Here is a 55,664-nt window from a genome sequence, read left to right as displayed (position 1 = left end):
AGATGATATGATTATTCTAACCTGCCTGTTTTCCAAACTCAAAGAGAAGAAGGAATAAGGCAAACCTGACCCCTTCTACTTTTTTAAAAGTAAGGCAACAGATTCAATATGATAGGTATGGGGGAACATATCTATTGGTTGAATTTCCCTGGCCTCATATTTTGGACCCAGCATTTCAAGATCCCGGGCAAGGGTTGCCGGATTGCAGGATACATAGACAATTTTTTCAGGACCGATCGAAAGGACCTGTTGAACAACATCCTTGTGCATGCCAACTCTTGGCGGATCAATAATCATCACATCGAACTTTTGCTTTAATTGTGGCAGAACATCCTTGATATCTCCTTCAAGAAATTCACAGTTTTCAATTCCATTCAGCCTTGCGTTCTGCTTTGCATCAATAACTGCACTTTTGACAATCTCGATGCCAACCACCATTTTTGCCTGTCCTGACAGCCATATGGGGATTGTGCCGGTTCCGGAATAAAGATCCATCACAACTTCTTTGCCTGTCAATTCTGCATATTCCGATACTTTAGAATATAATTTTTCACAGGACTTTGTATTGGTCTGGAAAAATGAGTTAGCCGATATTTTAAATGCAAATTTCCCCAGCTTTTCCATTATGTGATCTTCACCATAAAGACCTATTTCTTCCTTGTCGATTGAAACACCTGATTTTGAATCCGTTATATTGTTCAATATGGATTTAATCTGTGGATGTCTTTGTGCCAGCAAGTCTGCAAGTTTCTGAACCACGTCAATTCTTTTTGTTTTGGTTATAATATTAACCATCCATGTATCAAAGGCCACGGAATGCCGGAGCATTAAAAACCGCCAGAACCCCTCATGTGTCCTTAAATGATAGGCATCAAGACCTGATTCTTTTATGAAACTTCTAACATCGTCTAATATCTTATTGCCCAGGTTCGGCATGATTTCACATTGCTTAATATCAATGACCTTGTCAAAGGTGCCGGGCACATGAAGTCCAATACCAAAATCCTTTTTAATCTCATCATTTTCAAGCTCCCAGGGTAGCAACCATCTTTTTGAGGAACAGGAAAACTCCATTTTATTCCGATATTCATAAATCCTGTCAGACGGTATAACATCCTTCACCCGGACATCCTTCAGTCCACCAATATGCTCCATGGATTCTGTCACATGTCTTTTTTTATATTCAAGCTGAAGATCATATCCAAGCTGCTGCCATTTGCATCCCCCGCAAAAATTGCAGTATTGGCATTTTCCCTGATTTCTTAAGGCAGATTCCTTTATAATGTTTATCAGCTTTCCTTCTGCCCAGGATTTTTTCTTTTTTGTAATCTTTGCGAACACAACATCTCCCGGGACACACCGATCGATAAAAACCGGAAGACCATCAGGTTTTGCAAGTCCCCTGCCCCCAAAGGCAAGATCAATAATTTCCAGTTCATACGCTTTTCTTTTCTTAATTGTCATAATATTTATTTCTTTCAAGTTTTCAAAACTTGATATTATAAAGGTTTAATGGCATAAAGACAAGGTATGGAAAAAAGCTCTTATGACATTGAATTCATATCCCGGGGGTTTTCACTTAAAGGGATTCTGCACCTGCCCAAGGCAAAAAAGCCACCCCTTGTTGTCGGCTCACACGGCCTTGAAGGATCAAAAGAATCTGCAAAGCAAACCGTATTAGCAAAACTTCTTATCCAAAACAATATGGCCTTTTTCCGATTCGATCACAGGGGCTGCGGTGAAAGCCAGGGTGACTTTATCAAAGACACTTCCCTTGAAAAACGAACCCATGATTTTATCAATGCTGTAAATCATATCTTATCACTTGAAAAAACAAGCCGTGACCTGGTTGTTTTCGGCTCCAGCATGGGAGGGGCTACCTGTATAAATGCCTGGGAAACGCTTTTACAGATGAATATCAATCTTTGCGGGGCTGTGCTCTGTTCAGCACCCGTAAAGAGCCGCACTATTGAAAATATTCCAATGGATGCCAATGAAAACCGGCCTGCCCTGCCCTTAAGCTTTTTCAAGCAGAACCTTTTATTTAATATTCGAGATAAAATCCATACCCTTTTCAATGTGCTTATTTTTCACGGGGATGCCGATGAAGTGGTTCCGGTTTCAAATGCCAAAGATATTTACAAACTGGCAAATGAGCCCAAACGATTGATCATCCATAAAAACGGGGACCACCAGATGACAGACAAAAAAGATCAGGCTGAATTTGAGACAGAGGCCATAGCCTGGTTTTTAAGGTGTTTTGTCCAACAAAACAAGATGCCGTCTTAAAAGCTCCAAACCTGTCGTGGCAAATATTTTTTTATTCTTAACCCTGTCATCAAAAGAAAACCGGTATGTTTTGGCCATTGACAATTCAGACCCTGCAAGTCCTATACATACCATGCCAACCGGTTTTTCTTCAGTGCCACCGCCAGGTCCTGCAACACCGGTGGTTGAGATGGCAAAATCAGCACCGGCTTTACGTCTTACACCTTCAGCCATTTCAAGGGCGGTCTGATCATGAACTGCCCCATATTCAACAATCGTCTCTTTTCTGACATTCAAAATATTTATTTTTGCATCATTGGAATAGGTAATGCCTGAAAATAAAAAATAATTAGAACTGCCTGCCACATCGGTCACCATATTTGATATCAGGCCGCCTGTACAGGATTCTGCAATGGCAAGGGTTTTCTTTAGTTTTGTCAACAATCGCCCCACCTCCTGTGCAATGGTTAATCCCCGATCGGATATCACCTTGTTTTCAAGCTGTTGTATCACCCATTGTTTTGCTCTTGCAATATCAGATATATCTTTGTCTTCACGGGAATCAATTAAAATTATTTTGACTTCAATCACAGGAAAAGTCGCCCGAAATCCCAGCCGCAGTTCAGAAAATTTTGTTTCAAACCCTTTTAATAATGACCCGACCTTTGATTCGGTAAGGCCGAACACTGTCAGCCGTTCAATCAGGATATCATCAGTAAGGCTGAATTCATTGACCAATATCTTTTTGACTTCTTTTTCAAACATAATTTTCATTTCAGACGGCACGCCCGGCATAAAGAAAAACAGGCATCTATTGATCTTCATATAAAATCCCGGAGCCGTACCATTATAATTTATCAGCATGTTCGAGCTTGATGGCAGCATGGCCTGTTTTTCATTGTCTTTGGTCAAGACAAATCCTCTTTTCTTAAAATAAGATCTCATGGATGCCAAAGCGTCCTGGCTCAGCTCAAGCCTGTCATCTGCTGCCTTGCCGCCAGCAAAAGCTGTCAGATCATCCCGGGTTGGGCCCAGGCCACCGGTCACAAGGCAGATATCTGCCGTCAAAGAACTGTCGCCAATGACTGATGCAATGTCATTAACATCATCGCCCACTGCCACGATCTTTTGAACGTCAATGCCCATTTCTTTTAGCGCACTGCAAAGAAAGGCTGAATTGGTATCAACAATATCTCCTAAAAGAACTTCATCACCCGTTGACAGAATGTGAGCAATCATGGTTCATTTCCCCTGGGGTTTAAAAAATACAGCATGGTTTGATGAAAAAAAGGCTGGGTTTTTACGAATGCCCGACCCGGCAGACACCTGTTTCTTAAATGTTTTATCCAAAAATTGTTTAACCTGCCTTCTGTCCCACCCAAAAGGATGGGTAAAATTTAAATACAATGACAGATCGCCATGGTAAAATTCCCGGGTATCAAGATCTTTGGCATCATCACTGAATTTGGGAAGATTAAATACAGCCAAGTTTAAATAATTAATATATTTTTCATGTGCCTTTATATATTCAAGCGTCTTAAACGCAGCCTTCTCGTCCTCAAAACTTGTTCCAAAAAGAAGGTAGACAAAAGTTAAGATCCCGGCCTGATGAAGGTTCTTTAATATGGTTGACACATAATTCAGATTGGTTCCCTTGTTCATCTGGTCCAGCACGCCCTGGTCACCTGATTCAAGACCCAGTTTTAACATATCGCATCCCGACCGTTTAAGATCATGACAGAAACCCGGGTCCAGAAACTCTTTTTCAAATCTCACAAATCCATACCATTTAAATCCAAATTTATTCTTTGCCAGGGCTTTTAAAAAAGCCGGGGTAACGGCATTGTCAATTAAATGTATATAGTCAGGCGCATATTTTTGATCAACCGCTTTTAAATCCTGTAACACCTTTGAAGCCCGCTGGGAACTATAGGGACGGATTTCCGCCTTTTCGGGGCAGAACCGGCACTTGCTCCAGTAGCATCCAATGGATGCCCTGAAAGGCAGAACTTTTCCCGGTGCGATATAAAGATCATCTTTTACAAAATCATAATCCGGAACATAATGCTTCTTAGAAATATCTTTTACACCGGAAAGTTTCAGAAGCGGTTGTTCTCCCTCCCCCCTGATCATGACATCAACCAGGTCTTTAAAGGGATCATTATAATCCGGCCTGCTCATCCAGGAGGATATAAGCCCTCCGCCCATGATAATTTTTTTGTCTTTAAAACTATCCTTTATCCATCCGGCAAGAGCAAAACTGACCAAGGCCTGGTTCAGATAACAAAGGGAAATGCCAATGTGCTTTGAATCTGAGTTCAGAATTTGAGGTCTTACCCTGTCTTCAAAAAACCGGTAAAACGGATTCTCTTTATACTGTCCTGCACTTTTCAATAAATCTTTGCTGTTAACAGAAGAAAGCCTGGAATCTGAATAATCGCTTAGGGTAATCCTGAATCTTTTCGTATCCACACTGATGGACAACAGCTTATTCAAATCATAAACCCTTTGATGATACCGGTCCATGTTTTCATACAAAGATTTGTCTTTTAAATCACACAATATTTTTTCTCTGTTCTTCAATGCCCTTTTTGACCAGGAATCAATGGGATCAATATCTGAATTAATCAGATATAAAAGCCCTTCAACATTTGCATCATATACATGGCAGGAACGTCTGTTCTCTTTTAATGCAGATGACAAGAGCGCCACACCGGCCGGCGGTTCACACGGTTTAGCAACGGGTGGAAAAATCAATAGCATGGGTTAATATCCTAAAATTAATCAAAATCAAATTATTGTTTTTACCATATTTCTTCCAAATCCTCACCTGGTAATTTTAAAAAATTAGGGGTTTTCCCTGATTGATTTTTCCTTCATCACTTTATATAGATAAGGGACGAAAGGAATAATCAATGCAAAAAATCCAAAAAGTGGCCATTCTTGGAGCCGGGGCAATGGGGTCTTATTTTGCCGGCAAATTTTTCGATACTACTGGTTTTTCAACAGTATTGATTGCTACAGGTCGCCGTTTAGACAAGCTCAAAACCAATGGTTTAGTCGTCAATGGAAAATCTTATGCCATCCCGGCCATCCACCCTGATGAGGCCACTTCGACTGTTGATCTCATTATCGTAACTCTGAAACATCATCATCTCAAAAAAGCAGTTCAGGGTTTGGAAAAACTTATCAGTGATTCAACCACCATTATGTCTGTTATGAATGGCCTTGAGAGTGAGGAATACATTGGTTCCATCTATGGCATGGACAAGATGCTATATACTATCTCTGTTGCAATAGATGCGGTCCGTCATGGCAACCAGACGATTTATACCAAGCCGGGGAAGCACTATTTTGGTGAGGCTGTCAATACTACCAATCTCAGCCAACGAGTTCTCTGTGTGCAAGAAGCATTTGACAGGGCAGGAATCGTTTATGAAACACCGGAAGATATGATCCGGATGATGTGGTGGAAGTTCATGATCAATGTCGGGGTGAACCAGGCATCCGCTGTAATGCGAGCTCCGTTTGGTGTTTTCCAAAAATCTCCGGAAGCCCAGGGGTTAATGGAAGAGTTGATGAAAGAAGTAATTGCATTGACAGATATTATGGGGGTAAATCTGACAAACCGGGATATAGAAGAATGGTATTCGTTTCTAAAGGTTTTATCTCCACAAGGGAAAACGTCAATGCTGCAGGATATTGAGGCAGGACGCAAAACCGAAATTGAGATTTTTGGAGGAAAAATAGTTGAATTGGGTAAAACTCATGGTGTGAAAACACCAGCGAATCAAACCGTGCTTCAAATTATTCAGGTATTAGAGCAGTATCCAGAATAAAATTAATCATGGAAGGAATAAAATGCGAATAGGATATTACCAATACTGTCCCGAATTTGGTGCTCCCGCACAAAATTTGGAAAAGGTGCAAGACACACTTGCAGGGGTTAATGCGGATCTTATTGTACTCCCTGAGCTGGCATTCACAGGATATTTTTTTGAGGATCGAAAAGAGCTTAAAACTCTGGCAGAAGACGTATCTGACTCTCAAACTGTCATCCGGTTGTCAAAATTTTGTCGAGACAATGATTTCCACCTGGTGGTGGGATTTGCCGAACGACAAAGAGACAAGCTCTATAACAGTGCACTGGTGATTGGGCCATCAGGACTTATTCATACCTACCGAAAACTCCATCTTTTCAATACTGAAAAAGAGTACTTCGATCCTGGGAATACCCCTCTTGAAATCGTTAAAATCCGGGGGGCCAAATTAGGGGTAATGATCTGTTTCGACTGGGTGTTTCCAGAGGTGGCTCGCGTACTTGCACTGCAAGGAGCAGACGTGCTTTGTCACCCCTCCAACTTAGTACTGAAACATTGCCAGAAAGCCATGATTACTCGTTCTCTTGAAAACTCGGTCTATTCAGTAACAGCAAACAGAACGGGAAAAGAAATTCGCCCCCGCGGAGAACTCTCGTTCACAGGCAATAGTCAAATTGTCGGGCCAAAGGGAGATATTATGGCACAGTCAAACTCCGAAGAAGATCAGGTTGTGGTGCAGACAATCGACCTGGCAATTGCCAGAGACAAAGCGATCACTGAAAATAATGATTTGTTCGGCGACAGAAGGCCTGAATTTTATAATCCTCTTGTCTGATAACAGGGCAAAGAAATTTATCAAAAGGCTTAAATTGACGCCTTAGAAGGGTTGAGCAGGATTGTTTCTATTTAGAGAAACATTTTCCTTGACATAAAATAAAATTCTGGTTATTTTATCCCGAAACAAAAGAACATAAATGATATGAAAAAAAATATTTTAAATATTAAAGATAGCGTTAATCGGTGGTGGCAAGGCTGGATAGGGTCCATGCTGCCGCCAGAATAGTCGTTCAAAAAAAATAAAAAATCAGGGGCTGCGGCAGCAAAACACTGTCGCAGCCTTTTTTTATGTTTAAGGAAACAGAAATGATTTTAAAACAATTCCCTGAAAAACAAAAATTTTTAACCCTTGCTGAAATCTGCAATGTCATTCCTGTCTGCACTCAGATTCTTGCAGATATGGAAACACCTGTTTCCATTTTACAAAAATTTTTCAGCAAAGAGAAAGAAAATTTTTTACTGGAAAGTGTCGAAGGCGGAGAAAGATGGGCCAGATACAGTTTTATGGGAGTGTCTGCGTTCGGCACCATTAAAATTTTTTCACAGGATGTTGAGATACAAACAAAGGATGAAACCAGAAAAATTGCTCACAACAATGATCCCCTGGACGTGGTCCGGACACTCTCCAAAGAGTTTAAACCTGCCCAGATTCCTGAATTGCCCAGGTTCTGGGGCGGATTTACAGGATATTTCACCTATGAAATGGTCTCATTTTTTGAAGACATTCCGGTTTCACTGCCCAAGGATACGCCTTATGCCCATTTTATCATTCCGGATGAAATGATCATTTTTGATAATATAAAACAGACCTTGACCTGTCTTAAAATATGTTACCTCACTGATAGCAATGATCACGAGACCATATTTGAACAGGCTCAAAATGATCTTGACCAGATGCTTGAAACCATCAACACCCCTTTTATGCAAACAAAACAGTTTCAATCCTCTGAAGTTCAACTTGAATCTGAAACAAAACCACAGGATTATATAAAAGGCGTCGAAAAAATCAAAGAGCATATTGTTGAAGGAGATATTTTTCAGGCTGTTTATTCCCAGGCGTTCTCATGTCGTGCAGATGTTGATCCGATCCTGATTTACCGTGCCCAGCGATACATTAATCCTTCCCCCTACATGTTTTTCATAAACTTTAAAGACATGATCATTGCAGGCTCTTCACCCGAAACCATGGTCAGACTTGAAAATGATGTCGCCACTTTAAGACCCATCGCCGGTACAAGACCCAGGGGTAAAACCGAACAGGAAGATAGAAAACTGGCTGATGAGCTTCTAAATGATGAAAAAGAGAAAGCCGAGCATGTCATGCTCATTGATCTTGGCAGAAATGATTTAGGCCGTGTGGCAAAAGCCGGAACTGTTCAGGTCACCGATACCATGGTGATTGAACGGTACTCTCATGTCATGCATCTGGTATCCAATATCACCTGCGATATGAAAAAAGGTGTTGATGCCTATGATCTGTTCAAAGCCACGTTCCCGGCCGGAACATTGTCCGGTGCACCCAAAATCAGTGCCATGGAAATTATATCTGAACTTGAGAATACCCAAAGAAGAGTTTATGGTGGGGCCGCAGGTTATATTTCCTTTACCGGAAACATGGATTTTGCCATAACCATCAGGACAGCTGTCATGGAAGATGACAAACTGACGGTTCAGGCCGGGGCCGGGATTGTATATGATTCTGACCCCCAAAAAGAATTATTGGAGTGCCAAAATAAGGCAAAAAGTGTAGAGATGGCCCTAAAACTTACTCTTGGCAATAATAGCGGAGGCCGATAAATGTTAGTTGCAGTGATCGATAACTATGATTCATTCACCTTCAACCTGGTTCACTATATCCTTCATACAGGGGTGGATGTGGAGGTGTTCAGAAACGACAAGGTGTCCATTGATGATCTTAAGGCTTTAAACTTAGGGGCTATTGTCATCTCTCCCGGACCCGGCCGTCCTGAAGATGCGGGCATCTCCCTTGAGGTTGTCAAACATTTTTCAGGGCTTGTTCCCCTTCTTGGCGTCTGCCTAGGCCACCAGGTCATTGCCCAGAACTTTGGCGGAAAAATCATCCATGCAAAACAGATCATGCATGGAAAAACATCCGTAATCACCTCTGACGGAGAACAAATTTATTCAGGCATCAACAAACCCTTTACCGTCATGCGGTATCATTCCCTAGCGGTTTCCCAAGAAAATTTTCCCGACTGCCTGACCATTACCGCTAAGACTGAAGATGGTGAAATCATGGGGATTCGACATAAAGAGCATCCAACCCAGGGTGTCCAGTTTCATCCTGAATCCTTTATGACCACTCTGGGGAAAAGACTGATCAGAAATTTCATCAAAGGAGCATAAAACCGTGACGTTTACAGAAAATTTAAAAAAAATCATAGCCAAACAGAACCTTGACCAGGACAGCAGCGCGTCAATGCTCATGGATATTTTTTCAGGCACTGTCACCGAAGCCCAGATCGGGGCATTTATGGCAGCACTGGCCACAAAAGGAGAAACCTTTGAAGAGCTTGCCGGAGCAGCAAGGGCCATGAGGCGTAAAGCAATAAGGATTCAGGCCCTGTCTAAAAAGGTCATTGATATCGTTGGAACCGGCGGGGATGCGTCCGGATCATTCAATATCTCCACAACCACGGCTATTGTTGTGGCAGGCGCCGGCGTGACGGTTGCCAAACACGGAAACAGAAAAATTTCAAGCAAATGCGGCAGCGCTGATGTTTTGGAAGAACTCGGCGTGAATTTGAATGCGGATCCTGAAATCGTTGAGGAAGCCATTAATGAAATCGGCATCGGATTCATGTTTGCCCCCATGTATCACGGTTCCATGAAATATGCCGGTAAAGCAAGACAGGATTGCGGTATCAGAAGTATCTTTAATATGCTGGGGCCCTTGACCAATCCGGCTGCTGCAAGTTGCCAGCTTTTAGGGGTCTATGCCCCCCAGTTAACTGAAATGTTTGCCCGGGCCCTGAAACTTTTGGGTGTTCATAAAGCGTTTGTGGTTCACGGGCATGACGGAATGGATGAAATCACCACTACAGCTCCCACAAGGATATCAGAACTTAATGATGAAACTATCCGGTCCTATGATCTTGATCCTCTTGATTTCTTTGAAGACTATGCAGACCCAAAAGACCTTAAAGGTGGTGATGTAAAAGAGAATGCAGCCATCACACTGTCAATACTCAGAGGAAAACAAGGACCCAAAAGGGATATTATCATTCTAAACTCAGGTGCAGCCCTGGTTGCTGCTGAAATGGCCGATACTATAAAAAACGGGATCACCCTGGCGGAACAATCCATTGATTCGGGAAAAGCGCTTGAAAAACTTGAACTGCTTTCAGACTATACCAGGGAGAACAGCTGATATGGGAGTTGAAGGCTTTTTAAAAGAGGTACTGAAAATAAAATCCTTGGAAGTATCAAAAAACAAATCCCGTATACCGCTGAACACGATTCGAAGGGAAGCTGAAGAGACTAAGCTTGCAGCAGGCTTTTTAACAGCCATGGAAAAAAGCAGCTCCGATGACATTGGTATTATTGCAGAAATAAAAAAAGCCTCTCCTTCCAAGGGTGATATCAGGCCGGACCTTGATCCAACACTTTATGCGAGAAAATATACCAAAGCGTGTGCCCGTGCCATTTCCGTCCTGACGGAATCGCAATATTTTAAAGGAAGTTTAAAAGACCTTGAAGACGTATGTGCCCATACCGATCTTCCGGTATTAAGAAAAGATTTTATCATCACTTCCTACCAGATTTACGAAGCAAAAAAAGCAGGGGCGTCTTCCCTTCTGCTGATCACCACCATTCTGTCCAAAGACCAGCTCAAAGATTATATCAACCTTGTAAGAGAACTTGGCATGGAGCCGCTTGTTGAAATCACTTCGGAAAAAGAATTTGAAACGGCCTATGATTGCGAGGCAAAAGTAGTGGATATGAACAATCGCAACCTTCAAACCCTTGAAACCGATCTTAATGTCTCCACGCGGATTGCAGCGATTCTTCCCGACGGTATTATTCCTGTGGAGGCCAGCGGCATCTCATCCTTTAAAGACATACAAAAAGGCCTCTCATTCAATATCTTCAACTTTCTTGTGGGTGAAAGCATTGTAAGAGCCAAAGACACGGAATCGTTCATTAAGGAACTCAGAAACGTTAAGTGACGACTCTATGATCAAAAAACCATCTCAAAAAACACCCTGGATAAAAATATGCGGGCTTACCGTCCCTGAAAATGCCCTTGAATGTGCCAACCTAGGCGCAGATGCCATAGGACTGGTCTTTTTTGAAAAAAGTCCCAGAAATGTGACAATACAAAAAGCCGCCCTGATCTCAAAAATTTTACCGAATCATATCCTCACCATTGGTGTGTTCGTAGATGAATCCTATGATAGCATCATGGAGAAAGTCAATCAATGCGCTTTAAAGGGGGTGCAGCTTCATGGGAATGAACCCCCTGACCTTGTCGACCGCCTGTTAGAAAAAAAACTGCTGGTCATTAAAGCACTCTTTGCAACGAAAGAGCCCTTTCTGACACAGGCATCCAGATACAAAAACGCTTCTTTTTTTCTGATTGAATATGGAAAAGGGGCCCTTCCCGGCGGAAATGCAGAATCCTGGGATTATGAACTTTCCCTTCAATTGAAAACAAAAATACCTCTTGTTCTTGCCGGAGGACTTCATCCCGGCAACATCTGTCAGGCCATTAAGGCTGCAAGACCTGCTGCTGTGGATGTCTCTTCCGGTGTTGAAAAAAGCTATGGCATAAAAAATTTAAATAAGGTTGAATCTTTCATTACCCGGGTCAAAAGCGGGTAAAATAATTGTACTCTATCTGATTGTTGAAATACTACCGGACAATCATCTTACTCCCTGGGTAAATCTTTGCATTGGCGGACAGATTATTGAGTTTCAGCAGGCTTGCAATACTGGTATTATATTTTTTACTGATACTGTACAGGGTTTCCCCTTTTTGCACTGTATGAAACACGGAAGCACTTTTTGTTTTTTTCATGGCTTTTTTTATCGGTATTGAAGATTTTGGCGTCTCCGCTGTTGCAGCAGGCTTGTTTTTAAACAGAGAAATGTTTTTTTCAATTTTATCCATTCTGACTGTTAAAGAATCAAATTTGCTTGAAAATGCCGTTTCAAGCCGTGCCACCCGCTCCTTTATGGGATCAATACCCGGCATAGCTTTTTCTGCATTACCCTTGGCTGATCCGGAAAACTTTCCCTTAAGCTCAAGTGCCTGTTCTATTTTTTCTATTCTCTTTTCAAGGTCAGTAAAGGATGTAGTTGAAACACTTTTTTTAACCGGCTCGACTTTAGAATCTGAAGATCTGAAAAAAAGGAAAAATATAATAATGGTCAGCAGCAGGGCTCCTAAAAGAATCAGGGTAAATTCATTTTTATTTAAAAGGGAGGCACCAAACTTTTTATCGCCATCCCGGACTTCAGATGTCCGTTTTTTATGAATATTGGTTTTTGTTGCCGATATTTTTGATTCGGGCTTGCCTTTGAGTTTCATCGCAATGCTCCTGTTTTAGTTTTCATCCACAGATAAATCCCTGATAAAAGCAATAAGAGATCTCTGATCAATAAATAAATATTTGATAGGGTCTGGGGGTGGCTTGAGAATGAAAAACAGCCGCAATCAAACTGATGTCCGCGCAAAAGATTAAATCCGATCATAAGGATAAAGATCAAAAGCAATGTATTAACCAGTAAAAGTGCTGGTCTGGACAAAATATTAAAAATCAGGCAGAACCCTGCAATAAGTTCGATAAATGGAATGGAGATGGCCAGAATATTAATACTGAAACCTGGGAAAATCGCATACCCATATAAGATTTTAGCAAACCCCGCAGGATCTGTAACCTTATGATAACCGGCATAGACAAACGTAATGCCGAGAATCAGTTTGATCAAAAAAAAAATAATAGCAATCTTATTATTTTTCATTTTTTTCTATATCATGGCCCATTTCCTGCCACTGCCTGAAACCTCCCGGATACACCTTGACATTCGTAAATCTCATATTTTCCAAATTTGTTGCAACATTATGACTGTCCATACACTCAAAACCGGAACAATAAATCAGGATGGGAGACTGTTGATCTGTCATTTCTAACAGCTTATCGATGACCGTGTCGAATTCCATTAATGGAAAGGGCAATGCTCCCGGAAGATGCCCTTCTTCGTAAAATTCGAGAGGTCTGACATCCAGAACTATTCTCTTCTTTTCCTGAATAATCCGCCTTATAATTTCAGGGTTATTTATCTCAATTGAAGCATTGACCAAATCTGTCTTTGAAATAGCATTAACAACCCCATTTGATGTCTGCCACTGGCCAAATAATGCGATGCCGAATGGGGAAAAATGATTATAAAAGAAAGCTGTTGCCAATGCAAAAAAAATAAGAAAAAAAGTGCCTTTTGTCTCTTTTAAAGTCATTATTACAAACGACGTGCTTTTATTTTTTTAAAAGTATCAAGCCGTTGTTTTAAAACCAACAACATCAGCCATTTTTCAAAAAGCCCGGATATGTTTTCTTCAGAATGAATTTCCTGACCTTCCTCTTCCATCCTTTTTTCCATTCGATTTAAACCGGCTTTGATCTCGTTAGAAGTTTCCTTTGCATCCAGAAACAAATAAATTTCAAAGGCATCTTTGTAATAGCCCTGACTTTCATAAATTTTTGCAAATTCAAGCGTTTTTAACTCCTGACTCATGGTGTCTTCCTTTTATTATCTGATTTGTCTTTGAAGATAAGCTCATCTTCTTCAGCCATATCATGTTCATGCTTTGCCACATGTTTGATATAATTCATATCGATTTTTAAACTTTTTACTTCATCTTCAAGTTTTTGATTTGCAAGATCAGCCGTCCGGACCTGGTTTAAAATAACGGTTTCCTTTCCTTTTAACAGTTTATAATCCAAGACACCGTTTGTTGAAAAAACAATAAGAAATAACAATACAATGATAATAAATATTGAAATGTAAAAACCGATTTTTTCGACCATTTTCATGATTTTTTCTGTATCATTCCCTTTTTCAGCAATTTCAGTTCAGGGCTTGAAATCAGGAGATTCACACCCAGGTAAAAAACCATTCCTAAACAGATGCAGCCCACCACCCCGGTTCCAAACCAAAACGAATTGCTCTCCTTCACCAAAACAAATGCTGCCGCCTGTTTAACAAGAAAAAACATTATAACAGATAAAAAAAGTGATCTGCAAGCAGAAACAATGATCTCAAATTTATCAATATTCACGGCTCCGGGGATGCTGATAAACAAATAGACAAATCCTGCCATGGCAGATATGGAAACGGACAAAACAAGTCCCTTAAGTCCAAGGGCGTCAATAAACAAAGAACAAAAAATCAGGTTCAAGCCTATGGCAATAATTCCCGAATAAAATGGAACTCTTATATTGGATAAGGCATAATACAATGTGACAAACAACCGAACCCCTGTGAATGCCCACAAGCCTAAACTCAAGAAAATCAGGCATTCTGCTGTCTGGTGAATGGCTAAATCAGTAAAGGCCCCACGTCCGAACAAAAAGGCAACAATTTTTTCATTCAGGGCCATCAATCCTGCCATTGCCGGTATTGTTATAAAAAACACAAGTTTCACCCCGTGCGAAAACAAAGCTGCGATTTCATCCATTCGTCCCAGGGCTGCCTTTCTTGAAAGCTCCGGCAAAAAAACCATGGCAGCAGAAACAGCAAACAGTGCCAAAGGAAATTGCACCAGCCGGTCTGCATAGTAGACAAAAGACACACTGCCCTCATCCAGTGTTGAAGCAAAAAAGGAGGCCGCCATGATATTAATCTGGTAGGAGGCTGCTCCAATCATACAGGGAATCATTATTTTAATCACTCTTAACACCTTGGGATGAAAAAATTGAAACGATGGAATTTTCAACATCCCAAGGCGAATCATAAAGGGGACCTGGATGATAAGCTGAAGAACCCCGCCGATAGTAACCCCGAGTGCCAGGCCCATAACAGGAATTTCAAAATACTTTGATATCAGGATTGTAAACAAAATCACCACAAGATTAAATACAACCGGTGCAATGGCAGGAACGCCAAAATTTCCCAAAGAATTCAACACCCCCATGCAAAGGGCACTGATAAGAACCAGCCAGAAATATGGCAGCATAATTTTAAATAATATAATGGTCAGTCCATATTTATATGAAAATCCGACAAACCCCGGGGCGATCATCTTAATAATCAGCGGGGCAAAAAAAATCCCGACAAGGACAATAAGAATACCCGCCAGGGATAAAAAACAAAAAAAAGAGAACGCCATTGCAACAGCCTTTGAGTGCCCTTCCTTTTCCAGGGTTTCAGAAAAGACCGGTACAAATGAAATACCCAAAATTCCTTCGGAAAATAATTTTCGGACAAGATCAAACGGCCTGAAGGCGATAAAAAAGGAATCGCTTTGGGAAGATGTGCCAAAATACATGGCGATGAGTGCATCCCGGATAACCCCAAGAACACGACTGCTAAAAGTTAAAATGCTTATCAATGCCGTATTTTTTAATATCTTTCTCACAACTTTTCCTTGACAAAAACCGACAAATCATATATTTTTATAAATTTGAAATGTGGCAAAATTTTAAATTCAATACACTTAAACAAGGAGCAAAACCAAGTTGGCTAACCATAAATCTGCAAAAAAACGGGCAAAACAGAGTCAGGTAAGACGGCTTAGAAACAGATCTGTAAAAACCACTCTTAAAAATTTGGAAAAAACTGTTTACGCTGCAAAAGAAGAAGGCAGTGATAACAAAGATGAACTCATGAGAAAAACTCAATCTGCAATTCACAAAGCCGCTAAAAAGGGCGTTATTCATAAAAAGACTGCTTCCAGAAAAATTTCAAGACTATTCAAGTTCATGAATACATAGCATTCACGGATTTTTTTTCGTTCAACCAACTAAAGACAGGATTTTCACTGACAAGGTGTAATCCCTGTCTTTAGTGTTTTCATTCTAAAAATTAGTCATCATTCTACTGATTAATTTTTCAGCGCTTCTTGTGGCAATTTTATCCACAGCTTCTCTTTTATCACTTTCATCAGTGATCTTATCTTCAGATACAGTGTATTCTTCATATGAAGTAAAATCCTTGACAGACCAGATCACGTCACCATCCTTATCTGTAAGTTTCAGATCAACTGTGGCGGTGACCCTTCTTTCTATCACAGATTCCGTAGTTGAACGTGACAGGGTAGCGAAGGTGATCGCTTTGATTGTTCCTTCAAAAACAGCTCTTGCCTGGGATTCATCTGCAACTTTCGTGTCGGTCTTTTGAATAATCTCCCGGATCAGAGCATTGGTAAAGGCAATACCTGCCCCTGTTTCAGAACTTTCATTCTCCAAAACCTTCACAGCGACACGCGTCACATCATTTTTAATATATCCGCCGCCCTCAAACTGGTAACCGCAGGATGCAAAAAGTGCAAGTACACAAACGAATAAAACCCATTTTAAATTTTTCATATTAAACCACAATATTTATAAGTGTTTGTTTTTTTCTGATAAGAATAACCTTTTTGGGTTCTTTATCACCCATATGTTTTTTGATCTTTTTATCAGCCAGTGCTGTTTCTTTGATCTCAGTCTCTTCACTGTCTGCATTGATTGTAAATTTTGATCGAAGTTTCCCGTTTACCTGGACCACAACAAGAACATCGTCTGTTTTTAGAGAATCCTTTCTGTATTCGGGCCAGGATTGCTCTATAATTGATCCATTCTTGCCTAATCTTTTAAAAAGCTCTTCACAAAAATGCGGGATAATTGGAGACAATAGTAACAGGGTGTTCTCAAGACTGAACCGAATCACTTTTTTCAACTCAGTGTCTGCGGAATCAAGATCAATCACGTACAATGCATTTACAAGTTCCATTACAGCAGAAATGGCTGTATTAAAATGAAAACTTTTATCAATATCATCCGTGACCTTTTGTATGGTCTGGTTTGCCTTGATATAGAGATCTTTTGCCTGTGCTGATGACAGGTCGGAGGCTGGGCCGGTAAAGGGCTCGTCTGATCCATCAATCTTTTCCAAGCATTCCAGTACAAGACGCCACACCCTGTTTACAAATCTGTTACTGCCTTCAACCCCGTCCTCACTCCATTCAAGATCTCTTTCAGGAGGAGCTGCAAACAGGCAGAATAACCGGACCACATCGGCACCATATTTTCCAAGCAGTTCATTGGGATCAACCACATTTTTCTTGGATTTGGACATCTTAATAACCCGTCCGACCTCTACATCATTGTTGCATCTTGTGCACACAAGATTGTCCTCAACATTTTTCACCGCTTCTTCGGGAAAAAGATATCCATGGTCAGGACATGTCATGGTTTCCTTGCAGACCATGCCCTGAGTAAGCAGTCGGGTAAACGGTTCTTTAAAATCAATCATTCCAAGCGTATTTAATACCCGCATAAAATATCTTGAATATAATAAGTGAAGCACCGCGTGTTCTACACCACCGATGTACTGATCCACGGGAGCCCAATATTTTACGGCCTCAGGGTCAAACATACCATCTTCATATCTTGGTGAGCAATATCTTAAATAATACCACGAAGACTCCACAAAGGTATCCATGGTATCAGTATCTCTTTTTGCATCCTGTCTGCCGCATTCCGGACAGGTGGCTTTTGCAAAAAAATCAAGCGTCGGCAAGGGAGACCCCCCTTTTTTAAGAAAATCTGCGTCTTCAGGAAGTCTTATGGGAAGATCGGTCTCGGGGACAGGAACCACACCGCAATCCGGGCAGTGAATAACCGGAATCGGCGCGCCCCAATACCGTTGTCTTGAAATCCCCCAGTCTCTTAATCGATAGGAAACCGTTTTCTTTCCCCTGCCCTTTTTTTCCAGCCAGTCTGTCATGACATCTATGGCTTTTTTGCTGTCCAGTCCATTAAATTCACCGGAATTTACCATCACCCCCTCATCGGTGTAGGCTTCTTTCATGGTGCTTCCGTTGAGGTTCTCCCCTTCCGGCTGCACCACCACCCTGATGTCAAGACCATATTTCCTGGCAAAATCAAAATCCCGCTGATCCCCTGCTGGTACGGACATGATGGCACCGGTTCCATATTCCATTAAAACAAAATTGGCTGTGTAAACCGGAATTTTCTCACCGGTTGCAGGATTAATACAATAGGTACCGATAAAAACCCCTTCTTTTTCATATTTTTCTATGCCTTCGGCAGATCTTTCCTGGCTGGATACCTTTTGAACAAACGCTGCCACTTCGTTTTCCTTTTGTGTCCCCTTTGAAAGGCTTTCAACCAGCGGATGTTCCGGAGCAAGGCACATAAAGGTTGCACCGAAAACCGTATCCGGTCTTGTGGTGAAAACCTCAATATCTTCATCCCTGCCATCAATTTTAAATTTTAATTGAGATCCAACACTTCTGCCAATCCAGTTTTTCTGCATCACGGTTACTTTATCAGGCCATCCCGGCAGTTTATCACAATGGACCAGAAGATCTTCGGCATAATCTGTAATTTTAAAAAACCACTGCCACAGTTTTTTTTGCTGAACCGTCTGGGAACATCTCCAGCATTTATCCTGCTCAACCTGTTCATTGGCAAGAACCGTCTGACATTTTTCACACCAGTTCACATAGGATTCTTTTCGATAAGCCATTCCTTTTTCAAGCATTTTAAGAAAAAGCCATTGCTCCCATTTATAATATTCCGGCCGGCAGGTGGCGATTTCACGGTCCCAGTCATATGAAAATCCCATCTTTTTAAGCTGCTCCCGCATGGCGCCTATATTGTCATATGTCCAGGCAGCAGGATGGGTATTATTCGCAATGGCTGCATTTTCAGCCGGCATGCCAAATGCGTCCCACCCCATGGGATGAATAACATTAAAGCCTTTCATCCGTTTGTACCTGACAACCACATCACCAATGGTATAATTACGCACATGACCGATATGTATTTTACCGGAAGGGTAAGGAAACATCTCTAACAGATAATATTTTTCTTTTGAGGAATCTTCAGTGACTTTAAAAAGCTGATGTTTATTCCAGTATGCCTGCCACTCAGGTTCTACCAATTCAGGATGATACCGCTGTTCCATTAAACTTACTCCTTGTGAAAGCTTTCTCTATATTGAATTACCATTTCTTTATTTGAATTTTTATAGATGCCACAATCAAACGTAAATAGCAAGAAAATCAAGAGAATTCTGCCTTTCAATTTTTCTGTTCTTGTTTCATTTTTCAATTTTTGTTATTTTTAAAAATTTTACTATACTCAAAACTGGGGCTCAATTAGGGAGATTACCATGAAAGATAATGGAGTGAAAATAATTAAAACAACGACCTGGTCACCTGGTCCGGGGTGTCATGGCGGCTGTGGCATACTGGTTCATGTAAAGGACAATAAAGTGATCAAGGTGGAAGGAGATCCGGATCATCCCTGGAACCAGGGAAGATTATGCTCCCGGTGCCTTTCCATGACACAGTACATGTACCATAAGGACCGACTTAAAAAGCCGTTGAAACGGGTCGGAGAACGCGGACAAGGCAAATTTGAAGAAATCTCATGGGATGAAGCCTTTGATCTGATTGAAGAGAAAATGAAAAAAATAAGGGATGACCATGGTCCTGAATCTGTTATCTTTCACCAGGGAACAGGGCGGGATATCGGCGGATGGATCTCCATGCTGGCCTATGCCTATGGGAGCCCCAACTGGATGTTCGGCCTTTCAGGCATCTCCTGCTATACGCCTCGCCTGATGATGATGTCCATTACCCAGGGAGATTTTGCCGTGGTGGATGCGTCCCAGTGGCATGAAAAAAGATACGATGACCCTGAATACCAAATCCCTGAAACCGTTACCATATGGGGTCAAAACCTTCCCGCGACCTGCCCGGACGGCTTTTTTGGTCACTGGTACATTGATCTGATGAAAAGGGGCACCGAGGTTCTGGTCATTGACCCCAGATGCACCTGGATTGCCTCCAGGGCAAAACTCTGGCTCCAATTAAGACCTGGAACAGATGCCGCACTTGCCCTTGGATTTATCCATGTCATGATCAAAGAAGACCTGATCAACATGGAATTTATTAAAAAATGGACCAATTCTCCTTTTCTTGTGAGAACTGATCAGGATTCTCCGGCCCTGTTAAGAGAAAGTGATCTGAAAGAAAACGGCTCTGATATCAATTTTGTCGCCCACGATCCTGTTTCAGACAGTTTTGTGGTATGGGAATCTGACAACCAGGTATATCAAAAAAGTGATATAAAACCGTCCATGGAGGGCGAATTTAACCTTACCCTTGCCAATGGTTCAAAAGCAAAGACAAAAACTGTATGGACTTTATATAAAGAAAATGCTGAACAGTATACGCCTGAGGCAGTCTCTAAAATCACCTGGGTAGCACCAGATAAAATCATAAAAGCCGCCCGCATCTATGCTAAAAGCAAGCCTTCCGCACTTCACTGGGGTCTTCCCATTGATACTATCCCGTCAACGGTTCCAACATCCCAGGCCATCAACCATCTCTGGTGTCTGACCGGCAACCTTGACAACCCCGGCGGCAATGCCATTGCCCGGTATGCCTATGATGTGGTGACCTATCCCTATCATACCGGCGGGTCCATCTTAAGTCTTCCCCCGGATGTGATGGAAAAAAGGATCGGCATGCATGATTATGGCGCAATTAAAGACTTCAGGGCATGGGCACAGCCGGATAAAGTCCTGGAGCAGATTTTTTCGGGCGACCCCTATGAAATCAAGGGCATGTGGATACAGACAGCCAACCCCATTGCCTGCACCGGCATGGAACCCAAAAAATGGCGGGACGCCATTAAAAAACTTGATTTTACTGTTTGTGTGGATCTTTTCATGACACCGACCGCCATGCTCTGTGATGTAATCCTGCCAGCGGCAACCTTTCTTGAAAAAGACTCGTTAAAAGCCTGGTGGGTCCCCTTGCAGGCCATCAAAAAAGTTGTTGAAGTGGGTGACTGCAAATCAGATATTGAAATCAATCTTGAGCTTTGTAAACGGTTCATGAAAGACTTTCCCTATGACAATGTTCATCAGCTCTTTGACACTCTTCTGGAATCTGCGGACATGACCTATAAAGATCTTTGTGACAAGACCTGGATGATCCCTCCTAAAGGCCACCCCAGCAAGCCCTACTTCAGGTATGAAAAAGGCCTGCTCAGGCAAGACAAAAAGCCTGGATTCAGAACGCCATCAGGGAAAATTGAGCTTTATTCCTCCTGGCTTGAAAAATGGGAGCTTGACCCCCTGCCCTATCATGAAGAACCGCCCTACAGCCCTGTCAGCACGCCGGACCTGTTTAAGGAGTATCCGCTCATCCTCAGCACAGGACGAAGAATGGGACCCTTTTTTCACTCGGAACACAGGCAAATCCCCTGGCTTCGTGAACAGCAAAGAGATCCGGTCTTAGAAATTCATCCGGATACAGCAAAAAAATATGGAATCGCGCACGGAGAAAAGGTATGCGTGGAGAACTGGCTGGGAAAAATCACGGTAAAAGCCTTGGTCACTCCGGTTATCCATCCGGATATTGTCATGGCCGAACATGGATGGTGGTTTCCGGAGAAAGAAGGTAAAGAACCGGAGCTTTTCGGTGTCTGGGATGTCAATGTCAACCAGCTTATCCCCATGTCCCATGAAGGAAAAGCAGGATTGGGCTCTCCCATAAAAACCATGCTGTGCAAAGTATACAAGGCGAAAGGATAAAAAATATGTCAGAATATGCAATGCTGATTGATTATGAATATTGTACCGGCTGTAAGGCCTGTGAAGTGGCCTGCAAACAAGAATATAACAGGCCGGCCGGGAAAGCGGGAGGCGTTGAAGTAATAGAATTTATCCACACCCTTCCCAATGACAAATTGTTCATTACCAATATCCCCACCTTTACCAGGGCCTGTGTCTTTTGTGCCGGTCGTGTCAAACAGGGGCTGGAACCTGCCTGCGTAAAACACTGCATGGCAAATTGCCTGGCATACGGTAAAATCGAATCGTTACAAAAAATAATCCCAAAAAAAAGAAAAGCCATTCTCTGGACCAAAGGATAATTGATGTTCAGTCACATAATGGTTGCAAAAGTGCAACCATTTGGTTTAAATAGTGACAAACAAGACAAAAAACACTGGACTAAAAAAAATGATAAATAAAAAAATGCTTGGGCCGCTTTCTGAGGATACTACCAAGATCATTCTTGAAAGCATATCAGATGGTGTTTTTACAATAGATTATAATTGGAAAATCACATCTTTTAACCGGGCAGCCGAGGAGATAACCGGCATTTCACGTAAAGATGCCATTGGTAGACATTGCTGGGAAGTCTTTCGTTCCAATATGTGTGAAGAAGGCTGTGCACTCAAAAGAACCATGGAGGAAGGCCGCCCCTTTATCAACTCGTCCGGCTATATTATTAATATCGAAAAGAAAAAAATACCCATCACAGCATCCACTTCTCTTTTGATCGATAAAAATGGGGATGTTATCGGCGGAATTGAAACCTTCAGGGATCACTCTCTTGTTGAACAACTCAGAAAAGAGCTCTCAACAAAATTTAAAATGGAAGATATGATCAGCAACAGCGATGCCATGAAGAATATCTTTAATATCCTGCCCCAGATATCAGACAGTGATTCTTCGGTTCTGATAGAGGGAGAAACCGGCACGGGAAAAGAATTGCTTGCACGGGCCATCCATAATACGAGCCACAGAGAAAAAAAACCGTTTATTGCCATAAATTGCGGGGCACTTCCCGATACACTTCTGGAATCCGAACTGTTTGGATACAAAAAGGGGGCGTTTACCAATGCCATGAAGGACAAACCCGGCCAATTTGCCCTTGCCGATGGCGGCACTATCTTTCTTGATGAAATCGGAGATACGAGTCCGGCTTTTCAGGTCAGCCTTCTTCGGGTTCTTCAGGATCATGAGTTCACCCCCCTTGGTGCCTTGAGTCAGGAAAAGACCAACATACGAATCATTGCAGCAACCAACAGAGAACTTTCTGACCTTATCTCACAAAACCAATTCAGACAGGACCTCTATTATCGGATTAATGTTATCCGGCTTTCCTTACCACCGCTAAGACATAGAATGGAAGATATCCCCCTTCTTGTGGATCGATTTATCCAGAAGATGAATATCCGCCAGGGAAAATTTATCCAGGGAATTGACAAAAAAGTCCTTCAGGCATTTATGTCCCATGAATTTCCAGGCAATATCCGGGAACTTGAAAATATCATTGAACATGCATTCGTCCTCTGTTCCGAGGGCTACATAAAACTGAATCATTTACCCGGATTTTTATCCCTGCCATCCAATATCAATGAAAATATCGATAGCGATCCTGTTAAATCAGCACAAATTAAACTCATTACCGATGCTCTGGCACGCAACAATTATAACCGCAGTGCTGCAGCTAAAGATCTGGGTATCCATAAAAGTACCCTTTTCAGAAGGATTAAGAAGCTGGGAATGACCTTATAAGACCGCATCTTCTTTTATTGCAACGCTTGCAATGAGAGTCGTCTTACTTTTGCGACTCTTTTCATTATCCCAATTAAACCATCTGGGTTCCTTTTTTCTTTAACTAATTAATATTTAAAGATATATAATCAATTTATCCAAAATATTTCATTCAGGCACATGCTTTGCATTTCGTATGAAATCAGAACAAATGGAGGATATCATTGAAACTAGCAATAACCGTCTGGGGAAACCGAGTCTCGCCTGTTTTTGATGCTGCGGGCACACTTCTTGTCACGCAAATTGAAAACCAGAGGATAATAAAAAAAGAATATAAATCCTTTAAGCCTGCAATACCTTCTGATCTGATAAAAATTCTTAAAAAAATGAAGGTTTCCGTTCTGGTATGTGGTGCTATTTCTACGAAACCTGCGGATTTAATCGTTGAGAGCGATATTAAACTCATCTCTTTTGTTACCGGGAATGCATTAAAGATTCTCGACAATTTTGCCCATAAACAGACCATTGAAAAAACATTTATGATGCCTGGATGCAGTAAACAATACTGCTGGCGTCACAACTCCAAAAAAACCAATCCCGATATCTGATCCAGACAGAACTTTGCCTGTTATGCCTGACAATTCGGCTGGTTTGCCAGTATTGCTTATTTCTTTGGATGGCAATTTGTGCAGGATGCCGGTGCCGGCACCTTGCCCTTGGGATCCCCTTTTTTCTTGTTATAATCCTTGTGGCAGTCAATGCAGTTGGCATGGAGGGCTTCAAAATGATATTTTGCTATTTTTTCTTTTTTCTCAAGTTTTTCACCCTTTGGTTTCTCTGTTTCCTTATGACACTCAATACATCCTTTGGGATCATCATTAGCAGTTAAATTCAATGGTTTTCCTGTTTCATCATGGTGGCATCTGCCACAGGCAATTAAATATTCTTCCACATGCCTTTTATGGGTAAATTGTACGATCCCTTTTTTATGTACTTTATATAAGGGATTCTCCATTGAAATTACATCTATTTGCAGTATTTTTTCCCCATTCCCTGTTACGGTTTTAATCGTTTGCTCCTCAACTTTGGCTTCCTGTAAGAGAACAGACGATTCCTCAGTTGGTGCAGTAGTTGTATCCGATTTAATCTCCTCGGATTTTTTTACAACAGATTCCTCTTGAACTGCTTTTTCTTCATTATTTCGGGGCTGAAGAATTTTGGTTTGCGCTTTTTTTGATATTTTGTGCTCACTCATCAAAGTATCAGTTTCCGGGAGTGAACAATAGCTCAAGAAAAAAATAAATATTAAAATGGTGATAAAAATAATGTGTTGTCCATATGATTCGCTGTCCATGTTTCCTCCTTTTTGGCGGTACAAAAACTTTTGTTCAAAGAATGCCTTTAACTTGAAATCACTAAAAAATCAAATAAATTTTTCTTTACAGTACTAACAGCAATTGGTAATCAAAGCTATTTATACCATCTTTTGTTAATATTTCTAACTTCGTCAGGGAATGCAATGATTCAAAACCCCACATATAAAGAATTAGAGCTCAGGATAAAAGCCCTGGAAAAAGAATCCCTGAAATCCGAAGAAACCGAACAGGTCAATCGGACGGCAAGAAGAAACTATAAGAGATTTTTAAAATTCCTGCCCTATCCCGTCCTTGTCAGGGATGCAAAATGGCAGATTACTTATTTGAACCCAGCGTTTACCAAAACCTTTGGCTGGACGTTAGAAGAATTGAAAGGTGAAGAAGGGGGGAAATATATCCCTGACTTCCTTAGGGATGAACTGATCAACAGGATTAAAGCCCTGCCCATCCGAAAAAACGTCCTGCGAATAAACACCAAACGGCTTACAAAAGACGGCAAAATTTTGGATGTGATAATTCGAATCGGCGTGGACAAGGATCAGAATAATAATCCTGAAGGGATGATTATTGTCCTCAGGGATGTGACCATGGAAAAACGGATCAAACGCAATCGCAGCGCCATGAACCGAATCAGCCAGGCGCTACCCCGATACCCCGACTTAAGAAAACTCCTTTTTTACGTAAACACTGAAATCAAAGAACTCCTTGGTACTGAAAGCGCCAATACAATTTTACTGGATAAGAGTCAAAAAGGATTTTATTTTTTAAGTGCCGCCCACGATGATCCAAACACACGGGAACGTATTGAAAAAGCTCATTTTTCACTGGATGAGCTCCTGTCCGGTCAGGTGGTAAAGACCGGCAATCCCATGATTGTCAATAACTTTTCCGATGACCTGAGCCACTATCAATCAAGGGACCGAAAAATCGGATACAAAATTAAAAATGTCGTATTAGTTCCTTTAAGGAATAAAGATCGCATTATTGGCATACTGGCAGCCGATAATAAAAAAACAGGGGATTTTGATGATACAGACCTTGAAACCTTGAACACTCTTTCAGCTACCGTTGCGCTTTCAATCGAAAATGCCAGGGTATCAAGGGAATTGAGAAAAGCGTATGAAGAGTTAAAAAGCCTGAACCGTGCGAAAGATAAAATGATCAGCCATTTGTCCCATGAACTGAAGACGCCTGTGGCAATTCTTTTAAGCTCTTTTAAAATCCTTTCAAGAAGGCTGAGGGATCTTCCCGAAGAAACATGGCGGCCAACTTTTGAAAGGATACAAAGAAACCTGGATCGTATTATTGGGATTGAAGGTGAAGTCTATGATATTGTTGAAAAAAAGGAAGTCTTTCATCATGAATTCTTTTCCCTTATTCTTGAACAATGCCAGGATGAATTTGAAGCCCTTATTGCAGAGGAAACCGGAGAAAAAGGGGTTATTGCCAAAGTAAGACAAAAGATTGAAGACATTTTCAGCACCCGTGATCCTGTTGTCATAAATATTTTTCTGAATCCGTTTGTTGAAAAAAGGATCAAAGCCATTCAGCCTGATATGGCCCATAGAAATATCTCTCTGGTGACCCATCTTAAAGCTTCTTCCCCGATATGGATTCCTTCTGAACCATTAAGAAAAACTGTGGATGGCCTTATTCGGAATGCCATTGAAAACACACCGGATGGAGGAAAAATAGAGATCTTTACGCATCAAAAAGACAAAGGTGTGGAATTTGTGGTAAAAGATCATGGGATCGGACTTACCGAAGAAGCCCAAAAAAGAATTTTTGAAGGTTTTTTCTCCACCCAGGATATACTGGATTACTCATCAAAACGACCCTTTGATTTTAATGCGGGGGGAAAAGGAGCTGACCTTCTGCGAATGAAAATATTTTCAGAAAGATATAATTTTAAAATCTCCATGACATCAAACCGATGTCAACGTATTCCCAAAAACAAGGACGCCTGTCCGGGTTCAATACAAGACTGCAAAAAAATTGCCGGACCTGCATGTGACGGCATGACGATTGTAACCTGCTTTTTTCCTTTTCATGAAAAGATTGTCAAATAAAATGTAATGGAATCTTGATTAATTTGGTTATGCCTTTCCCATATTGTTGAAAATTTGACTATCTGGATCAATAGCATTTTCTTTTAAGATCGTCCTCATGGTTTTTGCTTTAATTCGGCAGACAAAATGTTTATTCTCTTCTTGAAGCAGGTCAAAATCCTTATGAAACTGATATTCTCTGTCCATAACTCCTGTTTGACCTTTTGAAAGTATACGGCTTACAAAGGGACGTTCGCCTGCTTTGCCATCAGTCAGGAATATTTTATTTGGTATACCTCTGTTAATATCAAACCCGCAGTGGGCTTTAGCTTTTTTAGATCCTCTGCGATAATCAGCCCAATACATTGAAAAAACAGCATCAATCAAACTACCATCAATGGATATCAGCTCTCCAAGTGATTTATACTCTTGTGGAAGCACGCTTACAGCCTGCTTGTAAAGATTTTCAAAAACGAATTGAAGCTGCTCAAGTCCAAATGAAAATTAAATTTAATATACCCACCTTATTCTGAAAATTATTTTCCCGGATTTGAACAAAAATAAGATTGTTAGGCGCCAATGTATTTATGGTACAAATTATTGGTAAGTTTGTGATGGTGTAGTTTTTGGGAAGTGATGTGGTCAGTTTTGTTTGTTACGATTTTCCCCGCCATCTATGGGTAATTTATATACACCTGGATACATCGTCCTGAGTAAAAAGTACACAATATCACCGGTTCAGTATCAATGCTTATTTTGCATAATATTTAAACATCTGCTGTAAATTCAATCTATTAAAAGATATTTTTATTTTTGGCACACCCTTTGCTCTATTATTTTTTAATAAATGATCAAAACGATCAATTAATAAACTAAAATTGGAGATTATCATGAAAAAAATAATTTGCCTGGTAACACTGTTTATTTTATTTACTTCTGCGGTCGTTTTTTCTAAAGATGCTGCATTTGTCGGACGTATTACCCGGATCGAAGGCAATGAACTGCTTCGATATGTTGAAGAGAAGCAAGATTGGATTTCCTTGATTGAAGATTCACCATTCGGGGTTAATGATCTTATATCTTCCTCTGAAAAGACCCGGGTGGAAATAATTATTCCGAATTACACTCTTTTAAGAATGAGGGAAAATACACAGGTACGGGTTGAAAGACTTGGAGCCAATGTTACTTCCATACACTTGTTATCCGGCACGGCACGCTTTCAGAGTTCCGACTTTCAGACCGAGATTGAAGTTATTACTCCATTCGGAACCGCCCACTCTTCAGATAAAGTTGTCTTCGACGTTACGGTTGGAGAAAATTCTGCGGAATTTATAGCCCTGAAGGGTCGTTTGGATTTTGTTCATAATTCTGGTGATACTGAATACGAAGTCTTAGCTGGCTCATCCGCATTGATGGCCGATGATATTGGAATATCGACATCTGAACCATTGTTAAATGTCAACTGGAACAACTGGAATTACATGAGGGAAAATATCTGGCAATCCCGTTTGAGCAGCCAGGAGTCTCGAAAATACTTGCCAAATAATCTTACCTATGAAGCCTATGCGCTTGATAAAAACGGAATTTGGGAAAACGTCTATTATAGAGGCAGGCACCATAGGTTTTGGCGCCCCACAGCGATAGCAGTCGGTTGGTCGCCCTACTCGATCGGCCATTGGACACTTTGGAATGGAGACCAGTGCTGGATCCCGGCGGAACCTTTTGGGTATGTTACTCACCACTACGGGAGTTGGCTTTTTACAAGTGGACGTTGGTATTGGACGCCCCCGATTGTAAGCGTTAGCTTATCTAGTGTCGGCATCAGCTTTGGCTGGTATCCCGGTCGGGTTTCCTGGGTCAGCAGCGGTATCTATATTGGATGGTATCCGTTGGCTTGGTATGAAAGGTATTATAGTCACCGCCATTGGGGCCGTTACAGTCACCGATTTCCCAAACAACCCAGATACAATCTTCATCGATCACACGTTAACTATGCTCACGCGATTATTATTGCCAGAAATCAGCTTTACCGTCACCGGGATTATCGCAAGGTTCGGTTGCATAATATTCAAAGAGACCAAATTAAGGCGAGATACCGTTCTGTTGGCAGGATACATGATATCAGAAAAATAAAAAAAGACCGTAAACGCCATCATTTTTCTAACAGTCCTCCTCGCATTCGACCCCATTACTCAGCATTGGAAAAAGTTAAAACACAGCGACAGCAAAAAAGAATTTCTATTACTAAAACAAAAGACTTAAAAAAAAGAGCGCTGGTAAAACGGACGCATATTTCACAGCCGATTATCCCTCCACGGATGGGCCAGGTGAAAAAAAAGCATAGGCAACCCATAAAAATCCAGAAAGCCCGGTCGCCACAACCCAGGAAAATTCAAAAAGCTCAGTTAACACGACCCATAAAAGTTCAAAAAAAACGATTAACACAATCCAGAAAAATCCATGAAGCACGGTTAATGCAACAAAGAAAGATCCAGAAGTCACAGTCAGCACAACCCAGGAAGATCCATAAAGGGCGGTTAATGCAACAAAGAGAACCCATAAACCACGGCCAGGAGAAACAAAAAAGGGGATGGAAAGGATACCGTTTAACAAGTAAAAACGGTTTTGGGGCAGGCCGGGAGTGAAGGTTAAAATATTTTCAGGCCTTGAAGGCTGCCCGGCTTGTGTCCATCCACAAGCTCATTTTGAACTGCTGGCTGAAAACTGATAAAATTTAATATGCCTGCCGATACGAATTTAAGGGGTAAAAGAGCTTTTATTGAATCATCAAAAGTGTTTGCCCCTTATTTATTCAGACAGTCTGGATATTTGCCATAAGAAATTTACCATAACCCGTTCCAGGCTGCTTACCTTACGTCCGCCGGATGGCCATTGTGACAAGTTCTAAGATGTCTTTCGCTAACCGCCTGAACTCGCCACGCTCAAACACCAGGCGGTCTTAACGCGCAAGCCGTGAAGCAGACAGGATTAAAGACAGACTGCATGATTTTTTCATGACCGGTTTTGCCATAATGTATTTTCAGGATCCCTCGCTACTTACTTTCCAGCGCAGATTGCAAAAAGCCTGGAATTTGAACAATTTAAAAACCATGTTTAACATAGAATCCATTCCCAAGATACCCAGCTACGGGATATTCTGAATCAGGCGCCAACAGATGAACTGACACATGAAGCCTGTTAACCTTGAAGGCGGTATGCTCCGATGAAAAAACAGGTGCGCTAAGCTTAAAAATGATATGTGACCGAGAATTGCTTTTTCTCTATTAACAATTGGGGTTATTATTTTAAGTTTATCGTTAATGTCTGTAGCTTATGCTGATACTGATATGGAGGAGTGATCTGAGCGGGGCATCTCTAAAAAAATGTAAATTAAGCGGTGTCAATTTTAAAAATGCTACTTTGCGTAATGTAAATTTTCAGAAGGCAAATCTTACCAATACCATTTTCCATTTGTCAGTATTATGTGGAAGCGATTTTCGTAATGCGAATTTAAAAGGTGCTGATTTACGTGCATGCGACTTGTCTGATTGCAATTTTGAAGGTGCTGATTTAACCGGAGCGATTATCAGTGGTTCTAATCTTCAAAGTGCCAATTTTAAAAACGCCAATTTAAAAAAAGTAGGTTTAAGCTCTACTGTGTGGGCCAATGTTATTTGTCCTGATGGCACTATCCGCAATAAAAATGGATATAGCTGTGACGGCAATCTATAATAGATAGAAAATTAATCGATTGGTCAGTTGATCTGATATAAAGAACATTCCAGCAGATTCTCCCTGAACCAATCAAGTTTACTATTGCACCTGGGGATAAAAAAAATCAGATACGGCATGTGTAATTGGATAATTTTCAATAAAGGGGAGACTTACAGGGAGAACTGAACCGCTTCGCGGAAGTGTGCGTCCCAACTGCTAAAATTCAATCAACATTTTCATTTTTTCAAAATAAATCTACAATACTTCCTGCGGCTTAATCATCGGCCGGTTTTATTAATTTTTATCAAGGAGGTATTACAATGGGCCATGATCTTAGAACCCAATTTGTCAATCACATGATTCTTCATCGGCTTTCACCCTACACCATAAAAAATTATTTGGCTGCGGTTAAGAGGCTTGCAAAATTTCACAACAAATCTCCGGATCTGATTAATAACGAACAGATCCAGGAATATCTGCTCCATCTTTTTCAAGAATGCAAATTATCCTGGGGAAGTTGCAATGTTCATTTGTCTGGGCTTTCTTATTTTTATAAAAATATTCTGCAATGGGATGAGACTAACTTTAAATTACCCCCAAGACCAAGAATCAAAAAGCTTCCAAATATTTTGAGTATTAAAGAAGTGAAAAAATTGTTTGAATCTACAGCCAACCTTAAACACAGAACTTTGCTTAAAACGGTATACAGTGCAGGCCTTAGAATCAGTGAAGTTGTAAGACTTGAACCCAGACATATTGAAAGTGACCCTTCAAGAATGATGATCAGGGTAGAACAAGGCAAGGGCAAAAAAGATCGTTATACAGTCTTATCCAGTCATTTGCTTGATGAACTCAGAGTATATTGGCAAAAATATAAACCCGGCAAATGGATTTTCCCCGGTTATGATAAAGAAAAACACATTGGCTATTCAGGGGCCAGCTCAGCTTATGACATCGCAAAAAAAAAGCCTGCATAAAAAGAGGACGAGGGATACACACTCTCAGGCATAGCTTTGCAACTCACCTCCTTACCCAGGGAACAGATCTTTACACCATCAAACGACTCCTTGGGCATTCTTCCATAAAAACCACCCTCATTTATCTTCACCTGGTACAAGAAAGAGTAACAGAACTTAAAAGCCCTCTTGACTGTATGTATGGGGATCAGGAGGGGAAAAAATGAAAAACAAACATGAAGTTGGAGATATCTTTCGTCTTTACGGCAAGGAATACCAGAAACAAACGAATCTGCCTTACAAAAAACTTAAGGTCATGCACAAGATTAAGATTTGCCGTACTGCTCAACTTGGGGGTCATGTTGAACAGTGTGACCATTGCAGTTTTGAACGAATTGCCTATAACTCCTGTAGGGACAGGCACTGCCCCAAATGCCAGACCATGGTGAAAGAAAAATGGCTCAATGATCGAACGGCAGATTTGCTGCCCTGCAATTATTTTCATATGGTCTTTACCATACCCCATGAGCTTAATCCCATCATATTGCTTAATCCAAAAATCATGTTGAGTTATCTTTTTGCTGCTGTCAGTCAGACATTGCAGGTGTTTGCACGTGATCCGCAGTGGAAGGTCCAAGGGCAACTTGGGTTTATTAGTGTTCTTCACACCTGGTCGCAAAAGCTTACAGATCATTTTCATATTCATTGCCTTGTTGCAGGAGGCGCTCTCTCCTTTGATAAAAACCGATGGAATCCTTCAAAAAAATCGTTTCTGTTCAGGGTGCAGGGTGCAGTCTCTGTCAAAAGAGTTCAAGAAACGATATCTTGGGCTTTTAAAAAAAGCATATTTGAATAATGAACTGTCTTTAGAAGGCAAAATGGCAAAATATAAGTCTAAGCAGGAATTCAAAAGTTTTGTTCAGTCACTTTTTATGGTGAAATGGAACACCTATGCCAAACGTCCTTTTGCCGGTCCTGAACAGGTGCTTGAGTATCTTGGCCGCTATACCCACAGAGTAGCCATATCAAACAACCGGATCAAATCCATTGATAATGGCCAGGTATGTTTTGAATACAGGGACAGGGCTGACAATAATACATCCAAAACAATGACAGTATCTGCTCATGAGTTTATCCGCAGGTTCCTGCTTCATGTGCTCCCGCATAATTTTATGAAAATTCGGTATTTTGGATTTTTATCACACAGGAATAAAAAGCAAGCGATCAAGCTTATCCGAAAGCTGATTGATCCTGATGCCAAAATACCTCAGAAAACAGAAGAGACATATCTTGAGATGATGCACAGATTGACCGGCCATGATCTTTTATGTTGCCCCAAGTGCAAAGAAGGGAAAATGACGATCATTAAAGGGTTACCAAATCAGTTTTTAAATTCTTCCTGATAACGATTTTAATGGGAGTGCAAGACAGCAAGGATCGTCACATTAGCGATACCGGATAGTTATGTCTAAAACAAAAAATGGGATACAATCAAATGAAATATATACATTTTGAGATGGGTATTTTTTACATAAAAGAATGGAAATATCACTTTTTCCAAAATAAAAGTTTGTTGTTAAAAAATAATTTTGGATTAATGAATCAAAAGCAAATTATATAATCCCCATAGCCCTACCTAAATAATTCAGTTCACACATTTTATCGATTTGTTGCCAGTAACTTCTCAGTCTAAATTTAGACTTATGAAGGCAACAATCGATAAAACGCTCTTCTAACAGTCTCAAGAGTCTCTCAAGTTTGATTTTCAGGAAAAAAAAGTTTACATAATGGTCCATGCTAAATAAAATAATAGAAAACAAATCCAAAATACATACACGAGATATCCGGCTTGCCACCTATCCCCACACAAATTCCCGGATGATTGTCCATGGGGTATTAAAAGACCGGCGGTATATTAGCGTGTTTGATGTGGCAGGGGCTGTAACAGGGCCGGGAATCATCCACCATATGGATGTAAAACTGATGGTAACGCCCGATCCTCTCATGATAGAAGATGCCGAAGGCAAGATGATCCATGTCCCCATGCCTGAATGCAGCAGCACACTTGATACCATTGAAAAGTTAAAAGGGCTTGAGATTAAATCGGGATTTTCAAAAAATATTCGCGATATCATGGGGGGAAAGAAAGGATGTACCCATCTTTGCCAGTTGATCATTGTCATGGGCCAGGAAATTGTCCATGGCTGGCTGACACAGAAAAGAAAAGATAAACCCCCTGCCCCAAAGGATCTTGACAGCTTCAACGAAAAAAAATTTTTAATCGACTCCTGCCGGATGTGGACCCGGCAAGGTCTGAAAATGAAAAATCTTGAACAGGCAATAAAAGCCCGGCAGTCTTTTTGACAAAAATTTATATCAGGGTCTTTTCATTGAAGCAGAATCGTTCCATAAATAACACTTAAAATTAATGGTATCAGGTTTGGAAAATTTAATATCCTCTGATTCAAGAAGCGCTTTTTGAAGCTCATATCCATGGGACGGTTTCAAGGATATTTTCCCTTTTGAGTTGACAACACGGTGCCAGGGCAGATCATATTTTTTTGACATTGAATGAAGAAGTCTTGAAACCTGCCGGGCACCGTTTGGTTTTCCGGCAAGAGCGGCTACCCTGCCATAGGTCATAACCTTGCCTTCTGGAATATTCTGAATGACACAAAGCGCCTTTTGAGTAAATGGTGTTAACATGTCTCTCACATTGCCATATTTACCATTTTTTTACAATTTTTAACGACTTTTTATGTCCATTTTTAAATTAATCGGTCATGCTTTTTTGTAAACACTGGCATCTTTTAAAAAAAAAGAGTATGAATCTTGTTTAACTTGAAATTTATTTAAAAATTATCATTCGATTTTGACAGTTTGCCAATTTTGGATTGAGAAAGGAGAGGACAATGAAAAAAGTTGGAATTGTGGGTTGGCGGGGAATGGTTGGCTCTGTGCTCATGGAAAGAATGATAAAGGAAAATGATTTCAACCGGTTTACCCCTCTTTTTTTCACGACCTCCCAAATTGGCCAAAAAGGCCCTGATGTTGGCATTGAAACGCCCCCACTGGTCGATGCATATGATATAGACAGCCTGCTGGACATGGATATTGTCCTGTCCTGCCAAGGGGGATCATACACAGAATCTGTCCGGCCCAGACTTGCTGAACAAAACTGGAACGGATACTGGATTGATGCGGCATCAACCTTGAGAATGGATGATAAAAGCGTTATTGTCCTTGATCCTGTGAACCGAAGGGTCATTGATGATGCCTTATCCGATGGCATTAAAAATTATATCGGCGGCAATTGTACCGTATCCCTCATGATGATGGCCCTTGGCGGCTTGTTTGAAAACGATTTGATAGAATGGCTGACTTCCATGACATACCAGGCAGCCTCCGGGGCCGGTGCCAAAAATATGGAAGAGCTTGTGACCCAGATGCAGACCATTGGTAAAATGGCATCCCCTGTTCTTGAGAACCCGGCCTCTGCTATTCTGGAACTGGATAAGAATGTCATCCATACCATGAGATCCCCTGAACTTCCCGTTCAAAACTGGGCTGTTCCTTTAGCAGCCAGCCTGATCCCCTGGATTGACCGGGCAATGGATAATGGTCAGACAAGGGAAGAATGGAAGGGATTTGTTGAAACCAATAAAATTATCGGACGGTCAGACAATCCGATTCCCATTGACGGCCAATGTGTCAGAGTCGGTTCCATGAGATGCCACAGCCAGGCGTTTACCATCAAACTGAAAAAAAATATTCCGCTCAATGAAATTGAAGCCATGCTGGCCGAAAATAATGCCTGGGTTAAAGTGGTTCCCAATTTAAAGGAAGACACTATCAGAGACCTGACACCTTCTGCGGTAACCGGGACATTGACGATTCCTGTGGGACGAATCAGGAAGATGAATCTTGGTGATGATTATCTCACTGCTTTTTCAGTTGGGGATCAATTGCTCTGGGGTGCGGCTGAACCGCTTCGCCGGATTCTGAATATCATTCTTTAAGCAATTATTACTTTAAGGCGTATTTCTTTTCAAGAAAAGCCACTGATCGTGAGAGTGAAAATGTCAGGATAAAATAAAGAAATGTAATCGTGATCCAGATTTCAAACGTCAAAAAGGTGGCCGCCATCAGTTCCATCCCCTGAAAGGTCAGCTCCTGAATTGAAATAACAGACACAATGGCTGAATCTTTTATGGTGGATATGAACTGCCCTGCAAGGGGAAATGCTACCCTTCTGAAGGTCTGAGGCAGAATTACAAGTAAAAATGTCTTTTGCCTGGACAGACCGATGGACCAGGCGGCCTCCCATTGACCATCCGGTATGGAGATGATACCGCCTCGGACAATCTCCGACACATAAGCTCCCTCGTAAATTCCAAGGGCAATAACAGCAGAGATAAAGGCATTAATCTGGCCGGGCTCTGAAAATAAAAATCCGACTATCTGTTGAACCGTCTGGGAACTGCTTCTTAACCATTGATCCAGATAAAGTGCATCCAGAAACTGGCTGGATACGAAATAATAAAAAATAATGACCAATACAAGGGAGGGGATGTTCCGAATGGTTTCCACATAGGTTCTGCTGACAAATCGCTGCTCAAACGATCCCTTTGCCCCCATGACACCGGATATGGTCCCCAGCAAAAATCCCAGAAGAGTTGCCCAGAAACTGAGTTTAACCGTTGTGGCAAACCCCTTGACAAGGATATTGGCTTTCAATTTTCCAGTGGCATCGTCTAAAAAAAAGAAATAAGACGGTATCGCATCCCATCCCCATTTATAGTCAAGCGCACTGCTCATCCTTGAAAAAAATAAAAATATTGCAGCAATAATAAAAATAATCACTGCCATATCAATGATGGTAAATTTTAGAAATTTCTTATTTAACAAGGTCTTCCCATTTTTTGGATTCAAACCAGTATGCTTTTTTCTCTTTTAAAAACCCCTGGGCATGCATATTCAAAATCCAGTTATTCAGATAATTCAATGCATCATGATCCCCTTTTCTGATGGCAAACCCGATGGGTTCCTTGGTAAAATTTTCCTTGATGGGAATAAATAATTTATCCGGATATTTGAGTGCATGGAATACCGGCATGGGAGCAGAAGACACAACGGCATGAACCCGGCCCAGATTTAACTCCTGAAGGGCCTGGCTCTCGTTCTCAAACAGCTTTAAGTCGGCATTGGGCATATATTTTCTTGCTGCCTGTTCTGCTGTAGTCCCGAGTCTTAAGGCAATGCTGACTTCTTTTTTATTAAAATCCGCCAGAGAAGAAAATCCTTTGGCGCGGGCTTTGTGAGCAACCATTGACATGCCCGAGTAGTCATAGGGGATAGTAAAATTTACTTTTAAATTCCGTTTAGGGGTGATCCCCATACCCCCAATGATCACATCAAACTTACCGGTTAGAAGTGCCGGGATAATGCCGGACCATGCTGTGGGAACGAACTCAATCTTAACGCCCATATCCCGGGCCAGTTTTTTGGCCACATCTATTTCAAACCCTGCAAGATTGCCCTGCTTATCTTTCATAGCCCAGGGGACAAAGGTGGACATTCCCACCCTTATGACCCCTTGTTTCTGGATCTTTTCAATAACACTCTCCTGGGCGAATGAAGCGCCGCCTAAAACCAATAAAAACAGAATACTTAACCATAGAATCTTTTTCATTTTTATCTCCTTATGAAATTTTTCATTCACCATTATTGGTTGATAAATTTAAGTTGGTTTTCAAAACGTCTGATTATAAAAGAAAGACCGGCTGTAATAATCAGGTAACATAATGCCACAACAAACCAGATTTCAAAAGTTAAAAATGTTTCAGAAACAATTCTTTGCCCCTGCATGGTCAGGTCATAGATGGAAATCGTACTGACCAGGGCTGAATCTTTTATTAATGACACGCTTTGGCCGGCAAGCATGGGAAGCGTTTGTCTCAACATCTGGGGAATAAGCACTTTGATGTAAGTACCGGGAACAGACAATCCAATGCTTTGGGCGGCTTCATACTGGCCTTTTGGGATATTGATGATGCCGGACCGGATAATCTCGGAAGAATAAGCGCCTTCAAACAGGCTTAACGCAATGACTGCAGAAAGAAAGGCAGAAATATTGAATACCGGCGAAATCACGAAATAGATTAAAAATATCTGGATCAAAAGCGGGGTATTCCGGATGGTTTCCACATAAAGCCATGATACTAACCTAAGCATGGGCGAGGAAGACAATCTTGCAAAGGCAGACAAAAAACCAATGACAAATGAGAGAATAAGGCTGATAGAAGAAATCTTAAGGGTGATGAAAAGCCCTTCAAGCAGCAGACCCCTTGTAAATTTTCCATTTTCAAAAATAAACAAAAAAGATTTAACCCGATACCACTGCCAGTTATATTCGAGATTTCGATACCCGATAATAAAAATAAGACAAATAAAAAAAATGAATATAAAGGGTTTGACACCCTTTATCACACGACGCATGACTTGACCTTTTATTTTTTTAATAAAAACAAAAGATAACATGGAATGAAAAAACCCGCCACCCCTAATCCTGAACCAACTTGTGTCTGTTGACATGTCGACCGGTGTTCGATATAGAAACCGACAGACAAAAATGCGTTTTCTGTTTGATATCAGCTTGATTACACTTAGGTTTGAAAAGCTTCACCAAAAAGGTGAGCACGCTGGAGATACTTAATATGAAAGAAATCAAAATTTTTCATGATGCCACAAAAGATGTGTCAGCCTTTGCTGATAAAATAAAAGCAAAACAAAAAAAAATTGTCGGGACCTTATGTTCCTATGCACCGGAGGAATTGATATATGCGGCAGGATTTCATCCCATGCGTCTGTTTTCATCAAAATCAGACATTATCCTGGCGGAACAACATCTTCAGACTTATTGCTGTTCCCTGGTCCGGGGTGTGCTGGAGGACAGTCTGTCAGGACGGCTTGATTTCCTTGATGGAACCGTATTTCCCCATACCTGTGATTCCATCCAGCGCCTGAGTGACATCTGGCGCATGAAGGGGAGATATGAATTTTTTGCAGATGTAGTCCTGCCGGTCAAACTGAACACACAGAGTGCAAAAATTTATATGGTGGATGTTCTGACCAAATTTAAAAAGGACCTTGAGATAGCTGCCGGAAGAGAAATCACCGATACAGATCTTCGGGAGTCCATTAAAAAATTCAATCTCATCAGAAAAAACCTGTCAAAAATCTATGCCCTTCAATCCCAAAAGCCTGGAATCATAAAAGGCGCTGATCTGTATACCATTGTCAAAGGATCAATGGTGATGGATCGGGATGAGGTGGCCGATCTTTTGCCTGCCATTGCGGCCAATATAGAAAAGATGGATACTCCTGAACAAAATGGCAAACGAATCGTTGTTTCCGGTTCGATCTGTGACTCCCCTGATATCTATACAGCCATTGAAGCGGCCGGCGGCGTTATCGTGGGAGACGACCTTTGTACAGGCCAGCGATGGTTCGAGGGCCAGATTCTGGAAGATGAAGAACCTTTGACAGCTATTGCCACACGATATATGGATCGCATAATCTGTCCTGCAAAACATTCTTCGGCCACTGCCCGTGGTGAGAATATGATATCCCTTGCAAAAAAAAACAAGGCCGACGGGGTTGTTTTTATGCTGCTCAAATTCTGTGACCCCCATGCATTTGATTATCCCTATTTAAAAGAATTCCTTGAAAAAGAAAACATAAAAACCCTTTTGATTGAAATGGATGATCAGCAGCAAAACCTCGGGCAGTTATCCACCCGTTTTGAAACCTTTATTCATTACATTTAAAAAGGACTTGCCATATGCCGGATAAGCTTTCAGACAAAAGAAAAATAAAGTGTGCCAAAAAAATGCGGGATATCATGACCACCTATTACCTGGATGCCATGACCGCAGAACAGAACAATAAACAGGTTGCCTGGATCACTTCCGGCGGGCCGGTAGAACCTCTGGTGGCAATGGATATCATCCCTGTTTATCCTGAAAATCATGGGGCCATGATCGGAGCATCCAAAATGGGAGAAGATCTATGCACAAAAGCCGAAGATATGGGATACAGTTCCGATCTGTGTTCCTATGCAAGGACGGATATCTCCTGCTCGGTTGTCAAAGGTGGGCCCATAGGAGGACTGCCGAAACCGGACATGCTGATCTGCTGCAATAATATCTGCGGCACTGTGCTGAAGTGGTATGAAGTCCAGGCCCGGTTCTATAAGGTGCCCCTGTTTATCCTGGATACTCCCATCTGCCATACCCGATATTCCCCTGAAATCGCCAAATATGTCCGGGCCCAGATTGATGAATATATTGTCTTTCTTGAAAAAATCACAAAAAGAAACTTTGATTATGAAAAAATGGCACAGGTGGGCAAACTTGCCTATAAGAGCCAGATGCTCTGGCAGAAAGTTCTCAACACCACTGCCCGCAATCCATCGCCCATGTCTGCCTTTGATGCATTCTTTTTTCTTGCCCTGATTGTCACATTGCGGGGGACGCAGATCGCTGTTGATTTTTATAAAGACCTGTTAGAGGAAATGGAGCAGCGCATCAAAGATGGCATCAGTATGGTTCCCAATGAAAAATACAGGCTTTTATGGGACAATCTGCCCATCTGGTATCGACTCAAATGGCTGTCCAACAAATTCTCCGATCACAATGCCTGTCTTGTAGCAGACACTTATACTTCGGCCTGGTGCAGTGCCATAAAATATACGGATGAAAATAATTTTCTGGATTCCATTGCCGAAGCCTACACCCGGATCTATCTGAACATCGGAGTAGACCAGATGGCAGACCAGGTGCTTGAAATGATTAAATTTTATGACATCAACGGATTGGTCATGCATTCAAACCGTTCCTGCAAGCCCTACTCTTTTGGACAGATGGATATTATGAAAATCGTTCGAGAAAAAACAAATATTCCGGTTCTCATGATTGAGGCCGATATGGTGGACCCCAGAAACTTTTCACAATCCCAGGTGGAGACTCGGATTGATGCATTCATGGAAATCATCAAACAAAGGAACAGTTAACATGATTTATGCAGGCATCGATATTGGTTCCAGCACAGCCAAGGCCGCGTTAATAAAAAAAAATCGACTTCTGGGCACCCATGTCATACCGACCGGGTATAATCCCTTAAACGCAGGAATCACAGTTTTTGAAGCAGTTTTAGAAAAAGTGGGGGTTTCAAAAATAGATATAACAGCCATTGTTTCCACGGGCTATGGCCGGGCCAGCGTAAATTTTGCAGACACGGCCATGACGGAAATCATCTGTCATGGAACCGGTGCGCATTTTATGAATCCCGATATACGGGGAATAATTGATGTCGGCGGCCAGGACAGCAAAGCTATTCTTCTAGATAAAAACGGCCAGGTTGAAAACTTTGCCATGAATGACAAATGTGCGGCAGGTACAGGCCGCTTTATTGAAGTCATGGCCAATGCCCTGGAAGTTGAGTTGGATCAAATGGGAGACTTCAGTCTTAAGGCAGACAAACCGTCAAAAATCAGCAGCATCTGCACGGTGTTTGCAGAATCAGAGGTCATTTCCATGATCGCAGGGTTGCAGAAAAGGGAAAATATTATTGCCGGCATTCATGAATCTGCTGCCGCCCGTGTTGCCATCCTTGCTTTTAAAATCAACATCAAAGAACCGGTAATGATGACCGGTGGTGTAGCAAAAAACAAAGGTATGATAACGGCCCTTGAAAAGCGTCTTGGATTTGAACTCATTGTGGGGGATTTTGCCCAGGAGAATGGTGCCATTGGTGCTGCTGTACTGGCATCAAGGCTGTAAGCGGCCTTTTTACAGGCTGATTCGATCCAATTCTTTTTTAAGCTTTCGCCAATCCGGTATGAATTGATCCATAAATCCCCTACCGGGATATCTATTTTTGCTTTTTCATTCTCTGAACCAGGGCATCAACTGACCCCCCGTTGGGAGCCATGGCCATGGGATTTTGTTCAACAAGCTCTTCCCATGCCTTTATGCCACCCGCCACATCATTTAAATCATGCAAAAGCACAACACCCTTGTTAAATCGTGCGATTTCAAAGGCGGGATCGATTGAAATGGCTTTGTCAAAGGCTTCGATGGCCTTTCGGGGCTGTTTATTCCTTCGATACATCACCCCCAAATCAGTGATGATCCCTGTATTTCCCGGCTCTATTGCCAAAGATTTTTCATAGACCTCAATGGCATTTTTTATCTGATTTGAATCAAAAAAAAGGTGACCCAACTGAGCCCATGCCTCTGCATCTTTGGGGTGTTGCTCTAAATATTGTTCAAGTTTTAATATTCTTGAAGAAAACTCAATTGAATTGTCCTGTTGTTCTCTTTCCTGATTGTTTACACCGGCAACTTTTTCCTGCTGCACCTGCTTATCAGAAGCAAGTTTAAATGAAGAATATACGGTTCCGCCGATAAACCCAATGCACAATGACAGCAGGACTGCACCCATCAGGGTCTGTTTTTTCACAGCGGCTTTACTTTCTGTTTCTTTATTTTTCACCATAATAAAAACCTTTGCTCTTAATAGTTATTATGATGTTAATATAATTATAATCGTAAAGATTGCAATGAGGTTAAAATCCGATTTATACCTTTGATACAATTCTTACATCCCTTTGTGGGAACGGAATATCAATGCCGTTCTCTTTTAATGCATTAAATACAGCCAGACTCACTGCATAAGAAGGATTTCTCCGATAATACTTTTGTTGGGGATGGTAATGATCTCTTCTTCCTCATCACTTGGGATAGCCACGGACAGGTCGCAGATTTAAAACTATTGATGAATGAATGATCGCATGTCTGCAACCCTGCAAAACAAAAAGAGTCTTTTTAAAATCATAACCCGCTAATTTTATAACTATTTTTAAAAATATTGAACAACGCATTTTTTGGCATGCATTATGCTCTTTCTATTTAAGATTTGGTTTTAAAAACAAAGGACTCTATATCAAGGAGAAATTTAAAAATGGAAAAAGTAGCGGTTGTCGGATGTGGTTCTTATATGGACCAGGGTTACGGGTGTCCCGGCGAGTGGCGGTGCCTGAAAGCAGCCTCCCTGGGTGATGGTACATTTGAAACTCCATCACAGGTTGTTGCCTTTGTTAAATGTGAATGTCCCGGAAGAACTGTTGTTCCCGCCATTGGCATGGCAATGAAATTATCTGAAATCAAACCTGATAAAATATATTTAAGTTCCTGCCTGACCAATGCCGTACCAGGATGTCCCTATACCGGGGCAAAGGATCTGGCAAGCATCATAGAGGAAAAAACCGGTATTGAGGTTGTTGTAGGTACTCACGATTACCATTAAAAATAGAAAGGAATAAGCAATGACGGTAGCCGTCCTTAAGCTTGGAAATACGAAACGAAAAAATGTTTTTTTGGATAAAGTCAAAGAGTTGCTGCCGGACGGCGGCAATTTAAGTGCCTGTTTAACTTGTGGTGCATGCGCATCAGGGTGTCCTGCCACAGGACTTGATAATATGGATCCCAGAAAATTTCTTCGAATGGCTGCATTAGGTATGGATGAGGAAATTGCCGCATCTAACTGGCCCTGGATGTGTACCATGTGCATGCGTTGCATTTATGTATGTCCCATGCAGATCGATATCCCCCAATTGATTTTTAATGCCCGACAGATGCGCCCCAGAGAAGAAAGACCAAAGGGAATCCTCGGGTCCTGTGACGCGGCCATGAAAAATGAAAGCTGCAGCGCCATGGCAGCCTCCCCGGAAGATTTTGAATTTGTGGTTGAGGATGTTTTGGAAGAATACCAGGAGGCCCAGCCGGAATTTGCCGATATGCAGGCCCCCATTGACAAGGAAGGGGCTGAGTTTTTCCTGAACCAGAACTCAAGGGAACCTGTGACGGAACCCGATGAAATGGTACCCCTGTGGAAGATCCTCCATCTGGCAGGTGTTGACTGGACCTATGGCAGCCGGGGTTGGGGAGGCGAAAACTATTGCATGTTCCTGGCTGATGATGATGCATGGAAGCATACAACAGGCATCAGTGTGGACCAGGCCAACAAACTGGGCTGTAAGACCTATCTCAATACCGAGTGAGGTCACGTCACTTTCTCAGTCCTGTCAGGACTGAAAAAATTCAACCTTGAGCATAACTTTGACGTTAAAAGCATGTACGAATATTATGCAAAATGGATCCGTGAAGGGAAATTAAAGGTCAATTCCGACTGGAATAAAGACCTTAAAATAAAATTCACCGTACAGGACCCTTGTCAAATCGTAAGAAAAAGCTATGGAGATCCTATTGCCGAAGATTTGCGGTTTGTTGTTAAATCAGTTGTCGGAGAAGAAAATTTTATAGATATGCAACCAAACAAATCCAATAATTATTGCTGCGGCGGCGGCGGCGGTTTCCTTCAATCAGGGTTTAAAGACGAGCGCCTTGAATACGGAAAAATAAAAGACGAACAGATTAAGGCCACGGGTGCTGATTACTGCATTGCAGCCTGTCATAATTGCCATGCTCAAATCCATGAACTCAGCGAGCACTATGGCGGAGAGTACCCTGTGGTTCATTTATGGACCTTAATTTGCCTGTCCTTGGGAATATTGGGGCCAAATGAACGGGAGTATCTGGGAGAAGACTTAAAAGAAGTCAATGTATTTCACCCGGAAACAGCCCTCTAACCTCCATGCCTGGCTGGAGAACACACCGTTCTCCAGCCATCCTGAAAAAATCTTTGAGCCTTTTATCATCTTATTGACATGCTCATGGCAAACCTTATAGTCTTTTTCAGCTTGTTTTGGTACTGGCTTTTACCCCTCCCACAAATTAACCTTTACTCCAAAAAAATAAAAAACGGTTGACAAAAAAATTAAAAATACAAAAGCTGCTGCCATGGATGAAAAAATCATTTCCAATAATATCAAAAAGCTTAGAACCCGGAAAAAGCTCACCCTGCAGGCCCTTGCAAAAAGAACCGGATTGACAAAAGGCTACCTGTCTAAAATTGAAAGGTCTGAAAAGGCACCGCCCTATTCCACTCTCACCAAAATAGCCGGTGCCCTCGAGGTTGAAGTAACCACCATACTTTCAAAAAACATAAAACCTCCAACGGATGTGAGACTCTGCCTTTCAAGAGGAAAAAACCGGAAAATCATTAAAGAAACCTCACGGTTTTCCGGATATGATTATGAAATCCTGGCTGAAAACAAGCCGGGGAAAAACATGGAACCCTTTATCATCCATGCGCCCTGGGAGATTAGAAAAATGTACTCCCACGAGGGCGAAGAATTTATGTATGTCATGGAAGGCACCCTTGAATTCTTATATGGAGAAGAGACGTATGTTTTAGAAAAGGGCGACAATGTTTACTTTGACTCCTGCGTTCCCCATTCCGGCAAAAGCCTTGGGGATAAAAAATCACGGCTTTTAGTGGTGATTTATTTTTACAAAAGAAACCGGCAGTAAGAAAATTCATGCGGCCTTCTTTTTTCCAAATGACATGATATATTCACCAATTGAGTTATGTGTATTTTAATAGGAGATGGTAATGTTTAACACAGAATTTTTAATTACATCATTGATCGTGGTTCTGATACCGGGAACAGGAGTGATTTATACTGTGTCAACAGGTCTTTTTCTTGGGTGGCGAGCAAGTATTGCCGCAGCTTGCGGTTGCACAGCAGGCATTATCCCTCACCTGTCTGCAAGCATACTTGGATTATCTACCATTCTTCATATGAGTGCTGTCGCCTTCCAGGCGGTTAAATATGCTGGTGCTGCCTATTTGCTTTATCTTGCATGGTTAATGTGGCGTGACACAGGAGCACTTAAATTTAATTCCCCTTTCCACAAAAACGGTTTAAGACAAATTGCAACAAGGGGGTTTTTGATTAATATCCTTAATCCCAAACTATCGATATTCTTCCTGGCTTTCCTGCCACTTTTTGTCTCCCCAAACACTTCATCGCCACTGTTTGATATGTTTATTCTGAGCGTTGTATTCATGGCTATGACATTAATTATTTTCATCCTGTATGGTATATCAGCAAATGGAGTTAGAAGACACGTTGTCAACTCACCAAAGATAATTATCTGGCTACAGCGATCATTCGCCGCCACATTTGCAGCCCTTGGTATAAAGCTTGCGATGACAGGCCAATAAAACAACATTAGTGAAAAATAGAATTAAAAAATAACATAACAACCTCATCTTTTATACCTCTATTTGTCTACAGGTTTAACAAGTTCACTCCCGTCAGCATTTATCAATTTTTGACAATGATGACAGAATTTCTCACTTCGAACTGTTTTGAGTTATCATCAAATACTTTCAATTTTTGTTCCCGTTTAAGGTTTACATATGCCGCAAGGTTTATAACTTTTCTGGATTGCTTCTTCCCTGGTGTCAAAAGCAGCAGTACATTTTTTGCTTTTTGAAAATTTGCAATCAGAGCTGTGAAAAACATGTGTGCCTGTATTACCCAGCAACTTGGGAGTACCATCAGTGGACTTGTCTGTAATGTTTTCAACGGGGTCGGTTTTTGTTAATTTCGTTTCTACTGGTTTGGTTTCAACAGCTTCGGGTTCTTTGGGCTCAAATTCTTCAGGTGACCCGCTTTCATAGTTAAGATAAATTATCAGACATCCAGCTAATATAAGAATTAATGGTATTATGCCGGCCAGAAAAGTTAAAAAAGCCGAGAAAAATGCTGAAAAACAAAACAATCCAAGGACAATTGCTATCGATCCACCAATCATTTTTTTCATAAGTAATTCCTTTAATTTGAAAATTCTAATAAATTATGCAGAGTGAATATATGTTTTTCTTATTGTATGTATTGTTATTTAACTAATGTTGTCAAGGAATTGAATTTGGGATATCTCAGACGTGTCTGAGACACTTCGTGTTTTTATTTATTTTCAAAACATGATACGTACACCGTAACTTTTATTTGACACCTATAGGTTTTATATGAATATATCAAAGATTATTCTGGTGCAACCACCCATACAAGATTTTTATCTGACAAAAAAGAGAACCATTCCCTACGGACTTGCATCCATTGCCGCCTCCCTTATAAACAATGGATTTGACGTTGAAATATTGGATTGTCTTGCAAGCCAAAAATCTAAAAAAATCGAATGGCCTAAGGAATTTTCCTTTCTAAAACCCTTTTACGGCAAAAATGATATATCTGCTTTTTCTCTTTTCCACGCTTTCAGGCATTTTGGATACAGCTATGAATATATTGGAACAAAAATCAGGGAAAAAGAACCGTTTATCGTTGGGGTTTCCTCTCTTTTTACCGCATATTCAAACGAGTCTATAAAAACTGCCATAACTATAAAAAAATTTTACCCAAACTGTAAAATTGTATTGGGAGGCCATCACCCTACCCTTTTCCCTGAAAAAGTACTGGAATGTGATGCCATTGATTTTGTGCTCCGAGGAGAGGGAGAGACCAGTATGACCGATCTCTGTGAAGCATTGAAAAATGACACCGATCTAAGGCAGGTCCCGGGAATTGCCTTTAGAGAAAAGGATGCATATTTTATTTCAGATTCTGCATGGATACCGGATTTGTCTGCCATTCCCATACCGGAAAACCGGCTTATAAATCATGGCTTCTACCAGCGAAAAAACCGGGCCTCAACCACTATCGTATCCAGCAGGGGCTGCCCCATGCAATGCTCCTATTGTTCTATTTCCGCCTCGTCCGCCCATGCCCCGTTCAGGCAGCGGTCTGTTGAGGATGTCCTGGATGAAATTAAACTGCAGACCAAAGATATGGATGTCGGCTTTATTGACTTTGAAGATGAAAATCTTTGTTTAAACAAGAAATGGTTTATAAAACTTTTTTCAAAAATAAAACTTTATTTTAAAGATAAAAAAATTGAGCTGCGCGCCATGAACGGTCTTTACCCACCAGCCATAGATGAAGAGATTGTCTGTTTAATGAAAGATTGCGGGTTTAAAACGCTCAATCTGTCATTGGGCTCAACCTCAAAAACCCAGCTGGCTAAATTCAACCGACCTGATGTCAGAAAAGCCTTTGAAAAAGCACTTGATCTTTCACAAAAATATGGCCTCAAAACGGTTTCATACATCATTGCAGCCGCACCCGGTCAGACGGCAGAAAGTTCGTTAAAGGATCTTTTATATCTTGCTCAAAAAAGAACCCTTGTGGGCCTGTCCATCTTTTATCCGGCTCCAGGCAGCCTTGATTATGAGCTTTGCAAAAACAATAAAATTTTACCTGATGATTTCAGCCTGATGCGGTCCAGTGCCCTTCCGTTAAATGATACAACAACAAGAATCGAATCGGCTACCCTGTTAAGACTTTCCCGCATCCTTAACTTTATGAAACATCTCATAGATTCAGAAGGAACCCTGCCGGAATTAAAACCCTTTTACAGCCTGAAAAATCCTGAAACAATAAACCGGGAACCCCTGTCTAGAATACTGTTGCAATGGTTTTTGCATGACGAAAAAATCCGGGGTATCCATCCCAATGGAGAGATCTATATTCATCTGGCCGATATTCACCTGACACAAACCTTTATCAACCAAATAAAAAATATTCAGATACAAGGTGTGAACCCCCAAATTAACTCAATTGGATACCCGGTTGGATAAAAAAATCAAAGGCTACGGAAAATATTTTTTTCAATATACCGTAATGGAATATTGAAAAATTTGATTATTCCTTGTCATATAACGTAATTTTGCATCTGAAAATCTATTTGCCTTGCACCACAATATATTGTACGCTGGTTATTATTGTAATTGACCAGATGATGGATGATGAAGGGGTGCTGGATAAGTAATCTCAAAAAAGGAAATCACGTTCAGATGAAACAGATTCTTATTATTGACGATGAAGCATCTATTCGGAAAATGCTCAAAAAGCTGTTTGAAAAAAATGGTTATGCGGTTATCGATGCCCAAGATGGCAGTCAGGGAGTTAAGCTATTTAAAGAACACGAGCCTGATCTCATTATTACAGACCTTATCATGCCGGAAAAAGAAGGGTTGGAAACAATCTCAGAAATAAAAAAAATAAACCCGGATACAAAAATAATAGCCATGTCCGGCGGTGGAGTTGTTGAGCCTGAAATGTATTTAGACCTTGCCAAAAATTTTGGCGCCCAATATTCTTTTAATAAACCCATTGACAATGAAGCACTTCTTGCGGCAGTGAAACATCTAATGTCTAATTGATTTTGCAGGATCTTAATACCAAAAAACGAAGAATAATAGCTATTCGAATATCCTTTTCCACTGCCAGGATATCTGAAACCTTTAAAATCTACTTCGAGTGCCATGCAAATTATCTGTCATAGAAATTATCTGACAGAGCGCTGACAGCAGCTTTTCCCGGACGATCATAAAACACTCCGTATTGTGAACCTGATTTGGGGTGCATCCCCCTGATAAACAGATAAAAAACACCGCCGAAATGCCGATCATAATCATAATCTTTTAATCGGTGTGAAAGATACCGGTCCAGGGCCAAAAGATAGAGATGGTATTGCAGAAAATAGTGGTGGTCTGACATGGCATCAAACATGGCATCCTGTGAATACTGATTATAGGTATCACCCAGATAATTGGACTTATAATCAATAATATACCATTTGTCCTCATGGTGTATCACAAGGTCGACAAAGCCCTTCATAAATCCTTTAAAGGATTGAGCCGTCAGTTGGGAAAGTTTTTTAAGATACCCGGATGTTTTGAATTTTGGATCTGACTGTTCAAAGGCCTTTTGTACAGACGTCATCTGAAAAGAGTGAACCGGAAAAATAAATTCTATCTCGTTAAACCGTTGATCAAGTCGGATGTCTTTCAGGCAAAACTCTGATGTTTCAGATATAAGCCTGGTTTCAAGCACTTCTTTTACAGAGGTTTCACCCATTTGAATCAATTCCTGATCTGAAAAACCAAACATGTCAAACTTTAATTGAACCAATTTGGAAATTTCCTCTGATCCTTTGATAAAATCAAGTGTTTCAAAAACAGAATGAAACAAATCACCCGATCCTGCACCTTTGGGGAAATGGGCAAGGGTGATAAAAGGTCCGGCTCCGTTTTCATCTGACTTCTCCCGGCCCTGAAAGGCTTCCGGGTGTCGGGAGTGGGAAATAGCTGAAAAGCTTGACACTTTCCAGGAGGCCTTGATCTCCCGGGTAATTTTCTGGGCAGACAAAACAGGACCTGGGGAATCTGTTCTGTCGACAAAATGACTATATGAATCAGGCGTATGGGGCTGAACCAGAATGCTTTGATCTGCAGAGGATCTAAGCTGTTCCAAATCGTTGAGCATGGATTGATCGTCTTTGCAGCCGTCTGGATGCAAAAGGGAGCCGAGGGCCGAGGTGTTCACTGATTTAAAACCACCCCAGATAATCCTGCACAAGGCGGACGCCCGTGTTAATGCCACGTATAATAATCTTCTTTGTTCTGCCTTTTCTTCCTCTTCAAAATGGTTTTGAGAATTTATAAAATCTTTTGATCCCAGATCAAGGGTCAGTCTGTGATCCTTTCGGGGATCATGGAAAAGGATGTTTTCAAAAGAAGGCTTTCGCAGCCCTTCCCAGAGGTATGGCAGATAAACAATTGGATACTCAAGGCCTTTGCTTTTATGAATGGTGATAATAGCCACAGACTTTTTATCATTCTCAAGCCTGAGTTCGTCCTCAAATTCATCCCGAAGGTCTTTGAACAATTGCCGGGCATACCATTTCAATAAATAATACGGCGACAACTGCTGTTTGAGACAAGCCTGTGAAATCAATTCAACCAAATGATAAAAATTGGTCAGTCCCCTTTCATCAAGCCTCAGATTTGCCTTTAAGAATGCTTCATCAGAATGAAGCAGGGCCATAACCATGGAGACAAATCCTCTGGTCTCCCAGATTTCCTTATATGATCTGAACCGATCCTGCCACGCAAAGAAGAGCGCTTCTTGTTTATCAAGTGCAACAATCATATCCGATGAAAAATTAAACACGGATGTACATAAAGCTGCGTTGATACTGCCTTTATGATCGGGATGATACACCGCCCATAAAATATCATGCAGATCAATGGCCTGCCGGGATTCAAAGACAGACCCGGTTTTTAAAAGATAGGAGGAGATGTTAAGATCGGACAAGGCGCTTTTGACCTGTTCTGCCTGAAGATTAGTCCGGACAAGGACAGCTATATCTTTCGGACTGATCTTTTGAGGATCTGAGGAAAGGTTGTTGATCAGCATTTTACGTGCGACCTTCAGGTTACCGGATTGCAGCGAAGAGAGAATATCTTCTGCCACAGCTTTTGGGATGATCCCGGCTGCCGTCTCTTTGCTGATAAATCCCTGCCTGTCAAGTGCGTGATCGTCTCTTCTTATAAAACCAAACTGCAATGGCGGAACAACCTGTTCATTCTCAACCAGGGAGTTTGTGGCGGTTACAGGCGTTGTAACTTTTAAAAATTTAATGGGTTCATACAGGAACGGGTTTATACCGCCTGAAAAAATTTCATTAATCCCATCAACAAGCAACGGGGCAGACCGGTAATTTTTTTCAAGGGTGAATTTTTGATCACTCTCTTTAGATGCTTTTAAATAAGCAAAAATATCTCCCCCCCTGAACGCATAAATCGCCTGCTTGGGATCTCCAATCATGAAAAAAGGCGTGCCTTGTGAAGAAAAAATCTTTGAAAAAATATCATACTGCCTGGGGTCCGTATCCTGGAATTCATCAATCAGGCAGGCTTTATAGGTTTGTCTGACAGCTTTTTGAAGATGTTGTGCATCTTCTTTTTCCAGGGCTGCGGCAAGATCGTTAACAAGATCATCAAAAAAACAGAGGCCGTGAGTTTTCTTCATTTTATCAAGCTCTGTGTTGAAAAAAGTTAAAAATTCAATTTTCAGGCTAATCAAATTATTTTCAAACACTTCATAAAAAGAGAGCAGTTGATCACATAAATCAAAAAATTCATGCTCAGGTGGCATTTCTCCTTGTTTTGTTTTAAGTTCCAGTCTTGTTTGGGTAAATTTATAAAGTGCATCGCCCTTTTTTTCTGTCATTTTAAAAAGTGTGTCCACGCCTTGTTGATCAATTTTCAGGCGTGATGCTTCAAGCCATGCGGGAACATTTTTTTTAGTATAACTTCTTTTATCAACTCCTGTATGATTCTGGATCAATTCAATGATCTCCCCTGCCCGGTTCAAAAGAATATCATGAATTTTTTCAAGGGTTTCCCTGTAGTCATCAAAGACACTCTCAAAGGTTGTAACAGGAGGTTTGAGAATAAGATTTGGCTTCGAAACGATCTGGCCAAAAGATGTCACAAAGCTTTCCGGTGTTATCTGGCGCTGATTTAAATAGGATAAAAACAACTTATCCAGATGGTTAACATGGCCCATGAAAAAATCGAAGCTCGCCTGCCTTAAAAACAAAGACCTGTCCGGCACCAGCTCAATATCAAAAAGGGAATGACTTTCAAATGCATTTTCTTTTAAGACCTTGAGACAAAAAGAGTGGATGGTCATGATGGATGCCTGGTCGAAACAGGTTAACGCGAGCTGCAGTCTCTGACAGATTAATGACGGGTTTTTATCACAGCTGAAAAATCGGGCCAGATCATCTTCAAAATCTCTGTCCCCGGCAACAGAAAGCGTGGCAAGCGTATTAAAAAGGCGTGTCCTGATTCTCAATTTGAGTTCTGCTGCTGCAGCTTCCGTAAACGTGACCACCAGGATGGATTCCAGTGGATACCCTCTGGCCACAAGCCGGCAGTATAAGGTGGTGATGGTATAGGTTTTCCCGGTCCCTGCACTGGCTTCAATCAGGGTGATTTTTTCAAGATCTATATGAAACGGGTCCAGAGGCTTCATGATATTATTTTCAAATTTTTAAATTTAAACAGCGAATTCAATGGTATTGTAATTATTCAAATCAATTTCTTTTCTTGCTTTCCAAAGATCGTAATTATCCTGCATGAGCAACCAGCTTTCGGGCGATCTGCCTAATACCACAGAGAGTTTTAATGCCATTGCAGGTGAAACATCAGTTTTTCCATTGATTAACCGGCTTATTAACCCCGGACTTACTTTTAATTTGCGAGCCAACTCATTTGAGCCAATGTTATTTGGCTGCAAATAAACTCTTTTTATAAATGCACCGGGATGCATAGGGTTGTGTTGCTGTATATCCATTTTATTCCTCTCTTTTAATGATAGTCTTCATAACTGACCACATATGCGTGACCATCTTTAAATTCAAAAACAACTCTCCAATTACCGCTTACATTAACAGCCCATAATCCAGCATGATCGCCTTTAAGGGTATGCAGCCTCCATCCGGGTATATCCATATCTTCAATAGACATGGCTGTGTGTATAGCTTGTAACCGTTCTTCTAATCTTGCAGCGTGTTTAGGGTTTATTCCGGCTGTACTTCCGGTTGTAAAAAAGCGTTTTAATCCTTTTTGCTTGAAACTTCTGATCATGAAATCATCATACAACACTGTTTACTGTTGAGCAACAATAAGTTTTAACATTTCTTTGACTAAGATCGGTTTGGATTTCTAACGATATCCGTAAGAATCCCGTATTTTGAATACTCTGGACAGGGATAATAATACTTAACTCTGGTAAATCAGTTTTTCAGACCCAATACTCATGCTATTATCATAATCTGAATCTTCAACATATGTTAATTCAGGAATATAAACTGGTTCTATCTCAAGCGGATCATGGTTGCGAATATCTCAAAGATCCAAGTGTTTTAAAATTTGTTCTACGCGTGACCTTCAGGTTATGATATCAAAATCATCAACAATGCTGATAATTTTCATTGTCCCCTGATATTTTGGGCAAATCAGAGGATCGACCTCATATATTTTTTGAATTAACCGAGCCCAATTCTGTTTTGCTTCACTATAAGACATCTCATTTGACATGATAGTCGGGATTGCATTATCAGCATTTGCCTTCTTTCTCAACCCTCTGGACTTGTTTCAAAAAAAGCTGTAATACCGCACAGTATGCTCATATCTACAGGGAATATGTGTTACAAATCTTGCAAGCCAATCTACACGCCTCTATTCTCCGCCATTCTCCTTAATCAAGAGTTCGATCCGACGGTTTTTTGCCTTGCCCTCCACTGTGTCGTTAGATGCAATGGGTCGCTGAAAGGAGAATGACCGCGATTCAAAACGAGACTCTTCTATCCCTTTTTCTACGAGGAAGTGTACAATATTAATGGAACGAGCAGAAGCCAGTTCCCAGTTTGTTGCAAATGTCGAGACAAGCTTAGGGCTGATCGCTACATTGTCTGTATGTCCTTCAACTATGATATTCACATTCTTGCGATTCTTGAGTGTCTCTGCTACCTTGGAAAGCACGGATTTCCCTCTGTCAGACAATATTGCGATCCCGGACGGATAGAGTACAGTTGCGGCCACCGTAATCTTGACGCCCGTTGGCGCCTGTTCAACCTCGATCTCGGTTTCAGTTGCAAGTTTTTCTTTAAGCGCATCATAGGTTTCATGAGTGGACGGGCGGTATACTATCTCAAACTCGAGATCATTCACGTTTGATCCATAATATGTGATAGTGTTGTGCCGGTGTACCCATTTGCCTTTGCGATTGGATCGGTATTCAGTTGGTTCCAAATTTGCTGGAAACACCCATGAATAAGATATCTTTTCAAAGTTGTCGGGGCTGTTCCAGAGTCCGTAATGGCCGTCAGGTGTCTTAACTTTATCTCGGTAATTACTAAAATTATACACACCATCTTCAGTGACATGCAGGCCGGCTTCAAGTTCAACCCGCTCCATGCCAGCGAAGTTTCTTCCAGGCATTTTCAGAATGGTGTAGCCATTTTTTGAAATCGTATCCCATGCATATTCATTAGGATAGATGTAAAGAAAATTTTTGATATAATCCTCTGTTTGATATCCTTCCCTGTTTCGAAACCACATGTTGTAATTGGGGTAGTCGGAACGGTTAGTCGTATATATCAATGCGTGCCGGCCATCTTCCTCCAGGAAACAAATCTGCTCTGAAATAACACCTGATGCTTCTGCAAACGATGCAGACGCAAGCAGGCAAAGTGCTATCAATAATTTTTTCAAATGAGCCATTATAAAACCTCCTTTTCATTTATCCCTAATTTCCAATTTCTATTCTAATTTTTTCCTAATTATCATGGGTAAACCCCCGGCTTTGCCGGGGAGACTCCCAAAGTTTGACAATTACGGGAATAATCATAAGCCTCCAATGATATGAGCCGCTCAAAGATCATAAAAAAGAAGACTTTCGATGAATAATTATAATAAATTAAACCATACGACATGGGATTGCAAGTATCATTTGGCCTGGTATCATTTGGCCTGGATTCCAAAATACCGGAAGAAGATGATCCTCCCCCAAAAAACAGGAGAGCAAATTAAGCCACTTTTCTCTGGTTATACCATTCCTGTTCACTGATCCTACCCCGAAAAAATAGAGATAGAGTTAAACTACTTATGAAAGATTTTTGAAGTTAAAAAATGAACAATCTGGCTATGATTGTGGGGTCGTAAAATGAATTTTCGGCCCCATGATTTAATTTTTCAGAAGTCGCTTTTTAGGACAACTCAAAGTTACAACTACTTGCATTAATAAAAAGCGTCACCGATCAAAATTTTCTTTAAGTATACCTTTGAGACCTGTAACAATCCCGGCATGGGAATAGTCTGGACAGGGATAATAATCCTTGATTTATATTTTTTTAATCTCTTCACTGTGTAATTTGTATAAAAACAAATGATAGTAATCTTTCATATTAAGTTATTACAAGCCTGATAATCATATAAAGGGCCTTTTATAAATAAAATTGAGCTATTTCGTGCTTAATTGAAAGCACCTCCCCTTCCACAGCTGCTAAAGCTGTGGAATAATAAGGTGTCATTCTCTTATACAAAAGGAGGTGCTTTATGAAAACTTATGCCGGAATCGACTTACATTCAAGTAATAATTTTATTGGCATTATTAATCAGAAGAACAAACGATTATACAGCCAG

53 protein-coding genes and 1 pseudogene are annotated in these 55,664 nt (G+C 41.1%); 31 read left to right on the top strand and 23 right to left on the bottom strand.

Annotated features, from left to right (window positions below):
* Positions 1 to 75: 75 nt before the first annotated feature.
* Positions 76 to 1,464, bottom strand: coding sequence for a 23S rRNA (uracil(1939)-C(5))-methyltransferase RlmD (rlmD, locus tag HGJ91_RS15230; protein ID WP_291348702.1), 1,389 nt, complete (start codon positions 1,462 to 1,464; stop codon positions 76 to 78).
* A gap of 66 nt (positions 1,465 to 1,530) precedes the next feature.
* On the opposite strand from rlmD, the gene HGJ91_RS15225 reads away from it, so the two are divergent.
* Positions 1,531 to 2,289, top strand: coding sequence for an alpha/beta hydrolase (locus tag HGJ91_RS15225; protein ID WP_291348700.1), 759 nt, complete (start codon positions 1,531 to 1,533; stop codon positions 2,287 to 2,289).
* Here the strand turns inward: HGJ91_RS15225 and HGJ91_RS15220 are convergent.
* Together HGJ91_RS15220 and HGJ91_RS15215 are read right to left on the bottom strand one after the other, a co-directional pair.
* Positions 2,251 to 3,507: a CinA family nicotinamide mononucleotide deamidase-related protein gene (locus HGJ91_RS15220; protein ID WP_291348699.1), complete on the bottom strand. Its 1,257-nt coding sequence runs from the start codon at positions 3,505 to 3,507 to the stop codon at positions 2,251 to 2,253. The genes HGJ91_RS15225 and HGJ91_RS15220 overlap by 39 nt on opposite strands.
* Positions 3,508 to 3,510: 3 nt before the next feature.
* Positions 3,511 to 5,031: a radical SAM protein gene (locus HGJ91_RS15215; RefSeq protein WP_291348698.1), complete on the bottom strand. Its 1,521-nt coding sequence runs from the start codon at positions 5,029 to 5,031 to the stop codon at positions 3,511 to 3,513.
* A gap of 152 nt (positions 5,032 to 5,183) precedes the next feature.
* Here HGJ91_RS15215 and HGJ91_RS15210 point away from each other — a divergent pair, with 152 nt between their 5' ends.
* From HGJ91_RS15210 to HGJ91_RS15180, 7 genes are all read left to right on the top strand, one after another.
* Positions 5,184 to 6,107: a ketopantoate reductase family protein gene (locus tag HGJ91_RS15210; RefSeq protein ID WP_291348697.1), complete on the top strand. Its 924-nt coding sequence runs from the start codon at positions 5,184 to 5,186 to the stop codon at positions 6,105 to 6,107.
* Between the two features lie 22 nt (positions 6,108 to 6,129).
* The gene (locus HGJ91_RS15205; RefSeq protein ID WP_291348695.1) at positions 6,130 to 6,924 is read left to right on the top strand and encodes a nitrilase-related carbon-nitrogen hydrolase; all 795 of its coding nucleotides are present in this window, start codon (positions 6,130 to 6,132) and stop codon (positions 6,922 to 6,924) included.
* 308 nt (positions 6,925 to 7,232) lie between these two features.
* Positions 7,233 to 8,723 carry an anthranilate synthase component I gene (trpE, locus tag HGJ91_RS15200; RefSeq protein ID WP_291348694.1) on the top strand — a complete coding sequence of 497 codons (1,491 nt, stop codon included), beginning with the start codon at positions 7,233 to 7,235 and terminating at the stop codon, positions 8,721 to 8,723.
* The gene (locus HGJ91_RS15195; RefSeq protein WP_291348693.1) at positions 8,724 to 9,293 is read left to right on the top strand and encodes an aminodeoxychorismate/anthranilate synthase component II; all 570 of its coding nucleotides are present in this window, start codon (positions 8,724 to 8,726) and stop codon (positions 9,291 to 9,293) included. It begins immediately after the preceding gene.
* A gap of 4 nt (positions 9,294 to 9,297) precedes the next feature.
* Positions 9,298 to 10,317 (top strand): anthranilate phosphoribosyltransferase, encoded by a 1,020-nt coding sequence (trpD, locus tag HGJ91_RS15190; protein ID WP_291348692.1) that lies wholly within the window; start codon positions 9,298 to 9,300, stop codon positions 10,315 to 10,317.
* A 1-nt stretch (position 10,318) separates the two neighbouring features.
* Positions 10,319 to 11,116: an indole-3-glycerol phosphate synthase TrpC gene (gene trpC / locus HGJ91_RS15185; protein WP_291348691.1), complete on the top strand. Its 798-nt coding sequence runs from the start codon at positions 10,319 to 10,321 to the stop codon at positions 11,114 to 11,116.
* A 7-nt stretch (positions 11,117 to 11,123) separates the two neighbouring features.
* Positions 11,124 to 11,771: a phosphoribosylanthranilate isomerase gene (locus tag HGJ91_RS15180; RefSeq protein ID WP_291348689.1), complete on the top strand. Its 648-nt coding sequence runs from the start codon at positions 11,124 to 11,126 to the stop codon at positions 11,769 to 11,771.
* A 31-nt stretch (positions 11,772 to 11,802) separates the two neighbouring features.
* Here HGJ91_RS15180 and HGJ91_RS15175 read toward each other — a convergent pair whose 3' ends face one another.
* Genes HGJ91_RS15175 through murJ form a run of 6 tightly spaced genes read right to left on the bottom strand, consistent with a single transcriptional unit; the run spans position 11,803 to position 15,528 of the window.
* Positions 11,803 to 12,480 carry a LysM peptidoglycan-binding domain-containing protein gene (locus HGJ91_RS15175; protein WP_291348688.1) on the bottom strand — a complete coding sequence of 226 codons (678 nt, stop codon included), beginning with the start codon at positions 12,478 to 12,480 and terminating at the stop codon, positions 11,803 to 11,805.
* Positions 12,477 to 12,914, bottom strand: coding sequence for a MauE/DoxX family redox-associated membrane protein (locus HGJ91_RS15170; protein WP_291348687.1), 438 nt, complete (start codon positions 12,912 to 12,914; stop codon positions 12,477 to 12,479). The genes HGJ91_RS15175 and HGJ91_RS15170 overlap by 4 nt, the downstream gene beginning before the upstream one ends.
* The gene (locus HGJ91_RS15165) at positions 12,904 to 13,407 is read right to left on the bottom strand and encodes a rhodanese-like domain-containing protein (RefSeq protein WP_291348686.1); all 504 of its coding nucleotides are present in this window, start codon (positions 13,405 to 13,407) and stop codon (positions 12,904 to 12,906) included. The genes HGJ91_RS15170 and HGJ91_RS15165 overlap by 11 nt, the downstream gene beginning before the upstream one ends.
* Positions 13,408 to 13,409: 2 nt before the next feature.
* The gene (locus HGJ91_RS15160; RefSeq protein ID WP_291348685.1) at positions 13,410 to 13,685 is read right to left on the bottom strand and encodes a hypothetical protein; all 276 of its coding nucleotides are present in this window, start codon (positions 13,683 to 13,685) and stop codon (positions 13,410 to 13,412) included.
* On the bottom strand, positions 13,682 to 13,984 hold the full coding sequence (locus HGJ91_RS15155) for a septum formation initiator family protein (RefSeq protein ID WP_291348684.1): 303 nt from the start codon (positions 13,982 to 13,984) through the stop codon (positions 13,682 to 13,684). Before HGJ91_RS15155 ends, HGJ91_RS15160 begins: the two co-directional genes overlap by 4 nt.
* Positions 13,981 to 15,528, bottom strand: a complete 1,548-nt coding sequence (gene murJ / locus HGJ91_RS15150; protein ID WP_291348683.1) for a murein biosynthesis integral membrane protein MurJ — start codon at positions 15,526 to 15,528, stop codon at positions 13,981 to 13,983. The genes HGJ91_RS15155 and murJ overlap by 4 nt, the downstream gene beginning before the upstream one ends.
* 100 nt (positions 15,529 to 15,628) lie before the next feature.
* On the opposite strand from murJ, the gene rpsT reads away from it, so the two are divergent.
* A complete protein-coding gene (rpsT, locus tag HGJ91_RS15145) occupies positions 15,629 to 15,883 on the top strand; it encodes a 30S ribosomal protein S20 (protein WP_291348682.1) in 255 nt (84 codons plus the stop codon).
* Positions 15,884 to 15,967: 84 nt separating this feature from the next.
* On the opposite strand, the gene lptE is transcribed toward rpsT, so the two are convergent.
* Both lptE and leuS read right to left on the bottom strand, forming a co-directional pair.
* Entirely contained in the window at positions 15,968 to 16,477 is a 510-nt protein-coding gene (gene lptE, locus HGJ91_RS15140; protein ID WP_291348681.1) for an LptE family protein, read from the bottom strand.
* A gap of 1 nt (position 16,478) precedes the next feature.
* A complete protein-coding gene (leuS, locus tag HGJ91_RS15135) occupies positions 16,479 to 19,085 on the bottom strand; it encodes a leucine--tRNA ligase (RefSeq protein WP_291348680.1) in 2,607 nt (868 codons plus the stop codon).
* A gap of 207 nt (positions 19,086 to 19,292) precedes the next feature.
* Here leuS and HGJ91_RS15130 point away from each other — a divergent pair, with 207 nt between their 5' ends.
* From HGJ91_RS15130 to HGJ91_RS15115, 4 genes are all read left to right on the top strand, one after another.
* Positions 19,293 to 21,728 (top strand): molybdopterin-dependent oxidoreductase, encoded by a 2,436-nt coding sequence (locus HGJ91_RS15130; protein ID WP_291348679.1) that lies wholly within the window; start codon positions 19,293 to 19,295, stop codon positions 21,726 to 21,728.
* Positions 21,729 to 21,733: 5 nt separating this feature from the next.
* The gene (locus HGJ91_RS15125) at positions 21,734 to 22,069 is read left to right on the top strand and encodes a 4Fe-4S binding protein (protein ID WP_291348678.1); all 336 of its coding nucleotides are present in this window, start codon (positions 21,734 to 21,736) and stop codon (positions 22,067 to 22,069) included.
* An 88-nt stretch (positions 22,070 to 22,157) separates the two neighbouring features.
* Entirely contained in the window at positions 22,158 to 23,501 is a 1,344-nt protein-coding gene (locus HGJ91_RS15120) for a sigma 54-interacting transcriptional regulator (protein WP_291348677.1), read from the top strand.
* A 203-nt stretch (positions 23,502 to 23,704) separates the two neighbouring features.
* Positions 23,705 to 24,088: a NifB/NifX family molybdenum-iron cluster-binding protein gene (locus tag HGJ91_RS15115; RefSeq protein WP_291348676.1), complete on the top strand. Its 384-nt coding sequence runs from the start codon at positions 23,705 to 23,707 to the stop codon at positions 24,086 to 24,088.
* A 56-nt stretch (positions 24,089 to 24,144) separates the two neighbouring features.
* On the opposite strand, the gene HGJ91_RS15110 is transcribed toward HGJ91_RS15115, so the two are convergent.
* Positions 24,145 to 24,834 carry a cytochrome c3 family protein gene (locus tag HGJ91_RS15110; protein ID WP_291348675.1) on the bottom strand — a complete coding sequence of 230 codons (690 nt, stop codon included), beginning with the start codon at positions 24,832 to 24,834 and terminating at the stop codon, positions 24,145 to 24,147.
* Positions 24,835 to 24,999: 165 nt separating this feature from the next.
* Here HGJ91_RS15110 and HGJ91_RS15105 point away from each other — a divergent pair, with 165 nt between their 5' ends.
* The gene (locus HGJ91_RS15105; RefSeq protein WP_291348674.1) at positions 25,000 to 26,925 is read left to right on the top strand and encodes a GAF domain-containing protein; all 1,926 of its coding nucleotides are present in this window, start codon (positions 25,000 to 25,002) and stop codon (positions 26,923 to 26,925) included.
* Between the two features lie 48 nt (positions 26,926 to 26,973).
* Here HGJ91_RS15105 and HGJ91_RS15100 read toward each other — a convergent pair.
* A pseudogene (locus tag HGJ91_RS15100) lies at positions 26,974 to 27,399 on the bottom strand (transposase); the annotation flags it as partial.
* 395 nt (positions 27,400 to 27,794) lie between these two features.
* Here HGJ91_RS15100 and HGJ91_RS15095 point away from each other — a divergent pair.
* The 7 genes from HGJ91_RS15095 (at position 27,795) to HGJ91_RS15065 (ending at position 33,938) form a co-directional block, all read left to right on the top strand.
* The gene (locus HGJ91_RS15095; RefSeq protein ID WP_291348673.1) at positions 27,795 to 29,549 is read left to right on the top strand and encodes a DUF6600 domain-containing protein; all 1,755 of its coding nucleotides are present in this window, start codon (positions 27,795 to 27,797) and stop codon (positions 29,547 to 29,549) included.
* A gap of 688 nt (positions 29,550 to 30,237) precedes the next feature.
* A complete protein-coding gene (locus HGJ91_RS15090) occupies positions 30,238 to 30,636 on the top strand; it encodes a pentapeptide repeat-containing protein (RefSeq protein WP_291348672.1) in 399 nt (132 codons plus the stop codon).
* Between the two features lie 302 nt (positions 30,637 to 30,938).
* A complete protein-coding gene (locus HGJ91_RS15085; protein ID WP_291348671.1) occupies positions 30,939 to 31,595 on the top strand; it encodes a site-specific integrase in 657 nt (218 codons plus the stop codon).
* Positions 31,592 to 31,801 (top strand): tyrosine-type recombinase/integrase, encoded by a 210-nt coding sequence (locus tag HGJ91_RS15080; protein WP_367142616.1) that lies wholly within the window; start codon positions 31,592 to 31,594, stop codon positions 31,799 to 31,801. The genes HGJ91_RS15085 and HGJ91_RS15080 overlap by 4 nt, the downstream gene beginning before the upstream one ends.
* On the top strand, positions 31,798 to 32,430 hold the full coding sequence (locus HGJ91_RS15075) for a transposase zinc-binding domain-containing protein (protein WP_291348670.1): 633 nt from the start codon (positions 31,798 to 31,800) through the stop codon (positions 32,428 to 32,430). The genes HGJ91_RS15080 and HGJ91_RS15075 overlap by 4 nt, the downstream gene beginning before the upstream one ends.
* The gene (locus tag HGJ91_RS15070) at positions 32,363 to 32,977 is read left to right on the top strand and encodes a transposase (protein ID WP_291348703.1); all 615 of its coding nucleotides are present in this window, start codon (positions 32,363 to 32,365) and stop codon (positions 32,975 to 32,977) included. The genes HGJ91_RS15075 and HGJ91_RS15070 overlap by 68 nt, the downstream gene beginning before the upstream one ends.
* A 391-nt stretch (positions 32,978 to 33,368) precedes the next feature.
* A complete protein-coding gene (locus HGJ91_RS15065) occupies positions 33,369 to 33,938 on the top strand; it encodes a DUF2889 domain-containing protein (protein ID WP_291348669.1) in 570 nt (189 codons plus the stop codon).
* A gap of 12 nt (positions 33,939 to 33,950) precedes the next feature.
* Here the strand turns inward: HGJ91_RS15065 and HGJ91_RS15060 are convergent, their stop codons facing one another.
* Entirely contained in the window at positions 33,951 to 34,280 is a 330-nt protein-coding gene (locus HGJ91_RS15060) for an MGMT family protein (protein WP_291348668.1), read from the bottom strand.
* A 206-nt stretch (positions 34,281 to 34,486) separates the two neighbouring features.
* On the opposite strand from HGJ91_RS15060, the gene asd reads away from it, so the two are divergent.
* Complete coding sequence (asd, locus tag HGJ91_RS15055) at positions 34,487 to 35,593, top strand: aspartate-semialdehyde dehydrogenase (RefSeq protein WP_291348667.1); 1,107 nt, start codon at positions 34,487 to 34,489, stop codon at positions 35,591 to 35,593.
* Between the two features lie 7 nt (positions 35,594 to 35,600).
* Here the strand turns inward: asd and HGJ91_RS15050 are convergent, their stop codons facing one another.
* From HGJ91_RS15050 to HGJ91_RS15040, 3 genes are read right to left on the bottom strand one after another with little or no spacing between them, the layout of a single operon-like run.
* Positions 35,601 to 36,482: an amino acid ABC transporter permease gene (locus tag HGJ91_RS15050; protein ID WP_291348666.1), complete on the bottom strand. Its 882-nt coding sequence runs from the start codon at positions 36,480 to 36,482 to the stop codon at positions 35,601 to 35,603.
* The gene (locus HGJ91_RS15045; protein WP_291348665.1) at positions 36,472 to 37,266 is read right to left on the bottom strand and encodes a transporter substrate-binding domain-containing protein; all 795 of its coding nucleotides are present in this window, start codon (positions 37,264 to 37,266) and stop codon (positions 36,472 to 36,474) included. The genes HGJ91_RS15050 and HGJ91_RS15045 overlap by 11 nt, the downstream gene beginning before the upstream one ends.
* 32 nt (positions 37,267 to 37,298) lie before the next feature.
* Positions 37,299 to 38,114 (bottom strand): amino acid ABC transporter permease, encoded by an 816-nt coding sequence (locus HGJ91_RS15040; protein ID WP_291348664.1) that lies wholly within the window; start codon positions 38,112 to 38,114, stop codon positions 37,299 to 37,301.
* A gap of 176 nt (positions 38,115 to 38,290) precedes the next feature.
* On the opposite strand from HGJ91_RS15040, the gene HGJ91_RS15035 reads away from it, so the two are divergent.
* The 3 genes from HGJ91_RS15035 to HGJ91_RS15025 are packed head-to-tail and all read left to right on the top strand — an operon-like array spanning position 38,291 to position 41,416.
* Positions 38,291 to 39,403: a 2-hydroxyacyl-CoA dehydratase subunit D gene (locus HGJ91_RS15035; RefSeq protein ID WP_291348663.1), complete on the top strand. Its 1,113-nt coding sequence runs from the start codon at positions 38,291 to 38,293 to the stop codon at positions 39,401 to 39,403.
* A gap of 14 nt (positions 39,404 to 39,417) precedes the next feature.
* The gene (locus HGJ91_RS15030; RefSeq protein ID WP_291348662.1) at positions 39,418 to 40,647 is read left to right on the top strand and encodes a 2-hydroxyacyl-CoA dehydratase; all 1,230 of its coding nucleotides are present in this window, start codon (positions 39,418 to 39,420) and stop codon (positions 40,645 to 40,647) included.
* Between the two features lies 1 nt (position 40,648).
* Positions 40,649 to 41,416, top strand: coding sequence for an acyl-CoA dehydratase activase (locus HGJ91_RS15025; RefSeq protein WP_291348661.1), 768 nt, complete (start codon positions 40,649 to 40,651; stop codon positions 41,414 to 41,416).
* A 91-nt stretch (positions 41,417 to 41,507) separates the two neighbouring features.
* Here the strand turns inward: HGJ91_RS15025 and HGJ91_RS15020 are convergent, their stop codons facing one another.
* On the bottom strand, positions 41,508 to 42,134 hold the full coding sequence (locus HGJ91_RS15020) for a tetratricopeptide repeat protein (protein ID WP_291348660.1): 627 nt from the start codon (positions 42,132 to 42,134) through the stop codon (positions 41,508 to 41,510).
* A 465-nt stretch (positions 42,135 to 42,599) separates the two neighbouring features.
* Here HGJ91_RS15020 and HGJ91_RS15015 point away from each other — a divergent pair, with 465 nt between their 5' ends.
* The 4 genes from HGJ91_RS15015 to HGJ91_RS15000 all read left to right on the top strand — a co-directional run bounded on the left by HGJ91_RS15015 (position 42,600) and on the right by HGJ91_RS15000 (position 45,767).
* Positions 42,600 to 42,944, top strand: a complete 345-nt coding sequence (locus HGJ91_RS15015; protein ID WP_291348659.1) for a CGGC domain-containing protein — start codon at positions 42,600 to 42,602, stop codon at positions 42,942 to 42,944.
* A gap of 19 nt (positions 42,945 to 42,963) precedes the next feature.
* Positions 42,964 to 44,286 (top strand): (Fe-S)-binding protein, encoded by a 1,323-nt coding sequence (locus HGJ91_RS15010; protein WP_291348658.1) that lies wholly within the window; start codon positions 42,964 to 42,966, stop codon positions 44,284 to 44,286.
* A gap of 211 nt (positions 44,287 to 44,497) precedes the next feature.
* The gene (locus tag HGJ91_RS15005; RefSeq protein ID WP_291348657.1) at positions 44,498 to 45,070 is read left to right on the top strand and encodes an XRE family transcriptional regulator; all 573 of its coding nucleotides are present in this window, start codon (positions 44,498 to 44,500) and stop codon (positions 45,068 to 45,070) included.
* 82 nt (positions 45,071 to 45,152) lie between these two features.
* On the top strand, positions 45,153 to 45,767 hold the full coding sequence (locus HGJ91_RS15000) for a LysE family translocator (RefSeq protein WP_291348656.1): 615 nt from the start codon (positions 45,153 to 45,155) through the stop codon (positions 45,765 to 45,767).
* A gap of 185 nt (positions 45,768 to 45,952) precedes the next feature.
* On the opposite strand, the gene HGJ91_RS14995 is transcribed toward HGJ91_RS15000, so the two are convergent.
* Positions 45,953 to 46,372, bottom strand: a complete 420-nt coding sequence (locus HGJ91_RS14995; RefSeq protein WP_291348655.1) for an Ada metal-binding domain-containing protein — start codon at positions 46,370 to 46,372, stop codon at positions 45,953 to 45,955.
* A 205-nt stretch (positions 46,373 to 46,577) separates the two neighbouring features.
* Here HGJ91_RS14995 and HGJ91_RS14990 point away from each other — a divergent pair, with 205 nt between their 5' ends.
* Together HGJ91_RS14990 and HGJ91_RS14985 are read left to right on the top strand one after the other, a co-directional pair.
* Positions 46,578 to 48,242, top strand: coding sequence for a radical SAM protein (locus tag HGJ91_RS14990; RefSeq protein WP_291348654.1), 1,665 nt, complete (start codon positions 46,578 to 46,580; stop codon positions 48,240 to 48,242).
* A gap of 216 nt (positions 48,243 to 48,458) precedes the next feature.
* Positions 48,459 to 48,827 carry a response regulator gene (locus tag HGJ91_RS14985; RefSeq protein WP_291348653.1) on the top strand — a complete coding sequence of 123 codons (369 nt, stop codon included), beginning with the start codon at positions 48,459 to 48,461 and terminating at the stop codon, positions 48,825 to 48,827.
* Positions 48,828 to 48,936: 109 nt separating this feature from the next.
* Here the strand turns inward: HGJ91_RS14985 and recB are convergent, their stop codons facing one another.
* From recB to HGJ91_RS14965, 4 genes are all read right to left on the bottom strand, one after another.
* Entirely contained in the window at positions 48,937 to 52,491 is a 3,555-nt protein-coding gene (recB, locus tag HGJ91_RS14980; protein WP_291348652.1) for an exodeoxyribonuclease V subunit beta, read from the bottom strand.
* A gap of 24 nt (positions 52,492 to 52,515) precedes the next feature.
* Entirely contained in the window at positions 52,516 to 52,812 is a 297-nt protein-coding gene (locus HGJ91_RS14975; protein ID WP_291348651.1) for a HigA family addiction module antitoxin, read from the bottom strand.
* Between the two features lie 14 nt (positions 52,813 to 52,826).
* Complete coding sequence (locus HGJ91_RS14970) at positions 52,827 to 53,105, bottom strand: type II toxin-antitoxin system RelE/ParE family toxin (RefSeq protein ID WP_291348650.1); 279 nt, start codon at positions 53,103 to 53,105, stop codon at positions 52,827 to 52,829.
* 594 nt (positions 53,106 to 53,699) lie between these two features.
* Positions 53,700 to 54,743 carry an OmpA family protein gene (locus HGJ91_RS14965; RefSeq protein ID WP_291348649.1) on the bottom strand — a complete coding sequence of 348 codons (1,044 nt, stop codon included), beginning with the start codon at positions 54,741 to 54,743 and terminating at the stop codon, positions 53,700 to 53,702.
* Positions 54,744 to 55,664: the final 921 nt, after the last annotated feature.

The organism is Desulfobacula sp. (genome assembly GCF_014237455.1).
Taxonomy (GTDB): domain Bacteria; phylum Desulfobacterota; class Desulfobacteria; order Desulfobacterales; family Desulfobacteraceae; genus Desulfobacula.
This window is presented reverse-complemented; position numbering and strand designations above follow the sequence as displayed.

Bases quoted from the DNA above. Each gene is read 5' to 3' on its own strand.
- HGJ91_RS15085 (WP_291348671.1), top strand. From the start codon at position 30,939: ATGGGCCATGATCTTAGAACCCAATTTGTCAATCACATGATTCTTCAT.
- rlmD (WP_291348702.1), bottom strand. From the start codon at position 1,464: ATGACAATTAAGAAAAGAAAAGCGTATGAACTGGAAATTATTGATCTT.
- HGJ91_RS15000 (WP_291348656.1), top strand. From the start codon at position 45,153: ATGTTTAACACAGAATTTTTAATTACATCATTGATCGTGGTTCTGATA.
- HGJ91_RS15110 (WP_291348675.1), bottom strand. From the start codon at position 24,834: ATGGACAGCGAATCATATGGACAACACATTATTTTTATCACCATTTTA.
- leuS (WP_291348680.1), bottom strand. From the start codon at position 19,085: ATGGAACAGCGGTATCATCCTGAATTGGTAGAACCTGAGTGGCAGGCA.
- HGJ91_RS15225 (WP_291348700.1), top strand. From the start codon at position 1,531: ATGGAAAAAAGCTCTTATGACATTGAATTCATATCCCGGGGGTTTTCA.
- HGJ91_RS15195 (WP_291348693.1), top strand. From the start codon at position 8,724: ATGTTAGTTGCAGTGATCGATAACTATGATTCATTCACCTTCAACCTG.
- HGJ91_RS15075 (WP_291348670.1), top strand. From the start codon at position 31,798: ATGAAAAACAAACATGAAGTTGGAGATATCTTTCGTCTTTACGGCAAG.
- HGJ91_RS15095 (WP_291348673.1), top strand. From the start codon at position 27,795: ATGAAAAAAATAATTTGCCTGGTAACACTGTTTATTTTATTTACTTCT.
- HGJ91_RS14970 (WP_291348650.1), bottom strand. From the start codon at position 53,105: ATGATCAGAAGTTTCAAGCAAAAAGGATTAAAACGCTTTTTTACAACC.
- HGJ91_RS14985 (WP_291348653.1), top strand. From the start codon at position 48,459: ATGAAACAGATTCTTATTATTGACGATGAAGCATCTATTCGGAAAATG.
- HGJ91_RS15015 (WP_291348659.1), top strand. From the start codon at position 42,600: ATGGAAAAAGTAGCGGTTGTCGGATGTGGTTCTTATATGGACCAGGGT.
- asd (WP_291348667.1), top strand. From the start codon at position 34,487: ATGAAAAAAGTTGGAATTGTGGGTTGGCGGGGAATGGTTGGCTCTGTG.
- HGJ91_RS15125 (WP_291348678.1), top strand. From the start codon at position 21,734: ATGTCAGAATATGCAATGCTGATTGATTATGAATATTGTACCGGCTGT.
- HGJ91_RS15120 (WP_291348677.1), top strand. From the start codon at position 22,158: ATGATAAATAAAAAAATGCTTGGGCCGCTTTCTGAGGATACTACCAAG.
- HGJ91_RS15025 (WP_291348661.1), top strand. From the start codon at position 40,649: ATGATTTATGCAGGCATCGATATTGGTTCCAGCACAGCCAAGGCCGCG.
- HGJ91_RS15160 (WP_291348685.1), bottom strand. From the start codon at position 13,685: ATGAGTCAGGAGTTAAAAACGCTTGAATTTGCAAAAATTTATGAAAGT.
- HGJ91_RS15005 (WP_291348657.1), top strand. From the start codon at position 44,498: ATGGATGAAAAAATCATTTCCAATAATATCAAAAAGCTTAGAACCCGG.
- HGJ91_RS15165 (WP_291348686.1), bottom strand. From the start codon at position 13,407: ATGACTTTAAAAGAGACAAAAGGCACTTTTTTTCTTATTTTTTTTGCA.
- HGJ91_RS15105 (WP_291348674.1), top strand. From the start codon at position 25,000: ATGATTCAAAACCCCACATATAAAGAATTAGAGCTCAGGATAAAAGCC.
- HGJ91_RS14975 (WP_291348651.1), bottom strand. From the start codon at position 52,812: ATGGATATACAGCAACACAACCCTATGCATCCCGGTGCATTTATAAAA.
- HGJ91_RS15215 (WP_291348698.1), bottom strand. From the start codon at position 5,031: ATGCTATTGATTTTTCCACCCGTTGCTAAACCGTGTGAACCGCCGGCC.
- HGJ91_RS15170 (WP_291348687.1), bottom strand. From the start codon at position 12,914: ATGAAAAATAATAAGATTGCTATTATTTTTTTTTTGATCAAACTGATT.
- HGJ91_RS15180 (WP_291348689.1), top strand. From the start codon at position 11,124: ATGATCAAAAAACCATCTCAAAAAACACCCTGGATAAAAATATGCGGG.
- trpC (WP_291348691.1), top strand. From the start codon at position 10,319: ATGGGAGTTGAAGGCTTTTTAAAAGAGGTACTGAAAATAAAATCCTTG.
- HGJ91_RS15130 (WP_291348679.1), top strand. From the start codon at position 19,293: ATGAAAGATAATGGAGTGAAAATAATTAAAACAACGACCTGGTCACCT.
- HGJ91_RS15090 (WP_291348672.1), top strand. From the start codon at position 30,238: ATGCTGATACTGATATGGAGGAGTGATCTGAGCGGGGCATCTCTAAAA.
- HGJ91_RS14990 (WP_291348654.1), top strand. From the start codon at position 46,578: ATGAATATATCAAAGATTATTCTGGTGCAACCACCCATACAAGATTTT.
- HGJ91_RS14995 (WP_291348655.1), bottom strand. From the start codon at position 46,372: ATGAAAAAAATGATTGGTGGATCGATAGCAATTGTCCTTGGATTGTTT.
- HGJ91_RS15175 (WP_291348688.1), bottom strand. From the start codon at position 12,480: ATGAAACTCAAAGGCAAGCCCGAATCAAAAATATCGGCAACAAAAACC.
- HGJ91_RS15205 (WP_291348695.1), top strand. From the start codon at position 6,130: ATGCGAATAGGATATTACCAATACTGTCCCGAATTTGGTGCTCCCGCA.
- HGJ91_RS15155 (WP_291348684.1), bottom strand. From the start codon at position 13,984: ATGAAAATGGTCGAAAAAATCGGTTTTTACATTTCAATATTTATTATC.
- HGJ91_RS15220 (WP_291348699.1), bottom strand. From the start codon at position 3,507: ATGATTGCTCACATTCTGTCAACGGGTGATGAAGTTCTTTTAGGAGAT.
- lptE (WP_291348681.1), bottom strand. From the start codon at position 16,477: ATGAAAAATTTAAAATGGGTTTTATTCGTTTGTGTACTTGCACTTTTT.
- HGJ91_RS15210 (WP_291348697.1), top strand. From the start codon at position 5,184: ATGCAAAAAATCCAAAAAGTGGCCATTCTTGGAGCCGGGGCAATGGGG.
- HGJ91_RS14965 (WP_291348649.1), bottom strand. From the start codon at position 54,743: ATGGCTCATTTGAAAAAATTATTGATAGCACTTTGCCTGCTTGCGTCT.
- HGJ91_RS15060 (WP_291348668.1), bottom strand. From the start codon at position 34,280: ATGTTAACACCATTTACTCAAAAGGCGCTTTGTGTCATTCAGAATATT.
- HGJ91_RS15045 (WP_291348665.1), bottom strand. From the start codon at position 37,266: ATGAAAAAGATTCTATGGTTAAGTATTCTGTTTTTATTGGTTTTAGGC.
- HGJ91_RS15030 (WP_291348662.1), top strand. From the start codon at position 39,418: ATGCCGGATAAGCTTTCAGACAAAAGAAAAATAAAGTGTGCCAAAAAA.
- HGJ91_RS15035 (WP_291348663.1), top strand. From the start codon at position 38,291: ATGAAAGAAATCAAAATTTTTCATGATGCCACAAAAGATGTGTCAGCC.
- trpE (WP_291348694.1), top strand. From the start codon at position 7,233: ATGATTTTAAAACAATTCCCTGAAAAACAAAAATTTTTAACCCTTGCT.
- HGJ91_RS15065 (WP_291348669.1), top strand. From the start codon at position 33,369: ATGCTAAATAAAATAATAGAAAACAAATCCAAAATACATACACGAGAT.
- HGJ91_RS15040 (WP_291348664.1), bottom strand. From the start codon at position 38,114: ATGTTATCTTTTGTTTTTATTAAAAAAATAAAAGGTCAAGTCATGCGT.
- HGJ91_RS15020 (WP_291348660.1), bottom strand. From the start codon at position 42,134: ATGGTGAAAAATAAAGAAACAGAAAGTAAAGCCGCTGTGAAAAAACAG.
- recB (WP_291348652.1), bottom strand. From the start codon at position 52,491: ATGAAGCCTCTGGACCCGTTTCATATAGATCTTGAAAAAATCACCCTG.